The sequence below is a fragment of the Acidiferrobacter sp. genome (genome assembly GCF_054609335.1).
This window is the reverse complement of the sequence record NZ_JBTRWP010000020.1, coordinates 1-50610: the sequence shown is the minus strand read 5'-3', so window position 1 is coordinate 50610 and position 50610 is coordinate 1. Positions and strand designations below refer to the sequence as shown.

At 62.2% G+C, this 50610-nt stretch carries 59 protein-coding genes; 46 read left to right on the top strand and 13 right to left on the bottom strand.

Annotation, left to right across the window (positions count from 1 at the left end; genetic code table 11):
• From ACYCTF_RS07220 to ACYCTF_RS07205, 4 genes are all read right to left on the bottom strand, one after another.
• On the bottom strand, window positions 1–244 hold a 244-nt coding region (locus ACYCTF_RS07220; protein WP_461284757.1), incomplete at its 3' end, for a twin-arginine translocation signal domain-containing protein.
• A 36-nt stretch (window positions 245–280) separates the two neighbouring features.
• Window positions 281–679, bottom strand: coding sequence for a sulfur oxidation c-type cytochrome SoxX (gene soxX, locus ACYCTF_RS07215; RefSeq protein ID WP_461283050.1), 399 nt, complete (start codon window positions 677–679; stop codon window positions 281–283).
• 161 nt (window positions 680–840) lie between these two features.
• Window positions 841–2271 (bottom strand): M48 family metalloprotease, encoded by a 1431-nt coding sequence (locus tag ACYCTF_RS07210; protein ID WP_461283051.1) that lies wholly within the window; start codon window positions 2269–2271, stop codon window positions 841–843.
• Between the two features lie 14 nt (window positions 2272–2285).
• Window positions 2286–2591: a hypothetical protein gene (locus ACYCTF_RS07205; protein WP_461283052.1), complete on the bottom strand. Its 306-nt coding sequence runs from the start codon at window positions 2589–2591 to the stop codon at window positions 2286–2288.
• Between the two features lie 170 nt (window positions 2592–2761).
• On the opposite strand from ACYCTF_RS07205, the gene ACYCTF_RS07200 reads away from it, so the two are divergent.
• From ACYCTF_RS07200 to ACYCTF_RS07125, 16 genes are all read left to right on the top strand, one after another.
• Window positions 2762–3091, top strand: coding sequence for a rhodanese-like domain-containing protein (locus ACYCTF_RS07200; protein WP_461283053.1), 330 nt, complete (start codon window positions 2762–2764; stop codon window positions 3089–3091).
• Between the two features lie 180 nt (window positions 3092–3271).
• The gene (locus ACYCTF_RS07195; protein ID WP_461283054.1) at window positions 3272–3505 is read left to right on the top strand and encodes a sulfurtransferase TusA family protein; all 234 of its coding nucleotides are present in this window, start codon (window positions 3272–3274) and stop codon (window positions 3503–3505) included.
• Window positions 3506–3534: 29 nt separating this feature from the next.
• Window positions 3535–4005 carry a sulfur carrier protein DsrE2 gene (gene dsrE2 / locus ACYCTF_RS07190; RefSeq protein ID WP_461283055.1) on the top strand — a complete coding sequence of 157 codons (471 nt, stop codon included), beginning with the start codon at window positions 3535–3537 and terminating at the stop codon, window positions 4003–4005.
• 125 nt (window positions 4006–4130) lie between these two features.
• On the top strand, window positions 4131–4805 hold the full coding sequence (locus ACYCTF_RS07185; protein WP_461283111.1) for a 4Fe-4S dicluster domain-containing protein: 675 nt from the start codon (window positions 4131–4133) through the stop codon (window positions 4803–4805).
• Between the two features lie 62 nt (window positions 4806–4867).
• Window positions 4868–6280, top strand: coding sequence for a heterodisulfide reductase-related iron-sulfur binding cluster (locus tag ACYCTF_RS07180; protein ID WP_461283056.1), 1413 nt, complete (start codon window positions 4868–4870; stop codon window positions 6278–6280).
• A gap of 3 nt (window positions 6281–6283) precedes the next feature.
• Window positions 6284–7333: an FAD-dependent oxidoreductase gene (locus tag ACYCTF_RS07175; RefSeq protein WP_461283057.1), complete on the top strand. Its 1050-nt coding sequence runs from the start codon at window positions 6284–6286 to the stop codon at window positions 7331–7333.
• Complete coding sequence (locus ACYCTF_RS07170) at window positions 7308–8174, top strand: hypothetical protein (protein WP_461283058.1); 867 nt, start codon at window positions 7308–7310, stop codon at window positions 8172–8174. The genes ACYCTF_RS07175 and ACYCTF_RS07170 overlap by 26 nt, the downstream gene beginning before the upstream one ends.
• 24 nt (window positions 8175–8198) lie before the next feature.
• A complete protein-coding gene (locus ACYCTF_RS07165) occupies window positions 8199–8948 on the top strand; it encodes a 4Fe-4S dicluster domain-containing protein (protein ID WP_461283059.1) in 750 nt (249 codons plus the stop codon).
• Window positions 8941–9852, top strand: a complete 912-nt coding sequence (locus ACYCTF_RS07160) for a CoB--CoM heterodisulfide reductase iron-sulfur subunit B family protein (RefSeq protein WP_461283060.1) — start codon at window positions 8941–8943, stop codon at window positions 9850–9852. Before ACYCTF_RS07165 ends, ACYCTF_RS07160 begins: the two co-directional genes overlap by 8 nt.
• Before the next feature lie 64 nt (window positions 9853–9916).
• Window positions 9917–10363 carry a biotin/lipoyl attachment domain-containing protein gene (locus ACYCTF_RS07155; RefSeq protein WP_461283061.1) on the top strand — a complete coding sequence of 149 codons (447 nt, stop codon included), beginning with the start codon at window positions 9917–9919 and terminating at the stop codon, window positions 10361–10363.
• Window positions 10363–10761: a DsrE family protein gene (locus ACYCTF_RS07150; protein ID WP_461283062.1), complete on the top strand. Its 399-nt coding sequence runs from the start codon at window positions 10363–10365 to the stop codon at window positions 10759–10761. The genes ACYCTF_RS07155 and ACYCTF_RS07150 overlap by 1 nt, the downstream gene beginning before the upstream one ends.
• Before the next feature lie 96 nt (window positions 10762–10857).
• Window positions 10858–11295: a glycine cleavage system protein GcvH gene (gene gcvH / locus ACYCTF_RS07145; protein WP_461283063.1), complete on the top strand. Its 438-nt coding sequence runs from the start codon at window positions 10858–10860 to the stop codon at window positions 11293–11295.
• Between the two features lie 49 nt (window positions 11296–11344).
• Window positions 11345–12502: a radical SAM protein gene (locus ACYCTF_RS07140; RefSeq protein ID WP_461283064.1), complete on the top strand. Its 1158-nt coding sequence runs from the start codon at window positions 11345–11347 to the stop codon at window positions 12500–12502.
• Window positions 12499–13587: a lipoate--protein ligase family protein gene (locus tag ACYCTF_RS07135; RefSeq protein WP_461283065.1), complete on the top strand. Its 1089-nt coding sequence runs from the start codon at window positions 12499–12501 to the stop codon at window positions 13585–13587. Before ACYCTF_RS07140 ends, ACYCTF_RS07135 begins: the two co-directional genes overlap by 4 nt.
• Window positions 13568–14632, top strand: coding sequence for a geranylgeranyl reductase family protein (locus ACYCTF_RS07130; RefSeq protein ID WP_461283066.1), 1065 nt, complete (start codon window positions 13568–13570; stop codon window positions 14630–14632). Before ACYCTF_RS07135 ends, ACYCTF_RS07130 begins: the two co-directional genes overlap by 20 nt.
• 21 nt (window positions 14633–14653) lie before the next feature.
• On the top strand, window positions 14654–15784 hold the full coding sequence (locus ACYCTF_RS07125; protein ID WP_461283067.1) for a radical SAM protein: 1131 nt from the start codon (window positions 14654–14656) through the stop codon (window positions 15782–15784).
• Between the two features lie 74 nt (window positions 15785–15858).
• Here ACYCTF_RS07125 and ACYCTF_RS07120 read toward each other — a convergent pair whose 3' ends face one another.
• The gene (locus ACYCTF_RS07120) at window positions 15859–17082 is read right to left on the bottom strand and encodes an OmpP1/FadL family transporter (RefSeq protein ID WP_461283068.1); all 1224 of its coding nucleotides are present in this window, start codon (window positions 17080–17082) and stop codon (window positions 15859–15861) included.
• A 253-nt stretch (window positions 17083–17335) separates the two neighbouring features.
• Here ACYCTF_RS07120 and ACYCTF_RS07115 point away from each other — a divergent pair, with 253 nt between their 5' ends.
• The 4 genes from ACYCTF_RS07115 to ACYCTF_RS07100 all read left to right on the top strand — a co-directional run bounded on the left by ACYCTF_RS07115 (window position 17336) and on the right by ACYCTF_RS07100 (window position 20529).
• Window positions 17336–18658, top strand: coding sequence for an OmpP1/FadL family transporter (locus ACYCTF_RS07115; protein WP_461283069.1), 1323 nt, complete (start codon window positions 17336–17338; stop codon window positions 18656–18658).
• A gap of 118 nt (window positions 18659–18776) precedes the next feature.
• Window positions 18777–19655, top strand: a complete 879-nt coding sequence (locus ACYCTF_RS07110) for a hypothetical protein (RefSeq protein WP_461283070.1) — start codon at window positions 18777–18779, stop codon at window positions 19653–19655.
• 85 nt (window positions 19656–19740) lie between these two features.
• Window positions 19741–20142, top strand: coding sequence for a hypothetical protein (locus ACYCTF_RS07105; RefSeq protein WP_461283071.1), 402 nt, complete (start codon window positions 19741–19743; stop codon window positions 20140–20142).
• A 3-nt stretch (window positions 20143–20145) separates the two neighbouring features.
• The gene (locus tag ACYCTF_RS07100) at window positions 20146–20529 is read left to right on the top strand and encodes a hypothetical protein (protein ID WP_461283072.1); all 384 of its coding nucleotides are present in this window, start codon (window positions 20146–20148) and stop codon (window positions 20527–20529) included.
• On the opposite strand, the gene ACYCTF_RS07095 is transcribed toward ACYCTF_RS07100, so the two are convergent.
• Window positions 20530–20856, bottom strand: coding sequence for a hypothetical protein (locus tag ACYCTF_RS07095; protein WP_461283073.1), 327 nt, complete (start codon window positions 20854–20856; stop codon window positions 20530–20532). It lies immediately after the preceding gene.
• An 85-nt stretch (window positions 20857–20941) separates the two neighbouring features.
• On the opposite strand from ACYCTF_RS07095, the gene ACYCTF_RS07090 reads away from it, so the two are divergent.
• The 4 genes from ACYCTF_RS07090 (at window position 20942) to ACYCTF_RS07075 (ending at window position 24296) form a co-directional block, all read left to right on the top strand.
• Window positions 20942–21355 carry a hypothetical protein gene (locus ACYCTF_RS07090; protein WP_461283074.1) on the top strand — a complete coding sequence of 138 codons (414 nt, stop codon included), beginning with the start codon at window positions 20942–20944 and terminating at the stop codon, window positions 21353–21355.
• Complete coding sequence (locus ACYCTF_RS07085; protein WP_461283075.1) at window positions 21352–22533, top strand: acetoin utilization protein AcuC; 1182 nt, start codon at window positions 21352–21354, stop codon at window positions 22531–22533. The genes ACYCTF_RS07090 and ACYCTF_RS07085 overlap by 4 nt, the downstream gene beginning before the upstream one ends.
• A complete protein-coding gene (locus ACYCTF_RS07080) occupies window positions 22521–23684 on the top strand; it encodes an aldo/keto reductase (protein WP_461283076.1) in 1164 nt (387 codons plus the stop codon). Before ACYCTF_RS07085 ends, ACYCTF_RS07080 begins: the two co-directional genes overlap by 13 nt.
• Before the next feature lie 153 nt (window positions 23685–23837).
• Window positions 23838–24296, top strand: coding sequence for a GFA family protein (locus tag ACYCTF_RS07075; RefSeq protein ID WP_461283077.1), 459 nt, complete (start codon window positions 23838–23840; stop codon window positions 24294–24296).
• Window positions 24297–24561: 265 nt separating this feature from the next.
• Here ACYCTF_RS07075 and ACYCTF_RS07070 read toward each other — a convergent pair whose 3' ends face one another.
• From ACYCTF_RS07070 to ACYCTF_RS07060, 3 genes are read right to left on the bottom strand one after another with little or no spacing between them, the layout of a single operon-like run.
• Window positions 24562–24759 carry a DUF2283 domain-containing protein gene (locus tag ACYCTF_RS07070; protein ID WP_461283078.1) on the bottom strand — a complete coding sequence of 66 codons (198 nt, stop codon included), beginning with the start codon at window positions 24757–24759 and terminating at the stop codon, window positions 24562–24564.
• A 53-nt stretch (window positions 24760–24812) separates the two neighbouring features.
• Window positions 24813–25001 carry a hypothetical protein gene (locus ACYCTF_RS07065; protein WP_461283079.1) on the bottom strand — a complete coding sequence of 63 codons (189 nt, stop codon included), beginning with the start codon at window positions 24999–25001 and terminating at the stop codon, window positions 24813–24815.
• Entirely contained in the window at window positions 24991–25956 is a 966-nt protein-coding gene (locus tag ACYCTF_RS07060) for a hypothetical protein (RefSeq protein ID WP_461283080.1), read from the bottom strand. Before ACYCTF_RS07060 ends, ACYCTF_RS07065 begins: the two co-directional genes overlap by 11 nt.
• Before the next feature lie 539 nt (window positions 25957–26495).
• On the opposite strand from ACYCTF_RS07060, the gene ACYCTF_RS07055 reads away from it, so the two are divergent.
• The gene (locus tag ACYCTF_RS07055; protein ID WP_461283081.1) at window positions 26496–27662 is read left to right on the top strand and encodes a type IV pilus twitching motility protein PilT; all 1167 of its coding nucleotides are present in this window, start codon (window positions 26496–26498) and stop codon (window positions 27660–27662) included.
• Here the strand turns inward: ACYCTF_RS07055 and ACYCTF_RS07050 are convergent.
• Window positions 27643–28203, bottom strand: coding sequence for a TM2 domain-containing protein (locus ACYCTF_RS07050; protein ID WP_461283082.1), 561 nt, complete (start codon window positions 28201–28203; stop codon window positions 27643–27645). The two genes, ACYCTF_RS07055 and ACYCTF_RS07050, sit on opposite strands and share 20 nt — an antisense overlap.
• 56 nt (window positions 28204–28259) lie before the next feature.
• Between ACYCTF_RS07050 and ACYCTF_RS07045 the strand changes: the two genes are divergently transcribed.
• The 13 genes from ACYCTF_RS07045 to ACYCTF_RS06985 are packed head-to-tail and all read left to right on the top strand — an operon-like array spanning window position 28260 to window position 39656.
• Window positions 28260–29192 (top strand): LysR family transcriptional regulator, encoded by a 933-nt coding sequence (locus ACYCTF_RS07045; protein WP_461283083.1) that lies wholly within the window; start codon window positions 28260–28262, stop codon window positions 29190–29192.
• Window positions 29189–29929: a type 1 glutamine amidotransferase gene (locus ACYCTF_RS07040; RefSeq protein ID WP_461283084.1), complete on the top strand. Its 741-nt coding sequence runs from the start codon at window positions 29189–29191 to the stop codon at window positions 29927–29929. Before ACYCTF_RS07045 ends, ACYCTF_RS07040 begins: the two co-directional genes overlap by 4 nt.
• Before the next feature lie 2 nt (window positions 29930–29931).
• Window positions 29932–30282, top strand: a complete 351-nt coding sequence (locus tag ACYCTF_RS07035) for a Crp/Fnr family transcriptional regulator (RefSeq protein ID WP_461284756.1) — start codon at window positions 29932–29934, stop codon at window positions 30280–30282.
• A gap of 36 nt (window positions 30283–30318) precedes the next feature.
• Window positions 30319–30939: a phosphoribosylanthranilate isomerase gene (locus ACYCTF_RS07030; RefSeq protein ID WP_461283086.1), complete on the top strand. Its 621-nt coding sequence runs from the start codon at window positions 30319–30321 to the stop codon at window positions 30937–30939.
• Window positions 30936–32144 (top strand): tryptophan synthase subunit beta, encoded by a 1209-nt coding sequence (trpB, locus tag ACYCTF_RS07025; protein ID WP_461283087.1) that lies wholly within the window; start codon window positions 30936–30938, stop codon window positions 32142–32144. Before ACYCTF_RS07030 ends, trpB begins: the two co-directional genes overlap by 4 nt.
• Window positions 32132–32950, top strand: coding sequence for a tryptophan synthase subunit alpha (gene trpA, locus ACYCTF_RS07020; RefSeq protein WP_461283088.1), 819 nt, complete (start codon window positions 32132–32134; stop codon window positions 32948–32950). The genes trpB and trpA overlap by 13 nt, the downstream gene beginning before the upstream one ends.
• Complete coding sequence (accD, locus tag ACYCTF_RS07015) at window positions 32947–33840, top strand: acetyl-CoA carboxylase, carboxyltransferase subunit beta (protein WP_461283089.1); 894 nt, start codon at window positions 32947–32949, stop codon at window positions 33838–33840. The genes trpA and accD overlap by 4 nt, the downstream gene beginning before the upstream one ends.
• On the top strand, window positions 33786–35120 hold the full coding sequence (gene folC / locus ACYCTF_RS07010; protein WP_461284758.1) for a bifunctional tetrahydrofolate synthase/dihydrofolate synthase: 1335 nt from the start codon (window positions 33786–33788) through the stop codon (window positions 35118–35120). The genes accD and folC overlap by 55 nt, the downstream gene beginning before the upstream one ends.
• Window positions 35098–35676 carry an SPOR domain-containing protein gene (locus tag ACYCTF_RS07005; RefSeq protein ID WP_461283090.1) on the top strand — a complete coding sequence of 193 codons (579 nt, stop codon included), beginning with the start codon at window positions 35098–35100 and terminating at the stop codon, window positions 35674–35676. Before folC ends, ACYCTF_RS07005 begins: the two co-directional genes overlap by 23 nt.
• Complete coding sequence (locus ACYCTF_RS07000) at window positions 35673–36164, top strand: CvpA family protein (RefSeq protein ID WP_461283091.1); 492 nt, start codon at window positions 35673–35675, stop codon at window positions 36162–36164. The genes ACYCTF_RS07005 and ACYCTF_RS07000 overlap by 4 nt, the downstream gene beginning before the upstream one ends.
• 39 nt (window positions 36165–36203) lie before the next feature.
• The gene (purF, locus tag ACYCTF_RS06995; RefSeq protein WP_461283092.1) at window positions 36204–37718 is read left to right on the top strand and encodes an amidophosphoribosyltransferase; all 1515 of its coding nucleotides are present in this window, start codon (window positions 36204–36206) and stop codon (window positions 37716–37718) included.
• Between the two features lie 19 nt (window positions 37719–37737).
• Window positions 37738–38943 (top strand): O-succinylhomoserine sulfhydrylase, encoded by a 1206-nt coding sequence (locus ACYCTF_RS06990; RefSeq protein ID WP_461283093.1) that lies wholly within the window; start codon window positions 37738–37740, stop codon window positions 38941–38943.
• 2 nt (window positions 38944–38945) lie between these two features.
• Window positions 38946–39656 carry a hypothetical protein gene (locus tag ACYCTF_RS06985; protein ID WP_461284755.1) on the top strand — a complete coding sequence of 237 codons (711 nt, stop codon included), beginning with the start codon at window positions 38946–38948 and terminating at the stop codon, window positions 39654–39656.
• Here the strand turns inward: ACYCTF_RS06985 and ACYCTF_RS06980 are convergent.
• Together ACYCTF_RS06980 and ACYCTF_RS06975 are read right to left on the bottom strand one after the other, a co-directional pair.
• Complete coding sequence (locus tag ACYCTF_RS06980; protein ID WP_461283095.1) at window positions 39594–40364, bottom strand: UDP-2,3-diacylglucosamine diphosphatase; 771 nt, start codon at window positions 40362–40364, stop codon at window positions 39594–39596. The two genes, ACYCTF_RS06985 and ACYCTF_RS06980, sit on opposite strands and share 63 nt — an antisense overlap.
• A gap of 4 nt (window positions 40365–40368) precedes the next feature.
• A complete protein-coding gene (locus ACYCTF_RS06975; RefSeq protein WP_461283096.1) occupies window positions 40369–40860 on the bottom strand; it encodes a peptidylprolyl isomerase in 492 nt (163 codons plus the stop codon).
• A 75-nt stretch (window positions 40861–40935) separates the two neighbouring features.
• On the opposite strand from ACYCTF_RS06975, the gene gltX reads away from it, so the two are divergent.
• From gltX to pssA, 7 genes are all read left to right on the top strand, one after another.
• Window positions 40936–42312, top strand: coding sequence for a glutamate--tRNA ligase (gene gltX / locus ACYCTF_RS06970; RefSeq protein ID WP_461284754.1), 1377 nt, complete (start codon window positions 40936–40938; stop codon window positions 42310–42312).
• Complete coding sequence (gene cysS, locus ACYCTF_RS06965; RefSeq protein ID WP_461283098.1) at window positions 42306–43676, top strand: cysteine--tRNA ligase; 1371 nt, start codon at window positions 42306–42308, stop codon at window positions 43674–43676. Before gltX ends, cysS begins: the two co-directional genes overlap by 7 nt.
• Window positions 43677–43778: 102 nt before the next feature.
• Window positions 43779–45494 carry a biosynthetic-type acetolactate synthase large subunit gene (gene ilvB / locus ACYCTF_RS06960; RefSeq protein ID WP_461283099.1) on the top strand — a complete coding sequence of 572 codons (1716 nt, stop codon included), beginning with the start codon at window positions 43779–43781 and terminating at the stop codon, window positions 45492–45494.
• A complete protein-coding gene (gene ilvN, locus ACYCTF_RS06955; protein ID WP_461283100.1) occupies window positions 45494–45994 on the top strand; it encodes an acetolactate synthase small subunit in 501 nt (166 codons plus the stop codon). Before ilvB ends, ilvN begins: the two co-directional genes overlap by 1 nt.
• Window positions 45995–46039: 45 nt before the next feature.
• On the top strand, window positions 46040–47053 hold the full coding sequence (gene ilvC / locus ACYCTF_RS06950; RefSeq protein ID WP_461283101.1) for a ketol-acid reductoisomerase: 1014 nt from the start codon (window positions 46040–46042) through the stop codon (window positions 47051–47053).
• Complete coding sequence (locus ACYCTF_RS06945) at window positions 47050–47742, top strand: phosphatidylserine decarboxylase (protein ID WP_461283102.1); 693 nt, start codon at window positions 47050–47052, stop codon at window positions 47740–47742. Before ilvC ends, ACYCTF_RS06945 begins: the two co-directional genes overlap by 4 nt.
• 8 nt (window positions 47743–47750) lie before the next feature.
• Window positions 47751–48512, top strand: coding sequence for a CDP-diacylglycerol--serine O-phosphatidyltransferase (gene pssA / locus ACYCTF_RS06940; protein WP_461283103.1), 762 nt, complete (start codon window positions 47751–47753; stop codon window positions 48510–48512).
• Window positions 48513–48563: 51 nt separating this feature from the next.
• Here the strand turns inward: pssA and ACYCTF_RS06935 are convergent, their stop codons facing one another.
• A complete protein-coding gene (locus tag ACYCTF_RS06935) occupies window positions 48564–48962 on the bottom strand; it encodes a nuclear transport factor 2 family protein (protein ID WP_461283104.1) in 399 nt (132 codons plus the stop codon).
• Window positions 48963–49165: 203 nt separating this feature from the next.
• On the opposite strand from ACYCTF_RS06935, the gene ACYCTF_RS06930 reads away from it, so the two are divergent.
• Window positions 49166–50610: 2-isopropylmalate synthase (locus ACYCTF_RS06930; RefSeq protein ID WP_461284753.1), on the top strand; the 1445-nt coding region annotated here is incomplete at its 3' end.

The window sequence follows — 50610 nt, the reverse complement described above, 5'->3', positions numbered from 1 at the left end:
CCACTGCTCCGTTTTCGGCCTCGAGCGGCGCATGGAGGTGCAGGCCGCCCTGAACGATCGGCCGATGGCCGAAGAGTTCATGCAAGACCACCGGTATCTTCTTTTCATGGAAGATCGCCTGCGGCCAGGTCGGCCAAGTGTGGGCTAGGGCCTGGCCCGGACGCAAGAGGCCTGCGCCTGCTGCCACCGCCAGGGCCGAACCCGAGAACGCCTGTTTCAAAAAGGTTCTGCGTGGAAGGTTCATACCGTCATCCTGTTATTTAAAGGGTTTAGGAGCGTCTTATAGGGTCCAAAGAAAATCTACGACCTCGCGGATCTGCGTCTTGGTCAGGATGTGGTCTTTGCCGAAGGGCGGCATCGCGGTGTGAGGGTCGTTCATCGTGGGATCGTAGATCTGCTCGAACAAGGCCTGCTTATTCGGGAACTGTGTTCGCAGATCACGTAGCGCCGGCCCGACGTTGCCATCCATAGTGGTTCCCGCGATGACATGGCAAGCCATGCAGTTGCCAAGCGCTCTATTGATGACGATGCAGCCGCCTTTTTGAGCCGTGTCCGTGGGGTGCGCGGCGCATTCTTTCGCTGTCGGGGCGCGGCCCGCGGCCATGGCCAGGGGCGCGAGGAGCAGGCCTGCGCCGATCGCAATTGCCCGTACCGCGTGTAACGCGGTCTTAGTGCCCATGCTTCCTCCTAGTGCTCAAAGCATTTTATTGGGGTTTTTATAGTTGCGACAATCGTCGGACAATCGTCGCCGCTTCAACCATAGCGACCGATCTGTAGTGGCGTCAAGGGAATATTGGGGGAACGCAGTCCGTCGTGGCCCTGAGGCGGCGCTTCCGCGCCTCAGGGAAACGATGGCGGGACGTTCCAGCCTTCCTTGAACGCGACCTTCAGAGTTTGAAGGCGCCCGCGGGCGGCGGGTCTCTTCGCAAACGGGGCGGCAAGCTTCAGTTCCTGGGCGGCGCCTTTGGCGTTGCCCTCCAGGAACAGGGCTTCGGCCAAGGCCTCGTGCGCATGGAGATAGTCGTGGTGCCGTCCGTAGATGTGGGCGAGCGCGCGGTAGAGGTTGGCACGGTAGGGGTCGCGATCCAGGAGTTGCTTCACAAGCCTATGGGCGCGGGCAGATTGGCCTGCCGCGAGCAGAGCACGGGCCGTGAGTCTCCCGATCCATAGGCTTTGGGGGCGGAGGGCGCGTGTCTCTTCGAGGACGCCGACGGCGGCCCGCAAGTGGCCTGTTTCCCGCCAGAGGTCGGCGAGGGCCGTACGGTAGGCGATGGTATCCGGAGAGGCCTGGATCAGTGCCCCAAGGATCTGCCGGGCCTTTGTGAATCGTCCGAGGCGCATATCAGCCAAGGCCTTTCCGTAAACCGCGGCGGACTGGTCGTGTCGGCCCCTCAGGTCTTCGGCTACTCGTTCAGCGGCTGTGTAGGGGCTGCCCTGCTCGGCAATAAGCGCGGCCTGGAAGCGGTCGAACGCGGGACGATCGCGAATCGGGGGGTCGGGGTAGCGGGCCGCCAGGTTTTCGGCCTCCGCGATACGGATATCGGTCGCTGGGTGGTTACGCCAGGATTCCGGGATATCGACGCTCATGAATCGATCGTAGGTTTTAAGTCGTCGGAAGAACGCCGCCATGGCATGAGGGTTAAAGCCGGCCCGCACCATGGTGCGCAGCCCAAAATGATCCGCTTCCGATTCGTAGCCGCGCTCATGCTTCAGGGTCTCGTCGGCAAGTCCCGCGGAACTTAGGGACATCGCCGCCGCCCCGCCCTCGAATTGCGAGGTACCCATGAGCAGTGCGCCGGCCAGGATACCGGCGAGCGCCGCCCAGGATAGTTTGTGAGACATGGCGATAAGCCGCGGGATGTGGCGCTGAGTGTCGTGCGAGATCTCGTGCGATATGACGGCCGCGAGCTCGTCCTCGTTGCGGGCGGCCATGATGGCCCCGCTATTGATGAAGACGTAGCCTCCGGGAACCGAGAAGGCGTTTACGACCGGGTTCTTAATAATGTAGAAATGGAAATCGATCTGTGGATCGAAGCTTGCCGCAACCAGCCGCCGGCCCAGGGTTCGAACGAAGGCCAAGGCGTCCTGGTCCTTGACGAACCGAAAGGTCTTGCGGGCATGCAAAAGGAAGGCGCGTCCGAAGGCCGCCTGTTGGGCGCGCGACATCACGACTGCCGACGGGTGCCCAAGATTCGGCAGACGGCCGAGATCGGCCGCCGCCGGGTTTGAGGAGATCAGGGCAAGCAGCGCAAACCCGAGCCGTTTGCCCATCAGAGTTCGCCCGTTTACTTCCCCAGCGCCGGCGAGCTGGAGTAGCGCTCCATGACAGTGCGATCCGTCCAAGAAGACTCCTTCAAGACGGCGTCCGGTATGCGGAATTGCAACTCTTTGCTGACCGCGACTTCTTTGACGATCTTCAGGATCTGGTCGTAGCCGATTTTGTACAGGAATCCGCTGTGGTCGGTCTTGCGGGCGATCATGCAGTTCTCATAGAGCCGGTATACATAGAGATTGGCCGGCCGAATCTTTCCCTCATAGTCCCGCCATGCGACTGTATAGCGGGTGTCGGGCTTGAAATCATCTTTTTTCAAGGTCTTATGCCTCCGGTTCAGGGCGTGCGCGGGACTCTAGCACGGGCCCTTGGGTCGAGCAACGCCGAAACCGCCCTAGCGAGGCTTGCATACCGCGTCAAAACGGTGCAAGCTGCCGGGCTACATCAGTATTTCACGACTTTGTTACATAAGAGAGGTTTCGTCTGTATATGGTCGCATTTCAGGACCTGGATCCCATGGACCTTCAGAGGCTCTTACAAGACGGCGACGACAAGCTCGTCCTCGTCGATGTCCGGACCCCCGCCGAGGTGGCGCGCGGGACCATTCCGGGCGCGCGATCCATCCCGCTTCATCTTCTACCCGTGAGCGCAGGCACGCTTGACAAAGGGCAAGCGGTGGTCTTTTATTGCCAATCCGGTGGAAGGTCGTCGCAGGCGTGTCAGTATTTGCGGCAACAAGGCCACGATAAGCTTTACAACCTGCGCGGCGGTATCATGGCGTGGGTGCGAAACGGCTTGCCGGTCGTCTCCCCGAGCTAACGAATCTCTCTATAGGGGCGGCAGGCAAGACGCGCATGGCCGCGGGGACCGAAAGTCCGTAGCGCAGGCGGTGCGGGTACGATAGGGAGTAGGGGTCATGGATGGGTGCGGACCGCGGGATGGCATCGTCCGGGTCGTCGCGAAACCGAGATTATTCATGTATGAAATGTGGAGGAAATCATGGCGACTTTCGATAAAGAATTGGATGCCCGCGGCCTGAACTGCCCATTACCCATTTTGCGCACCAAGAAGGCGCTGAATGACTTGACGGGCGGCCAGACTCTGAGGGTGGTGGCAACCGACCCGGGCGCTATCAAAGATTTCCAGGCCTTTGCCAAACAGACTGGAAATGAGCTTGTCGAATCAGGTGAGGCAAACGGCGAATTTACGTTTGTACTCCGCAAAAAGGCATAGTTGACGACGGTCAACAGGAGGAGCCCCCAATGACCACGAAGAAACTCGCCATTATCGCTACGAAGGGCACGTTGGATTGGGGCTACCCGCCCTTCATCCTGGCGTCTACAGCCGCCGCCCTCGGTTACGAAGTTCAGATATTTTTTACCTTCTACGGCCTGCAGCTCCTCCGCAAGAGTCTTGATCACCTCAAGGTTACCTCGCTCGGCAATCCAGGCATGCCCATGCCTATGCCCATGCCGGTGCTTCTGCAGGCCCTGCCGGGCATGCAGAGTGTGATGACGATCATGATGAAGCAGAAGATGAAGTCCAAGGGCGTAGCGAGTCTCGAGGATCTGCGGAACCTCTGTGCCGAGGCCGATGTCAAGATGATAGGCTGCCAGATGACGGTGGATCTCTTCGGGTTCAACCCCAGCGATTTCATTCCGGGCATCGAGATGGGCGGGGCCGCCACGTTCTTCGAGTTTGCGGGCGAGTCGGATATCTGTCTTTTCATGTAGGTCTTTATCGGATATCCGATCACTGGTCTTCCGGAGTGGACTTCGGTGGGCTTGTCGAGTAAATTATTAGTAATTACTAATATTCCGAAGCGTCGAAGGAGCAAGTAATGGCGACTTACGCGGAGATGCGAGAGATTTACGAAGATATTCGTAATGATTTTCGTTACGATCACGAACTGAACGGCTGTCTCAACTGTGGTATCTGTACCGCGACTTGCCCCGCCGCGCACTTCTACGACTTCAGTCCTCGCGAGATCGTCCAGCTCCTCTGGACGGAAAACGTTGAACAAATCTACGATGCCATGCAGGAAAAGATCTGGGCCTGCGCGCAGTGCATGACCTGTGCGGCGCGTTGCCCGTTCAAGAATTCGCCCGGCGGCCTCATCGCCATCATGCGCGAAGTCTCTATCAAGCATGGTATGCAGTCGGCCAAGGATGTCCTCCGGCCTTTCGGACGGGTGATGCTGAAGCTGATTACGACCGGGAATCAGCTGTCCCCGGACATGATTCAGCCGGATCACTTCCCGGACTGGGGCCCGAACATCCAGAAGGTCGAGGGTGACCTCAAGATATTGCGCAAGGCGATACCGGTGCGCACCCTTCAGACCACGGATACCGCCTGGGAGGTCTCTCTCAAAACTTCGGTGGAGATGTATACCATATGGGAGATGACGGGCGTGATGGACGCGTTGCAGATCGTCGATGAAAACCTCTTTGACGTGATCGAGGACTTCATCGACGAAAAGCGCGAGGACTACAGCGATTGGCTGGAAGCCCAAGAGGACCAGAAGGACGACTGAGCTCGGTCGGCCCTCGATTATGGTCTAAAGCGTGACGAATGTAGAGCCTGAGGAGATAGCCTATGAAACCGACAGATCAGAGCCCCGGCAATCACAACGCGCAGGCGGCGGGCGCAGGCGCAGGCACGATGAAACCTGGTTTTCACAACACCGATGGTCAGGGAGTTGCCGGCCACGGATCCTTTTTCCAGCAGACGAACCTATCCGGGGCGGACGCCGCCAAGGCCACCGAGTGGGTGCGTAAGCAGGTCGATCGGCGCACGCTTGATCTCGCTGACCGCATGGACGATATCCGTGACCACATGTGGGAGCTGGAGAAGGACGGTCAGATTATCGTGCATCGTATCAATGACGAGCACGAGCCCAAGATGGTAAAGACCCTCTTTGGCTGGGACAAGAAGATCCCGACAAAGCAGCTCTGGCACCATAAATCTTGTGGCCAATGCGGCAATATCCCCGGATACCCCACCTCGCTTCTCTGGTTCATGAATAAGTTCGGCTTTGTCCCCGGCAAAGACTATCTGGACGAGACCGACCAGACTTCGTGCACGGCCTGGAATTATCACGGATCGGGCATCGGGAACGTGGAGTCGCTGGCCGCGGTGTTTCTGCGGAATTTCCACCAGGCCTATGTGTCCGGCAAGCAGCATGGTTTCGAACTCGGCCACTTCTTCCCGCTGGTCCATTGCGGAACATCCTTCGGAAATTACAAGGAGATTCGCAAGTATCTGATCGAGTCATCCGAACTGCGTGAGAAGGTCACCAAGATTCTTGGAAAACTCGGCCGCCTCGTCGACGGTAAGCTTGTGATCCCTGAGGAGATCGTCCATTACTCTGAGTGGGTGCACGTTATGCGCAAGCGCATCGCCTCGGAGCTGCAGACGATCGACATGTCCAACATCCGCGTGACCATGCACGTAGCTTGCCATTACTACAAGATGGTCCATGAGGACGCTGTGTATGACCCGGAAACCTTGAATGGCAACCGTACAGCGATCGGGACTGCCATCGCCGAGGCCTTGGGTGCTCAGGTGATCGACTACTCGACGTGGTACGACTGCTGCGGTTTTGGGTTCCGCCACATCATTTCGGAGCGCGAGTTTACCCGCTCGTTCACCATGGATCGCAAGATCAAGGTGGCGCGCCAGGAAGCGAACGCGGACGTCATGATCGGGAACGACACGGGTTGTATTACAACGATGGATAAGAACCAGTGGATCGGCAAGGCGCATGGTCAGAACTTCCAGGTGCCGATCATGGCGGACGTGCAACTTGCGGCCTTGGCGTGCGGAGCGGACCCCTTCAAGATCGTCCAGCTGCAATGGCATGCCAGCCCCTGTGAGGAGCTCGTCGAGAAGATGGGGATCGACTGGAACAAGGCAAAGGGCGATTTCGAGAAGTACCTGAAGCAGGTCGAGCAGGGCAATATCGAATATCTCTACAATCCTGAGTTGGCTCTGGGGGGCAAGGCGTAAGCGATGCAAAAGACGGTATTGGTGGTTGGAGCCGGCCCAGCGGGGCTGGCAGCAGCGGCAGGGGTGGCGGCGAGCGGTGCGCAGGCGGTTCTCGTTGATAAGGCTGCGAAGCTTGGTGGGACGCCGATATTGTCGGGCTACGCTAAGCTCGTGCCGTCTGGCGAATGGGCTCGCGACGCAATGGGGCGGATGGTCAAGCGCGTCGAAGAGTCGAAGAGCGTGACGATCTATAAGGAGACCAAGGTCACGAAGCTTGCGGGTGAGGCCGGGAAATTCACCGCGACCTTGTCGAACGGCACGTCCGTGGAGTGCGCATCCGTCATTCTGGCCACTGGCTTCACGCACTTCGATTCCATCAACAAGCCCGAGTGGGGCTTTGGGACCTACGAAGACGTGGTGACGACGACCCAGGTCGAGCAGATGGTGGCGGCCGGCAAGATTGCCTGTCCCTCGGATGGGCGAGTGCCGGAGCGTGTGGCGATCCTTCTCTGCGTCGGTTCGCGCGACCGGCAGATCGGGCGCGAGTGGTGCTCGAAGATCTGCTGCACCGTATCGACCAACTTGGCGATGGAGATCAAGGAGTTATCGCCTACGACGGACGTGTTCATTTACTACATGGACATCCGCACCTTCGGGCTCTATGAGGACCGCTTCTACTGGAAGTCCCAAGAGGAGTTCAAGACGAAGTTTGTGAAGGCGCGTATCGCGGAAGTGACGCGTGCACCGGATGGTCGTCTGCTGGTCAAGGGTGAGGATACGCTTGTCAAGCGTCCGATCGTGATCCCGATGGATCTGGTCGTGCATGCCATTGGCATGGATCCGAACGAGGATAACCCGGAGATAGCACGGGTGTTCGGTGTCGGGCTCGAGAAGCACGGCTTTATAGACCGGGCCGAGCATTACACCAACACCTGCGGCACGACTCGGCGCGGCATCTATGCGGTGGGAGCCGCATTGGCGCCAGAGACGATCGATGACTCGATCTCGCAAGGCACGGCGGCCGCTCTGCGCGCTGTCGCGGATCTCGATGCTCTGGTTCAAAAGAGCGCCTGAGGCGGCGCGCGGGAATAGCGCCGACGCCGAGGCCGTGGAGCCTGTGGCGCTCGGCGCGGAGCTCGATGGGCGCGTATTCGCTCACAAGTTCGCGCAATTCGTCGAGATGCTGGGGGACAGCGGCGGGATCGAGCCCTTTGTTGCGGCGCTCGAGACCAAGCGTCAGCTGTTTGCCCGCGCGCTCGCTCGCGACGCCCTGGACGATTTTGTACCCGAGACCTTGGAGACTCTACTCGAGACGGTCATGACGGCGCGCAAGCGGGTCTGGCCATCGTTCGAGAGTTACGGAGCCACCGCGACGCGGGAGGCGGTTCGCGATCTCATATACGGGACGCAGCCCGTGGGTGAGCGGCTCGTGACCTTCGCGCAGGTGATACCGGCCGTGTCGAGCGAAGGGGAGAAGGGTGAGCGCAAGGTCCGGCGTGCGTTGCTGGACGTGGGCGCCGAGATGCTGCATTTCCGGGACCCCACGCGTTATCCGCTCATGAGCCGTTGGGTGTGGGATCAGGCGACGCATACGGGGGCCTTGCGGGAGTTCGTCAAAGGTGGCGACACCCTGGATAAAGTACCGCTCGGGAGCGACCCGGGTGTGTACGAGGCGGGGCGCAGGTGGCTTGCCGAGCGTATGGCTGAGAATGGGATGTATCGGGACCCGGAGTTCATCGTCGACATGTTTCTCGCGCATGCCTATGCGGACTATATGCGGGCTTTGTCGAGTGGCATGGGGCTTTTGAATGCCGACTTTGGGGGCAAGAGCGACCCGCTTGAGGTGGTAAAAAAGATTTTGGGAATTGACGCGGCGCGGCGCACGGAATCGCGTGTAAAGAAGGTGCTGCATTGAGCGCAATCAGGAGAGACGGTTGACATGGCTATTCACGAGAAATCACTGATCGATGCGGAACGTATCCAGACCAGCGACAACTTGGTCTTGGATGGCGTCGATGTGTCCGGGCATTGGAATACGATGGTGTTGCCGCGGTATCTGACCGACTACGATACGGACTTCGCGCGCCAAATCCGGACCTTCTCGGGCGGCGAGAATGTGCACCGCTGCTGGCAGTGCGGCTCGTGCACGAATTCCTGCACGGTCTACGCCCAGAACACTGACTTCAATCCCCGCTATTGGATCTATCTCACGAATCTTGGCCTGAAGAAAGAAATTTTGAAGGACAAGGACATCATCTGGACATGCGTTTCGTGCAACCGCTGCACGAATATCTGCCCGAAGGATGTGAAGCCCGAGGGCGTCATGAAGGCGCTCGCCCACTGGCTCGAGGAGGAGGGGCATACGCCGGAGAGCAAGTCGACGATCTTCGATACCGAGTTCCTTGATCAGGTCTACGCGACCGGGCGCATCGAGGACACGCGCGTTCTCCTGAACTTTCTACGTAAGACCAACCAGTCTCTGATGCCGCCATGGTTGATCGAGATCGGCAAGCGTATGACGAAGTATTTCCCATTGACCTTCCTTATGCATATGGGGCTTCATCTCGTGTTCAAGCCGCGGACCAAATCCTGGGGTCGCACGGGCGACGTTTTGCGCGAATACGTTCACGAACAGAAAGAGATCGCGCGCAAGGCGCGCGCTATGCCAAAGGAGGCGGTCCATGTCTAAAGTTGCCTATTACCCCGGCTGCGCTCTGGAAGGCTCTGGCGGCCCTTACGACAAGTCGACGCGCGTGCTAGTCGACAAGCTCGGTCTCAAGATGGAGAATCTCGAGGACTATAGCTGCTGCGGAGCGATGGAGGTGAAGAATGTTCACCCCATGCTCCAGACTTATATGTCGGCGCGCAATCTCGCCATCGCGAGCGAGAAAATGGGCTACGACACGGTGATGGCGCCGTGCAACGGCTGCTACCACAATTTGAAGAAGACTGAATACGAACTCGCGACATCCGAAGAGCACCTGAAGACCGTGCAGGACCTGGCCAAGAAGGCCGATGATCCGGTCTACAAAGGCGATGTTCGCACGGTCCACCTGCTCGAATGGTTGATGGAGGAGTTGGGACCTGAGGGCGTCAAGGCGAAGATCTCGAAGAGCCTAAACGGCGTGAAGATCGCCAACTACTACGGCTGCATGTATACGCGCCCTCGCCAGATCTTTCCTGAAAAGGATCAGGGGCCGGGTTCGGAGTCGTCCTACAAGCCCCATTTCATGGACGACCTGTTGGCTGCCGCGGGGGCCGTGAACGTGGACTTCCCGCTGAAGACTGCGTGCTGTGGCGGGGCGCACACCCTGTCAGATTCCGATACCTCGACTCAGCTTGTGCTCAATATTCTGCAGGCGGCCGAGGAGTCGGGCGCGGAGGTGATCGCGACCGAATGCCCGACCTGCCATTCGGGGCTTGAGATGCATCAAGTGCGTGCGGAGAAGGAGTTTGGTATCACGACGAACGTAAAGATCGTTTATTTTACGCAGCTCCTGGGGCTTGCTATGGGCATGTCGGCGCGTAAGGTCGGGATCCACGAGAACATCAGCGACTCCATGGCATTCCTTAGGGAAAAGGGTGTAGCCTAAAGCGCTCTGGTGGATATGGGCTTCGCTTTGAGACTAAGGACGGCGCACGGAGGACCGGGGTCCGGTGGAGTATAACGGCTGCGAGTTTCGCCCTGAACTGTACTACGACCGCGAGTTTCAGATCTGGCTGCGCCGCGAGGAAAGCGGCACGATCACGATCGGCATGACGGATATCTCGCAGGCGATCGCGGGAAAAATCCTGCATGCGCGGGTGCGTAGACCCGGAACCTTGCGGCCGGCCGGTAAGCCGGTCGCCACCATTGAAAGTGGCAAGTGGGCGGGCCCCATACCCAACGTCTTCGATTGCGTGATCGAGGAGGGGAATAAAGAAGTTTTGGAGGATCCGAATCTCCTGAACGTCGAGCCGTACGAAGCCTGGGTAGCGCGCGTGAAACCCGTGGCGCCCATAGACGAGGTGCTAGAAGCGCTTGTCACAGGCGAGGAGGCAGCGCGGGGCTACGCCGAGCGCTGCGTTCGCGAGGACATCAAATGTACGCGGGGCGCACGTTGATGACCGACGACCACTATCTCGACCAAGCCGAAAAGTCGGTCTTGATCGTCATGACGAGCGGCCCGTCGACGCCCCATCGCTGCGCCACACCCTTCTATCTAGGCGCGATTCTGGCATCCATGGATGCTGATGTGCGCATTTTTTTTACCATGGAGGGCGTAAACCTCCTGAAGAAGGGCGTGGCGGAGAATTTAGTGGCCATGGAAGGGGGTAAGCGCGTCATCGAATTTATGCGCGACGCCAAGGCGGCGGGGGTGAAGCTCCACCTGTGTCTGCCGGCCTTGCCGGGCTATAAAATGGACGAAAAAGCGGATATTATCGCTGAGGTCGACGAGTGCTCCAGTGGCGGTACGCTGGCGGACTTGATATTGTCTTGCGACAAGGTGTTGTTTTTTTAGAGTTTTGTAGGATCAGACATACTAGGGATTGCAACCTGTCCTGCATCGGCAGTATCTATGCGGGTCATTTCTGACGACACGGGAGGGCTTTGCTGAATGGCTTCGGTACGCGGCTGTAATATTCCGGAAGACTTGAGTTACAACGTCGATAACAACGTCTGGGCCCGACGCGAAGCCGATGGCACCGTCACGGTTGGGCTCACGGCCTACGCGTGTTCGCTGGCTGGCGAAATCGTCGCCTACACCCCGAAGAAGGTCGGCAAGGACGTCGCCAAGGATAAGTCCTGCGCGACGGTCGAGTCGGGCAAGTGGGTGGGCCCCGTGAAGACGCCAGTGACGGGCTCGGTGGTGGCCGTGAATGACGCGGTGACGAGCAAGCCGGGTCTCATCAACAAAGACCCCTACGGCGAGGGCTGGATCGTGAAGATGAAGCCCACCGATTGGGACGGCGAGTCCAAGTCGTTGAAGGTGGGCGGCGATGCCGTCAAGGCCTTCGAAGGCAAGATGGATAGCGAAGGCTTTAAAGGCTGCTAGGACAAAAGGCGCGAGGCGATCGCGCCTTTTGCGTTTACGAAGGGGTCTCATGAGCGCGTGGTCGGAAATCCTCGAGGCGGTCGAACCGCTGGAAGATCTGGTGTTCGACAAGGGCCTCATCGAGCGCTTGTCGGCGCCAGACCGGGCGCTCCCCGGGATCAACTTCTACACGCCGACTTTCAAGAGTTACGCCAGTAGTGAGATCAAGGACTGCGGGCGCAGCGCATGGCCCGCGGTCTCGATCACAGGCGGTGATTGCAAACTGAATTGCGATCACTGCAAGGCGAAGATCCTGGAGCCGATGATGCCGGCGCGGACGCCGGAGGACTTGTGGCGGACGGTCAATGACATCGTCGCGCAGGGGGCGGGAGGGATGTTGTTGACGGGGGGGTCTAACCACCGCAACGAGGTGGAATACGATGCCTACTACCCGACCATTCGGCGCATCAAAGACGAGTTTCCCCAATTTCGGATCGCGATGCATACGGCCTTGGTCGATGCGGCCATAGCCGCGCGCATGGCCGATGCCGGGATCGATGCCGCCATGATGGATGTGATTGGCGCGCAGGATACCATCACCCAGGTCTATCACTTGCGGCGCTCGGTCGACGATTTCGAGCGGGCGCTGGAGGCCTTGACTGCGACCTCTATGAAGGTGGTGCCGCACATCGTGGTGGGGCTCCATTACGGGCAGTTGCTCGGTGAATGGAACGCGCTCGAGATGGTCGCGCGCCATAAGCCTGCGGCGCTGGTGCTTGTCGTGGTCATGCCGACCTACGCAAGCGAGTCGCGACCCTTTGTCGCACCTGATGCTCACGAGGTGGGACAGTTCTTTGGCGACGCCCGTGACATCTTGTCGGACACGCCTTTGCTGCTGGGTTGCGCGCGGCCTGCAGGTTCGGTGAAGCGGCTGATCGATGCCTATGCGGTCATGGCGGGGGTCGATGGTATGGCGCACCCAAGTGACGGCATGGTGGAGCTTGCCGCCCGTCTCGATCGTCGGGTGCGCGTTACCCCGGCCTGCTGCTCGATTGCAGTGGGCGATGAGGTGCTGGCGATGGATGATGCCAACGCAGGTCTCGAGATCGACCTTGCGGAGATCGTGCGGCAGGAGCGCGAGCGGCGCGAGGCCCAGAAGCGGCAAGCGGTCTTCGGTCGGGTCAAGGTGATCGGAGGCGAAGGCCGATCGGGTTGCTGCGGGGCATGAGCCGTCCCTGGCGCCTCCTCGACACGGGCCTGCGTCCTGCGTCTGAGAATATGGCGCTTGATCGCGCCTTGCTCGAGTCTTGTCAGGCGGGTGCCCCCAATACACTGCGTTTTTTGCGTTTCGAGCCGTCCGCGCTTATCGGTTTCCATCAAAGCGCGTCCCAGGAGCTGGACCTCGATTACTGCCGTAACGAGGGCATCGCGATCTCGCGGCGCATAACGGGCGGCGGCGCGCTTTATTGTGATCAAGGTCAAATCGGGTGGGAGCTCTTCGTGGATCGTCGCACGTTCGCGACGGCCGATATGATGGAGATTGCGCGCAAGGCGTGCGGGATGGCGGTACGGGGACTGCAGTCGCTGGGCGTGCAGGCAGCGTTCCGCCCGCGCAACGATATCGAGGTGCAGGGGCGTAAAATCGGCGGGACTGGCGGGGCCTTTGATGGCGAGGCCCTGCTCTACCAAGGCACGGTGCTGATCGATTTCGACGTCGAGCGCATGCTACGGGTCTTGCGGATCCCGCGCGAGAAGCTTTCGGGTAAGGCGATCGCCTCGGCGCGGGAGCGTATAACGACGTTGCGTGCCTTGCTGGCGGACGCCACGCCGTCGGTGGCGACCGTACAGGCGGCGCTCGTCCAAGCCTTTGCCGAAGGTCTGGGGGTGGACTTCGAGGCGGGGGACTTGACTGCCGCGGAGCGCGAACTCTATGAGACCTATAAGGTCGAGATGGCAGGCGACGACTGGGTCTTCGAGACCGATAGGCCTCGTCTCGAGGTGGCCACGGCGAGCGCCTTGCGTAAGACGCCCGGCGGACTCGTGCGCGTCATGGCGATGGTGGACACAGCGCGCGGGCGCTTGAAGCAGGTCTTCATCACGGGGGATTTCTTCATCGATCCGCGCCGCACTATCGTTGATCTCGAGGCGGCCTTGCGGGATCTGGCCCTGGAACGGATCGACGAGGTGGTCGGAAAGTTTTTTGCAGGCCGTGAGGTCGACATGTTATTGCTGACCCCCGATGACTTGCTGGGGGTACTGCACGAGGCAATACGGACGCTAGAGCCCAAGGATCATGAACGCGTCGGCGTTTGATGTTCTGGTGGTAGGTCTTGGGCCAGGTGGCACGTCGGCTGCGCTTTCGGCGGCGCAGGCCGGGCTTTCAGTGCTCGCGATCGACAAGCGGCGGACGGTCGGGGAGCCCGTGCAGTGTGCGGAGTTTGTGCCGCTGACCATGGGGCGCTATGCGAAGCCCGCGCTCGTGCAGCGGATCAGTGGCATGCGCAGCGTTCTGCCTTCGGGGGCCTGCGAGCATTCGGATTTCCCGGGGCTCATGGTCGACCGTGCGGCCTTCGACCAGGCCTTGGCCTCCGAGGCCTCGAAGGCCGGCGCCCTGCTGCGTATCCAGACGGCGCTTAAGGCGGTCGAACCTGATGAACATATGGTGACCTTGCGAAGCCCGGAGGGCGATGTCGAGCGGGCCCGCTACAATATCCTGATCGCAGCTGACGGGCCGCATTCGACCGTTGCGCGCGCGGTGGGATTGGCACCGCTGAAGACCGTGGAGACACGGCAATACCAAATGCCTTTGTGTCGCCCTTATGCAGACACGGATATCTGGCTGTCCGATGAGTTCCCGGGCGGCTATGGCTGGTTGTTCCCACGTGGATCGGTCGCTAATGTCGGTCTCGGGGCGGATCGGCATCTGGCGGAAGATCTCAAGGCGCCGCTTGAGCGCCTTTGTGCGATGCTCGCGCAAGAAGGAGTCGTGGGCACGGAGATTCTAGGGCGCACGGGCGGCAGCATCCCAGTCGGTGGCCTGCGCACGCCCTTGGTCCACGAAGACATTCTGTTCGTGGGCGACGCTGCGGGTCTCACGCACCCGATCACGGGAGCGGGGATCGCGAGCGCCGTGGTGTCGGGTGAACGTGCCGGACTTGCGGCGGTGGCGTTCCTGGGGGGCGATGCGGGGGCCCTGGATGAATACGCGGAAGATATGCAAGACGAATTTGCTGACAGCCTCGCGCGCGCCGTGGCGCGCCGGCAATGGTTGATGGAGCGCTGGCACACGCCGGCGGCCCATTTGGACGCGACCCACAAGCGGGGCTGGATCGCGTTTCGTGAATACTTCGCACCTTAAGTTCTGCTGAGGAGACCTACTATGAGCGCTACCGCCGACGCCGTTACGCCGATTACGTTCTACCGGCCCAATTACCACGTAAAGACCCCGGACATGCGGTCGCCGGAGTATGTGCAGATGTCGACGGCGGCGGCCATCACGCTCGGGCTCATTCCCGGCCAGATGCATAGGACCGGCTGTACGCATTGCTTGAACCTCCTCGTGACGTACTCGGAGGGGTGCCGAGCCAACTGCGCCTACTGCGGTCTTGCCCGCCATCGCGAAGAGGCGCGCGATTACGCTGATCGGAACTTCATTCGCGTGGATTGGCCGGCGGTGCGTTATGACGAGGTGATCGAGCGCATGCAGGCCGGCAGCGACAAGTCGCAGTTCCAGCGCATGTGCATCTCGATGATCACGCACCCTGAGTCGGATCGCGACACCATGACCTTGTTGAAGCGCTGGGTCGCGGCCGTGCCGCACGTCCCAGTCTCGATCCTGTCGAACCCGACGACCATGGAGAAGGCCGATCTCATCGCCTTGCGTGACGCGGGCGCCGATATCTTCACGATTGCCCTGGACGCTGTGACCCCCGAGATCTTCGACCGGACCCGCGGCAAGGCCGTCGACAGCCCGCACAAATGGGCCAAGTACTGGCAAGCCCTCGAATGGGCCGCCGAGGTCTTTGGGCCCGAAAAGTTTGGTGCGCACCTGATATGTGGCATGGGTGAGACCGAGCGGGAGATCCTGGAGGTGGCCCAGAAGATTACGGACATGGGCGGACACAACCATATGTTCGCGTTCTTCCCGGAGCGCGGCTCGCTCATGGAGGATTGGGCCCCGGTCTCCAAGGATCAATGGCGGCGCGTACAGCTTGCACGGTTCATCATCGACTACGCAGGCGGCCACATCCGCGACATGCATTTCGACGACGAGGGTCGGGTAGTGGACTTTGGCATGAGCGAGGCCGATGTGGCCGAACTCATCGCCTCGGGCAAGCCCTTTCAGACCTCGGGTTGCCCCGGCAAGGATGACGAAGAGATCTCGGCCTGCAACCGTCCATACGGCGATTCAAGCCCGTCCGACATCCGCTCCTTCCCCTTTGCCTTGAATCGTCGCGATGTCGAGATCGTGAAGCGGCAGATGGCCGGCGAAGACATCGGGACCTTGTAGCGCAATAGCGGTGCCAAGGAAGGCCGGGGGCATGATCGCCCCGGCCTCTCGTCAGTGGCGCAGGCCGCCTCCGCTCAGGAGAAGCGTCGGCCGATACTGATGCCGAACAGTTGCGCGTGGGTCTTGTATGTCCCGTCGTAGGCACTGGTGCCGTTGGGGTCGCCGCCATTGAAGGCGGTATTCGACACATAGGTGCGGGTGTTGAAGAGCACATACATATAACCCGCGCTCAAGCTCCACGCCCCCAAGCGCTGACTGGCCCCGAAACTGAATTCCTGGCGATTCGCATCGGGGATGCGCGCCGAGAAGTGCGCGTTCGTGGCCCCCGTGACGTCATAGGCATAGCCCGCTCTCAGTCTCACATGCCGACTCAGGGCGTAATGAAAGCCCAGCCGATAGGCGTTTGAGGGCTGCCAGTCATAGGTGCTCGTGAGCAAGGTGGGGCCGCCGACCGCCGGCGCCGGATTGACTGCGATATTGCTAAAGCGGCTCCAGCCTGTACGATCAAAGTCAAATTCGACCCCAAGCTTGGTGTTCAGTGCATCGCGCACACCGAGCGCGAATTGCCACGGCAGGTGCAAGGTGGCGTTCACGGGGATCGAGCCTGCATTCGAGGCGAGCGTCCCGTCGAGCGGCACGTTGGCGGCCGAGCGGTAGTTGGCGCCGACGCTGACCGGGCCCCATTGTCCCAAGGCCCCCACGTGCGCACCAACCTGGTCGCCTGATCCGCTGACGGTAGCCGCAGGCGTTCCGAGAGCCACCCGATGCGCGTCGTAGTAATCGGCCCCGACATCTACGGCAACATGGCCGAAGCGATACGAGAAGCTCGGTGCTACGTCAAAGAGGCGCAGTTGGGTGAAGGTGGGCGCAAGCGCCGATGCCGGTCCCTGGGCAAGCGTAGAAAATGTTTGTGCAGGCCACGCGATCTGCAGCCCATAAGGCTCATTTATACCAAACCCGAAGCGTGTGTGCGGCGCGATCTTGTCCGCCCAGAAGAGGTTGGGCATCGTCTCCCAGTGTGGGGTGGTCGCAACGACTGACCCTGTGCCGCCGGTCGGTGTCACCTGCGTGTGCACGTCTATCCCGAGAAGCCCGAGATCGTATCCGCCTTTGTGAAACGCCATGGCGGCAGGGTTATAGGCGAGTGCGCCCATACTTGCAGTGTTGGCGACGAGGGCATCCGCCTCGCTCAATCCCGCGATTGACAACTCCGCGAGCGCGAAGCCCGACGCGTGGGCGGCGCCCAATCCGGCGACTGCGATCAGCACCGCGGGCATGATGGATGTTCGGAGACGCATATTAGTCTCTCCTAATGTTGTGTGGAGTCTTCCATAAAGTTTAGCTTATGGCGACGCATTGTCCGGGGTCGCGTAGTTCATCATCACATCCTTCGTGCATATTGACAGGAAGATGACGCTTAGGGAATATTGCGGAGTCTGTTCGCGTCTGGAGTTCCGCCAATAACGATTCTAACGACAAAAAATACAAATAGACGCGAACGACGCGGCATGCGTGCCGCCTTTCGTGGTTCATGTCCAATAGGAGGACATCATGGTGAGTACTAAGAAGTGGACGCTGGCTACGGCCATCGCGGCCGCCATCGCCCTACCTGCTACCGCTCTTGCAACGACCGCTGGCTACTTCCAGCTCGGATACAGCTCCATCAGTGACGGTATGGCTGGCGCCACCGCCGCTCTCCCCCAAGACAGCATGATTCAGGCGATCAACCCCGCAGGCATTGCCTTCGTGGGGAGCCGTTTGGATCTGGGTGTGGCCGGGTTCTGGCCGCATCGGAGTTACGCGTCAGGTGCGCCTGTGGGGGGCATGCCTAGCCCGGGTAGCCACAGCAGTAGCACGAACTTCTATTTGATCCCGCATGTCGGCTACAGCCAGCGCCTGAGTCATAACAACTACGTTGGTATCGCGATCTATGGTAACGGCGGTATGAGCACGAATTATCATTCACCAGCGGCGAGCCCGACCACCGGTGCGGGCGGCCCTTATTATGGCGGGCAGACCGGCGTAAACTTGTCACAGCTCTTCGTGCAAGCGACGTACTCCCGCAAGTTCATGCGGCATGATGCGGTCGGCCTCAGCCTGATTTTTGCGCGCCAAACTTTTAGCGCCGACGGGCTTGGAGCCTTCGGTGGCAATTCTACGGATCCCCAGCATCTGAGTGGCAACGGTGTCTCGACGTCGACCGGTGTAGGTTTCAAGGTTGGTGGCCAGTTCCGTCTCATGCCGGGCATCAACCTGGGGGTGGCCTATTCGCCGCGCATGTCCATGTCGAAGTTCTCGAAGTACTCGGGTCTCTTCGCGGGCGGCGGACGCTTTGATATTCCGGCGAACGGCGTCATAGGGCTTGCCTTCAAGCCAACCTCAAGCCAGGTTCTGGCCTTTGACTTCCAGCGCATCTACTACAACGATGTCCCGGCGATCGCCAATCCTGGGCCCACGAATGATGAGGGGTGTAATCCCAATACGGGGACATGCCAATCAAGCCCACAGGACGCGGATGCTTTGGGGGCGCCGGGGGGTGCGGGCTTCGGCTGGCAGAATATCTCTGTCTACAAGCTCGGTTATCAGATTGCTGTAAATCGAACGGTGACGGCTCGCGTAGGCTTCGCCTATAACACCCAGCCGATCCCATCTTCGCAAGTCATGCTGAATGTCTTGGCGCCGGGTGTCATCCAGCGGCACGTCACGGCGGGCTTCACCGTCCGCACCGCGCGCCACCAGGACTTCACGATGGCGGCCATGTACGGGTTGCCCCAGTCGGTCTATGGCAATGCGCCCGCGGGCTTTGGCGGTGCGCCGATCAAGATCAGCATGCACGAGTACCAAGTCGAGGCGAACTGGGGATGGAAGTTTTAATAATAAAAGCGCTTGTGATTCACATCGTGTGAACATGGGGGGCCTCGGCCCCCCTTTTTTCTTGCGAAAGAAGAATAAGGGGTGAATTATGGATAAAAGGCAGTGGTTGGGATGTTGCATGGCCGTGACTCTCGCGATCGGTACCGCGGCAGCCGCCCAGACGCGCTACAAGCCCTTTGTCCTGGGTCAGAAGGTTTCGGGTTCGGAGGCGATGACGAAAGTCGTTTCTGATACCCGGGCGGCCTTGGCGAAGAACGGTTTCGATGTCGTGGGGCAATATGTTCCGTTTCACAATACGACCATCATGTGTGCCACCTATCCCGAGATGTTGGACGCCGCGGGTCAGGCCCGCCATGGCGGCTTCGGAGCGGTCGAGCGGATCTCGATCACAAAGGTGCACAGTACATGGCAGGTGTCCTATGTGAATCCGGACTACTTGGCGGTGGCCTATGGACTGCACCCCTTGCCGAAGACCGACGCCGCCTTAAAGACTGCACTTGGCGCCATGAAGGTTTTCGGGTCGCGGCGGGGGCTTACACGCGACGAGTTGAAGCCCGGGAACTACCACTACGCGCTCTTTATGCCCTATTTCAATAATGTGTACCGTGCGCGTCGGTTCCCCAATCATGCGGCGGCGCTGACTACGATCCGCGCAAACCTCGCCCGGCATGTGGCCGGTACTTCATTCGTCTATGAGGTGAACGTGCCGGGGACGCCGAAACCCACGACGGTCATTGGGTTTGGGATCAAGAGCGGCAAGGGCGGTGATCACCACATCCTGCATATCGTTGATGCTCACCGCTATCGCGGCTACGCCTATCTTCCCTATGAAATGATGGTGATGGGGCGGCGGGTCATTGCTCTTCGTCCCCGCTATCGCATCGCCGTGAACTTTCCGGATACCTCCATGATGGGTTCGCACGGCTTTATGAACATCATGAGTGCACCGGGCGCTATTCGTAAGGTGATACGGCAGGTCGTCGGCCGCCGGGGTTGATGGCCAAAAGCGGCGGGCGAATCCGCCTGCCGCTTTCCCTGTCTCGGGGCCAGGCTTAGAATGGACGCTTTGGCGGGGAGTCGGCATGAAGTCCATCAAGGTCACCGATGTAGGGCAGATTAAAAACGAACTGAACAAATACCGCAGGGGCCGCAAACTCGAGATCCGCCAGTTCAACCAGGCCGCGCGCCTCGCCTGGCTTGGCAAGGTCACGATGATGCCCCTGGATCCCGAGGACCCCGAGGTACAGTCCTTCCTGATGTATATCGATTTTCCGGATGGCTTGAGCGCGCGACTCCTGAACATTGATGACGACTTGGTTGGCCGCATCTTCATTCTGGATGGCGAGCAGGCGGGCTATATGGCCGAGATCGTGGAGCAAGGGGTGCGCGAGCGCGCGGCGCTCTACGAGGATTTGGACCGGCGCGACTTTTATTTCGGGAAGTTCTACCGGCCTGGCGCGGACGAGGAAGAGGTGGGCGGTTAGCGCATGACGGCCCCGACGATCGCCGCGCGCCTCAAGCGTCGTTTTTTGGTCATGACAGCCGACGTGGCCCTGCGCGAGACGCTACGCGCCCTGGTGCCGCCGGACTGGGAGATGGTGGCGATCACATCCCTGGATGAGGCCGGCGACTGGAACGAGATCCTGCTCTATCGCTTTCTGCTCCTGGATCTCGATGAGGTCGAGGCCTTCGACCCCATCGACGTGATCAGGACGTTGCGTATGGAGTATCTCCTGCAGATCGCGGTCTTGTGTTTCGGCGGAGACGCCGACATCCAAGACGAGATGCGCATGTCGCGCGCCGACCGCTTCTATGGGCGCGAGCAGATCGTGACCGTCCTGCCGCAGTTTCTGGCGCAATACGCTTGGTAATTAGCCGACCCAGGCGTGCTCCATGACATCGAGTCGCAGATCCTGACGGAAGGTTTCGCCGCCTTGTTCGATGACCAAGGTCGCGACGCGGCTGCCCGCGGTGTCGAAGGCAAACTCGCAGGTGAAGGTGTTGGGCAAGGTGATCTGCTGATCACAACGCGCCTGATTCTCTCCGTCGACTACGACTTGCGCGCGGGCGCGCCCTTCGCCTTCGAGTAGGGCCTGGATGCGGAAGGGCTTTTTGGGGACGCGACGGTAGACCTGAGGGTCGCGGTTGGTGTTGTAGATGAGATTATTCAGACGCACGAGCTTCACAAGCTTTTTCATGGGCCTCCCGGACGCCGCCCGCGATTGGGCAGTGTGATAATATTAGCGAATTCTACGTAATACGAGGCGGGAGGTCTAGCGCATCATGGGGGCGTCAGGGCTTGAGGCGGTGATGCGCGACGTGGATCGCGAGATTCATGTCCTGGAAGACGGGCTGCGCGAAGGGAAGCTCCCCTTGGCTCCGACTGTGGAAAGCTCTTTGCGCTTGGTCAATCGCTTGATGTTGGCGTTTGCGCAGGCCGCGGATCGGGCGATCCCGGGACTGGGGGAGGATTCGGATCCCCTTGAGGTCTTCAAGGCGTTCGTGAAGGGGGACCCCTCCCTGAACGCGGTGCGCGATAATGTGCGGGAGCTTGTGTATTACCGCAATTGCCTCGCCTCCGGCCGCGAAGATGCCTTGCCGACCAATCCCGTGGCGATGGCGGTGCGGACGGTGCGGCACACCTACCTCTATATGCGCACGCGCGCGATCAAAGAACACGGACTGCAAGAGAAATGATCGAGGCGGCAGCGGGGCCGGGAGTGGCGCGCCGGGCCGTTTTCATTGCGGGCCCGCACTATCGGCGGCCCAGCTACGGAAGTAATCATCCACTTGCCATCCCGCGCGTGTCGCTCGCCTTCGACGTGATCGAGGCCTACGGGGCGCTCACGCCTGAGGAGTACGTACGGTCGCGCCCGGCGAGCGTCGCCGAGTTGACCCGTTTTCATACCCGCGACTATGTCAATGCGCTGAAACGCACCGAGGCCTTTGGGCGCGTGCGTGCGGCGGATCGGGCGCGTCACGAGATCGGTACCATAGAAAACCCCTATTTCCCCGGGATTTACTACACGCCGGCGCTTGCCACCGGGGGCAGCCTGCAGGCGGCCGATGCTGTCCTCTCCGCGTCTCATGCCTTCAGCCCCGCAGGCGGGATGCATCACGCCGTCCCCGATGCGGCGCGCGGGTTCTGTTACTTCAACGATGTCGTTCTCGCCATCATGCGGTTGCGCGATGCGGGTCTGCGGGTCTTGTATCTCGACATCGACGCCCATCACGGCGATGGGGTCGAGCAGGCGTTTTGGGATGACGTGGGAGTCTTTACCTTGTCGCTCCACATGGACACCGCCTACGCTTACCCGTTCAAGGGTGGCCGCCTGCAGGATCAGGGAGGGCCTAAGGCGCTCGGGTGCGCCCTCAACGTGCCCTTGCCGCGCGAGACCTCTGATCGGGAATATCGAGAGGTGTTCGATCACGTATGGCAACCGGTGGTCGAGCGTTTCCGTCCAGATGCGGTCGTTTTGCAGACCGGGACCGATGCCTTGTTCGGGGATCCCCTGGGCCGGTTTCGGCTTTCCACCGCAGGCTTCCTCTCGATCGTCGAGCAGGTCATGGCCGTCGGGGTCCCGGTGCTCGCCACGGGCGGCGGCGGATACCATCCGCTGCTCTTGGCGCGGGCCTGGGCCGGCGTGTGGGGGCTGCTCTCGGGGCGCACGCTGCCTGTGGCACTGCCGGAGGCCGCAAGCCGTGCCCTGCGCGCGGTCGGTTGGGACGAGGATGAGGACGAGCCCTACTACGAGGATCTGTTCCGTGACCGCTTGGAATACGGCGAGGAGCGGCCGGTACGCCCCGTGATCCGCGAACTCGTGGCCATGCTTTCGGGTCATGTGGCCCTGAAGAGGTGTCTGTGGGCCTCTTAGGCGCAGGCCCGGCCGGGCCGATTCCGGGGGTGGCGACGCGCGAGGCGACGCTTGCCTACAGCCGTAGCCACGGGAGTGCCTTCGATCCTGGCCACTACAGCGATTTTCAGGGGCGGATCAAGTTAAGTGCCATAGGCCTCGGAACCTTCCCGGGATTGGCTGATGACGACACCGACCGGGCGATCGCCGATATTGTGCATAAGGGGCTTACCAATGGCCTGAATGTCATCGATACCGCGGCTCATTACCGTTATGGGCGTTCGTTGCGTGCCATAGGTGTCGGCCTGCGCCGGGCCCTGGACGACGGCGTGGATCGCAGGGCCTTATGGCTCATGTCCAAGGGCGGCTTCGTCACCTTGCCGGGCACGCCTCTTGCTGATCCTGCCAGCTATATCGAGACCGAGATCATCGCCAAAGGGCTCGGCCGCCCCGAGGACTGCGCGGGCACGCAGGTCTTGAGTCCCGCGCATATCCGCGCCCAGATCGATCAGAGTCGCGCGGCGCTGGGGGTCGAGACGCTGGATGCTTTCCTTATCGATCAGCCCGAGGTGCAAATCCCGGCGGTGGGCAAGGCCGCGCTGATCGACAAGCTTGGCGCGGTGTTCGTGGCGCTCGAGGAGGCCGTGCGCGCAGGGGCGATCGCCTACTACGGGGTTTCGAGTTTCCAGGCCTTTCGGGTGGCGACCGATGACGCTTTGTTCCTGTCGCTTGCCTCGCTCGTGGCGCTCGCCCAAAAGGCCGCCAAGGCGGTGGGTGGCACGGAGAGCGATCATCACTTCGCCTTGATCGAACTGCCGTTCAATGCGGTCATGCCGGAGGGCTTCTCGCGCTTCAATCAGATCACGGGGGACGGCGGTGAGGCCTCGACCTTACAGGCGGCGCTTGCGCTCAAACTCTATACCGTGGCAAGTCACGGCCTTTTCAAGGGGCATCTCGCCAAACAGCCCATCGACATCCTCGTGCAGGCGATGCCGAGGCTTGCCAACGATGCCCAGCGCGCCTTGCAGTTCAATCGCTCAACCCCGGGTCTTGGCACGACGCTCGTGGGTCTTAGCACACCCGCCCACCTAGACGATGTGCTTGCGGTCGCGCGCACTCAGGTCTTGAGTCACTCCGCCTATATGGCGCTCTATCGGCGTACCGAGAATTGATGCCCTTGGGTGTGTATCGATACCGGATGCCAGTCGCGATTGTCTGAGCAGGCGCATATGATGGTGTCGCCATGGTCTGCGGCAAGCGACAGGATGTTCATCTAAGGGCTATGGTTTCCACAATGGTGTCTGGGCCATAGGGAGAAAGGAGAAATGTCTCAGCTAACTCTGAAAGGCAGCTGCTTATGCGGTGCCGTGAAATACGAGGTGACGGGTGATCCGCAGCGTTTCTATCACTGTCATTGTTCGCGATGCAGGAAGTCTTCGGGAACGGGACATGCCACCAATATACTGATGACACAGGCAACGCTTGCGTTCTCTCATGGCGAACCACGGCTTAAACGCTTCAAGTTGCCGGGTGCTGAGCGGTTTTCCCGGCAATTTTGCACGGAATGTGGTAGCCCGGTCGCACGCGTTGTCCCCGCATTGAACGCTGTCGTGATCCCCGCGGGCTCGTTGGACGACCATGTCCCTATCAAACCTCAAGGGCGCATATACTGGGACTCGCGTACGGATTGGACGTGCGACGGTGATACGCTACCGCGATTCCCTGAAGGCCCTTCCGGCCTGCTTCCCGCGATCGTTCAAGGGCCGGCGGCGGGCGACGGCTGACCGTTCCCCGGATTTCTGTGGCCGAGGAGCAAGCCACTACGGGTCCCGGGAACGGCTGTGGCGAAGGCATTTGCAGACAGAAAGTGTACCAACCGCATAGTAACCCAGGTCTATCCCGAGGCTGGCGCGGCTACGGTTCCACTCACGCCGACCTCGGGCGTCACTGGCGTCGATTACGCTAAGAGCGGCGGGAATTGGGACCAGAGAACGGCCTGATCACATGCACGGGAGGTCGGCATGGTGAGCGAGGCGAAAGAAAGATGAGCTATGCTGCAATATGGATGTTGCGAAGAGTGTCCACGCCGCTCTTCTTGGAGGCGTCCAAGATCTCGATACCCACTAAATTCCCGTTTTTGTGATAGTCCAGGATTACTCCGGACGCGATCTCTTCGCTTTCCTCAACTGGCGTTGCCGCAAGCTCGATGTATAACGCATCCGATTCCCTGTCAACGCGTACTAGCACGGGTACCTCCGGTGACGTGCTCCCCGGCATGAATGCCGGGGCTTCTGTGGGTGTCACATGCCAGCCGCGAAGGACTGGGCAACCAGAAAGGGGTAGCAGGTGATAGTGTCCGCGGCATGCTCGTCGGCGTGATCGTGGACACCGCAGCACGGAAGAAACAGGGTCTCTCCCTTTCGATGCGCGCGATCGACGATGACGGCATGCGGCAGACACGCCCGCGACGTGTACCAGCTAGGGACCACTACCTCGGGAACACCGTTCCATTGGCACTTCTGCGTGGCCCTGCGCTGGTACTGCCCCTTCGAACCATGATTGATGAGTTTGTTGAAGGCACGCCCCTTGTACTGAGGGGCGTTCTTTTCGACGGCTTCGACCGTGAGGTCCTCGCGGACGATCGCCGCCTGATGTTTTTTCGCGAGCTCCATCTCGATATTGGAAAGGAACCCGAACCAGTTCTTCTTGATGGCCGTGATGCGGGCGTACAGGGCACGCCGCGCCACCTTGAGGTCGTGGATGAGGCCGAGTGTCCGGAAAAAACGCCCGCATCCGCTCGCCGCACGGCCCGTGTTTCATCTCCTTCTCGATGCGCGCATCGTCGTCCAACTTCAAAGCGCCGATAATCCCCTCGCGCAGGGCGCGGAGATGGTTGTAGGCGAGATCGATGCGTGCGCGGTAGCCGTCGATGCGCCCGGATAGGTCAGCCACCTTTGCCAGAAACTTCCGGCCGCTGTAGCGTACCCGCTCGATGATACGAATAGCGGGCGACAGCGCCTGACTTTCCAGAAAAGCCCGCACCCGGTCTTTGCCGTCCAGGCCATCGAGCGCGGCGACGATGGCCTGGAGATCGGCCGGCGCATCGGCGACCGCCACCGACAGCGCCACGGTGTTGGCGTAGCCGAAGTCGCGGCCCACGAAGGCCTGATGTCCTTCGGAATCCGCCTTCTGGGGCGATCCCTCCGGTATCGGTGGCTTCCCGGCCACCAGCCGGGCGCCGATACGTTGTGCGGAGATCTCCAGGATCAGGGCGGACCACGTCGGGACCGACGAGGCGATACGCCAGGCGATCTCCTGGGCAAGCACGACGGGGACGCGTAATCGCGGGCTTCGAGGTTCGAGGCCGGCCAAGTCGAGGAACCGGTAATAGCGCCGGTTGGCGTCATCGGCCAGAAGCGTGGCGACGCCATCGCGCAGCGCCAAGGCCTCCCTACGCTGTTTGCTTGGCAGCGTCCAGGTGGAGCTGGAGGGTGAAGTCCGCGTTCTCGCCGAAGGCCGGTGGCTGATAGCGTGCCTGGGCGCGGGCATGGATGTCGCGCAAGACTTTTGGTCAACCAAGCTTGCATTGCCTCCTTGCAAGCTCCGCCGTTTAGGGCGGGGTAGGGGTAGTTGACGGGGGCCGGTTTCGTGTCGCTCCATGGCAGGATGCCAAAGCCTTCCTCCATCGTCGGCCATACGGCCGGTCCGCAGGCCAAGGCGTGGAACTTCGCGCCCAAGGCCTGAGGCGTGTAGCCGCGATGATGTTCCTCGCCTTTTTAGATCTTCGGCTCGAGGCAAGCCCAGGCGCGACCCTATGGTGGCGTTGCTTGCAACGCAACCCCGGTGTTTTCCGGGGGAAACAGCAAGGTCAACGCTGCGAGAAAGGTCTCAGGCCTCTTTGCCGGATCCCGATGGCGGCCGATATTTTTTGGAGATGTACTCGGGGGTGGCTTCGGTTTCGATCATGGCGAGTGGTGTGGTGAGTGACGCAAGATCGAGACCGGGCCTCCTTGCGTTTCTTGGGCGGCTGCTACAATGAGGGCATGGAAAGCGCGACTGCGGCTGTAACGAACGAACCGCTCGAGTGGCTGAGCGCGGTGTTGGCTGAGGCGGCCCGTTATGGGGCTTCGGATGTGCATCTGCGCGCGCGTAACCACCCGGTCCTGCGGGTGGATGGTGTATTGCGGGCCCTGGACGATCGGCCGCGGCTGACCGTGGAGCGTGTCGCCGAGATCGGCGAGGCCATGATGGACGCCCGCCAGCGTGCCCTGTTCGCGCGTGACCAGCAGGTCGATATGTCGCGTGGATTCAAGGGGATAGGGCGAGTACGTGCCAACATATTCCTGCAGCGCGGGACCGTCGCCTTGGTGCTGCGCGTCATCCATAGCGTGGTACCGCCGCTTGGGAGTCTGGGGTTGCCCGAGATGGTCGCCAAGTTGACGCAGGTCGAGCGTGGGCTCGTGCTCGTGACCGGTGCTAGCGGTTCGGGTAAGACGACGACGGTCGCGGCTCTCGTGAACGAGATCAATCTGACTCAGACTAAACACGTCCTAACCATTGAAGACCCGATCGAGTTCCTGTTTGCTGAGCAGAAGTCCCTTATCACCCAGCGCGAGATCGGAGTGGATGCCCCCAACTTCCATGAGGCCATGCGTGCGGCGCTGCGCGAGGACCCGGACGTGATCCTGTTGGGCGAGATGCGCGACATCGAGACCATTGAGACGGCCCTGCAGGCGGCTGAGACCGGGCATCTCGTGGTGGCTACCGCCCATGCCCCGGCGGCACCCGAGGCTGTGAATCGCCTCATCACCGCGTTTTCCGCCGAGGCGCAAGCCGGGATACGTGTCAAGGTCGCGCAGAATCTGAAGGCCGTTGTTACCCAGCGTCTGTTACCGCGGGCGGATGGGCAGGGGCGGGCGCTGGCATGTGAGCTCTTGACGATCTCGGCGCTTGCCCGCGAGCTTATTGCCGATCCCGCCCGCATCAAGGATCTGCCGGAGCTCCTGAAACGTGGGAGCGTCCACGACGGTATGCTGTCCTTTGACGCCTGCCTGCTTGCGCTCGTCAAGGCCAAGCGGATCGCGCCGGCGGTCGCCTTGCAGTATGCCTCCAGCCCCAACGACCTGCGTCTCAAGATCGAGGGTTTTTGAGCGACTTGCGACGTTCCGTATAGGCCCGCAGGGCCGCCTCCTGTTCCTGAAAGGATTTGGACTGGGGGCGGCCATTAGAGTCTAGAGGGGGGGTCTCGGTCGCGTGTCCGGCACGTTCCCGCTCCTTGACGGCTACATAGTCGCGGATATCGACGTCCTGGTCCGTATAGCGGCCGCGGAAGCCGGCGGGGGGCGTGGTCCCTTTGCGCAGGGAGAGGTCGAGGCGTAGGGTCTTGTTGTAGGTGGTGAGCCGCCGTTCGAGGGTCGCGAGATCGGCCACCGCCAGGGCCAGATACAGGGCGCCGAACCCAGCCGGGGCTGGCCACGGCGCAAGGAGCGCCAGCACTCCGAGCGTCAGGCTCGCGGCCAGGTAGGCCAGACCTCGGCGCCGTTCGTGAAGATAGAAGGCGTGGAGGCCGAGCGCGAAGCCCATCCAGAGACCATAGGCGACCGCGGGTTTACGCAGGCGCTTGGTCAGCTCGAGGTTGAGGGACTGGAGCCCGGCGCCGGAGAAATCCCATTGTTTCCAGGCGTTAGTCATAAAATCATTGTATACTACTTGGCCTACGGGCGCGCGTCTGGGGGGTAGGAAGAGGCATGGCTGACCGGCGACTACAAGTATTTCATACAGTGGCGAAGCTGTTGAGTTTTACGAAGGCCGCCGAGACTTTACATATGACGCAGCCGGCCGTGACCTTCCAGGTGCGGCAACTCGAGGAATTCTTCAACACCCGCCTGTTCGACCGAACCCACAACCGCATCAATCTCACAGCCGCGGGCGAGCGTGTCTTCGAATACGCCGACCGCATCATAACTCTCTACAACGAAATGAATATCCGCGTGCGAGACATCACGGGAGACGTGTCAGGGGTGCTCATCATAGGGGCCAGCACGACCATCGCCGAGTATGTGTTGCCCGCGCTTCTGGGGGAGTTCCAGGGGCGCCATCCGGATGTTCGTATCCGGTTGAGTGTGTCGAATTCCCTCGGCATCGTGCATATGGTGGAGAGTAACGCGGTCGACATTGGTATCGTCGAGTCGCCGATCGCGAACAAGACCCTGGCAGTCGAAGTCTGTTGGCAGGATCAGCTCGTATTCATCTGCCGGCCCGACCATGCCATGGCGCGGGGGGCCCGGGTGCCGGTGCGCGAGCTCCTGGAGCTCCCGTTTCTGGCCCGCGAGGAGGGCTCGGGGACCCGCGAGGTGATCAGCGACTATCTCGCGCAAAACGGGCTGCAATGGCACGATCTGAATCTGAGTATGGAATTCGGCAGCCCCGAGTCGGTCAAGAGCTCCGTGGAGGCCGGATTGGGTGTGTCGATCGTCTCTCGGGCCACGGTCGCCAAGGAGCTACGGCTTGGTACGCTGGTGGCGTTGCCCCTGGATCCACCCATCGATCGCCCGTTCTCCTTCGTGTACCAGCGCCAGAAGTTCCGCCTGCGGGCAGTGGAGGAGTTCATGCGGTTCGCGCATACGCATTGCGAGCAGCAAACCCGCGCCGAATTGCTCGCCAAGGCCCATATATCATGAAGCAGTTCGCGGTCATTCAGCATACCTATTCCGAATTTCTCGGGCTGATAGAGAACCAGCTCGAGAAGCGCGACATCGGCTTCGTCTATTTCCGGCCCTTCGTGGGTCAGGATCTGCCTGGTAGCGCTGGGCAGTTCGACGCGTTGTTCGTGCTCGGTGGTCAAGACCCGCCGAGCGATCACGAGAAAAACCCCTGGCATGACGATGAATTGCGGCTGATTGGTCTGTTCCGCGAGGCCCGCCGGCCCATGGTGGGCTTGGGCTACGGTGCCTTGCTCTTGGCCGAGTACGAGGGCGGAAGCCTGAGTCCCGAGCCCTTTCATGACGCCTACTGGACGACCGCACACAAGACCCCTGCAGGGGAGGGCGATGCCTTGGCCGAAGCAGTCGATGGCCGGCCTGTACTGGTCATGGCTAACGGCCGCGCGGCCCTGCCCGGGGGCGTGGCGCCTATTGTCATAGATGATGACGGCCGCTGGATCGCCATACGCCCTGACCCCATGGCCTATGGGCTCTTGTTTCGCCCGGAACTGAAGCCCGGCATGATCGAAGACATGATCATGGAGGCCAAGCGCAAGACGCCCGCGGATATCGGCGACCTCCTCACCGGGGCGCGGCAGCATTGGGGGGATATGCAGCGCACGACCGATCAGGTGATCGTAGCCCTCGTGAAGGAGCTCGATCTGATGGTGGAGCGGCGCAAGATGCCGGTCTTCCGATTGAGTATCAGCGAATAAGCATGAATCGTCACGAGAAGCGATTGCTGGCGGTGTTGCGCGAGCTTTCAGAGGACGGTCAGGAGCAGGTGCTGGCCTTCGCCGAGTTTCTGCACCTGCGGCAGGGGCGTGTCGAGCCTCTGGTCCCGACCGAGCCCGTGGTCATTGCGCGTCCCGAGGGGGAGAGCGTGGTGCGTGCCATCAAGCGTCTGGCGGCGAGCTATCCCATGCTCGATCGCGGCAAGATGTTGAACGAAACCTCGACCTTGATGGCGCAGTGCGTCATCGGGGGCCGGCCGACCGAAGAAGTGATCGACGATCTGGAGACGCTCTTTCGGACCCACTTCGAGGCGCTCAGGTCCGCTAAGACTTAAGTCGGAGGCCGTGCCTCTGGTACACTCCATCGCCCTATGCCGACGCGCGTAAAGATTTGCGGGATCACGAGCCCTGCGGACGCCCAGGCGGCGGCCGCGGCCGGCGCCGACGCCATCGGGCTCGTGTTTTACGCCCCGAGTCCGCGCGCAGTCGACATCGATGCGGCGTGCGCCATTGTGGCTGCCCTGCCGCCGTTTGTGACGCGGGTCGGGCTCTTCGTGGACGCCGCGCCCGAGGAGATCGAGCGGGTGTTGTTGAATGTCGCCTTGGATGTTCTACAGTTTCACGGTCGCGAGACGCCCGAAGACTGCGGACGCTATGGGCGGCCCTACCTGAAGGCGATCGCCATGGGCGAGGGCGTGGATCTGCATGCAGCGGAAGTCCGCTACGCGGCGGCCCAGGGGCTCTTGGTGGATACCTACCAGAAGGGGCGCCCCGGCGGCACCGGGCGGGCCTTCGATTGGGGGCTCGTGCCTGCGGGGCTTGCTAAGCCTCTCATTCTGGCGGGGGGCTTGACCCCGGAAAACGTCGGGGAGGCCATCGCCCGAGTAGGACCCTATGCTGTGGATGTGAGCGGCGGCGTCGAGAGCGCCCCTGGAATTAAGGACGAGCGGCGTATGCGGGCGTTTTGTCGCCGCGCGCGAGGAGAGTCATGAGTTACGAGCAGCCGGATGCACGCGGCCATTTCGGGCCCTATGGGGGGCGATTCGTCGCCGAGACCCTGATGGGGCCACTTGCCGACCTGGAGCGCGCCTACGCGCAGGCGCGTATCGATCCGGTCTTTCAGGCGGAGCTCGCCGCGGATTTCCGGGATTACGTGGGTCGGCCCTCACCCCTCTATCTTGCCGAACGGCTCACGGCCGATGCGGGTGGGGCGCGTATCTATTTGAAACGTGAGGATTTGAACCACACGGGGGCCCACAAGGTCAACAATACGATAGGCCAGGCGCTGCTCGCCAAGCGCATGGGCAAGAAGCGTCTGATCGCTGAGACCGGGGCTGGCCAACACGGTGTGGCGACCGCCACCGTGGCCGCGCGCCTGGGGCTCTCCTGCGTGGTCTACATGGGCGCCGAGGACATCGCCCGCCAAGCCCCCAATGTCCGGCGTATGCGCCTTCTGGGGGCCGAAGTGGTGAGCGTAACCCTGGGCTCGCAGACCTTGAAGGACGCCATGAATGAGGCCATGCGTGACTGGGCGACGACGGTCGATGAGACATTCTATGTGATCGGGACTGTGAGTGGTCCCCATCCTTATCCGGCCATGGTGCGCGACTTCCAGGCGGTGATAGGCGAGGAGGCGCGACGGCAGTTTCTGGAGCGCGAGGGGCGCCTGCCCGAGGCTCTGGTAGCGTGCGTGGGCGGTGGCTCTAATGCCATGGGCCTCTTTTATGCGTTTCTCGAGGATGCCGGAGTCGACCTCTATGGGGTCGAGGCCGCCGGCAAGGGCTTGGCGTCGGGCCTGCACGCAGCCCCCTTGACGGCCGCGAGCGGGCGCGGGGTTTTGCACGGGGCGCGCAGCTATCTCATGTTCGACGAAGACGGGCAGATCCGCGACACCCACTCGATCTCGGCGGGGCTCGACTATCCAGGCGTGGGCCCGGAGCACGCTTGGCTCAAGGATATCGGGCGCGCGCAGTACGTGGCCGTTGACGACGAGGCGGCGCTTGCGGCCTTCCATAGGTTGACCCGTCTCGAGGGGATACTCCCGGCTCTCGAATCGAGTCATGCGCTTGCCTATGCCCACGACCTGGCCGCGCGACTCGGACGCGAGGCCGCCATCATCGTGAATCTCTCGGGGCGCGGGGACAAAGACGTCGAGAGCGTCGCGGCCTACGAGGGGGCGAAGACGTGTCGCGCATAAAGGGCGTGTTCGCCACCCTGAAGGGCCGACGCGCGGCGTTGATCCCGTTCATTGCCGGCGGGGATCCGGGGCTTTCGGCCACCGTGCCCGTCATGCACGGGCTGGTGCGCGCCGGCGCCGACCTGATCGAAGTCGGCATGCCGTTTTCTGATCCCATGGCCGATGGGCCGACCATCCAGATGGCCCACCAGCGAGCGCTCGGCGCCGGGGCTACGACCCGCGCGGTCATAGACCAAGTGGCGGCTTTTCGGCGTGATGATGGCCGCACGCCAGTCGTTCTCATGGGCTATGTGAATCCTGTCGAGACTATGGGCTACGAGGCCTTTGCCAAGGCCTGCCAAGCGGCTGGAGTCGATGGCGTGATCCTTGTAGACATGCCCCCGGAGGAGGCCGCCGAATGGCGCGATTGCGCCTCCCGCGCCGGCATCGACACGATCTTCCTTTTGTCTCCGACGACGCCGGCTGAGCGGCTGGCGACTATCGGCGCCGCCTCCACGGGCTTTCTTTACTATGTCGCCTTGAAGGGCGTCACCGGGGCGCGCCATTTGGACGTGGCGGACGTGGCCGCGCGCCTTGCCGTGGTTCGCGCCGCGTCCGCGCTGCCTGTGGGGGTGGGTTTCGGTATCCGCGATCCCCGCTCGGCGGCCGAGGTGGGTCGCTTCGCCGACGCCGTCATCGTGGGCAGCGCGATCGTCGAACGGATGGCGGCCAAAAAGCCAATCGATGAGGTGTTGGCCGACGTCGAAGGCTTTGTGCGCGATCTGCGCGCGGCCTTGCCGGAGCGCGCATCGAGGATGTCGTCATGAGCTGGTTCGACAAGCTCCTGCCGCCCAAGATCAAGAGTCGAGGGGTGGCAAAAAAGGCGGTCCCCGAAGGTCTGTGGAGCAAATGTCCAGCCTGCGCCAGTGTTTTGTACCATGCCGAGATTGAGAAGAACGCGGGTGTGTGCCCGCGTTGCGACCACCATATGCGTATCTCCGCCCGCAAGAGACTGGCAGCCTTCCTTGATGCCGGCGACCGCCCGGAGATCGGTGCAGGTCTGGCGCCGACGGATTTCCTGAAATTTAAAGATGGCAAGCGTTACAAGGATCGCATGGCCGATGCGACCAAGACCACTGGCGAATCCGACGCGCTCGTCGTCTTGCAGGGCCGTCTGCAGGGCTTGCCACTGGTCGCTGCGGCCTTTGAGTTCGCCTTCATGGGTGGCTCTATGGGGTCTGTGGTGGGCGAACGCTTCGTGCGTGGCGTGGATGTGTGTTTGGCCGAGCGGTTGCCGTTTGTGTGTTTCGCGGCCAGCGGCGGGGCGCGTATGCAGGAGGGGCTCACCTCACTTATGCAAATGGCCAAGACCAGCGCCGCTCTGACGCATTTGGCTGACGCCGGCCTGCCGTTCGTTTCGGTGCTCACCGATCCCACTATGGGTGGGGTGTCGGCAAGTTTTGCGATGCTTGGGGACGTCATCATAGGCGAACCCAAGGCCTTGATCGGCTTTGCGGGTCCGCGCGTGATCGAACAAACCGTGCGTGAAACCTTGCCCGAAGGCTTCCAACGTTCCGAATTCTTGCTCGAGCACGGAGCGATCGACATGATCGTGCACCGCCACAAGCTGCGTGAGACGATTGCGCGCCTCTTGTCAGTCTTATCGAACCGACCGCTCGTCGCCAACACCATAAGCGCGCTGCACAAAGACCTCTGAACCACCGAACCCTCCAAGAATGGCTCGTCTATATTGACGGCCTCCACACGCGCCGTATCGAACTCGGACTGGATCGAGTGCGTGGCGTTTACGAGCGCATGCCGCAGCTGTCGTGCCCGGTCATCACAATCGGCGGCACCAATGGCAAGGGCTCGACTGCCGCCATGCTGGAATCGATCTATCGTGTCGCCGGTTACCGCACGGGGGCCTATTTCTCCCCACACCTCGTGCGCTACAACGAGCGGGTGCAGTTGAATGGCGAGGAGGCGACGGACGATGCCTTATGCGCGGCCTTCGCCGAGGTTGAGGGGGCCCGCGGGGATGTGCCTCTGACCTATTTTGAGTTCGGGACGCTGGTGGCGTTTTTGCTGTTTTCGCGAGCGCACGTCGATGTGGCCATTCTTGAGGTGGGCCTCGGCGGACGGCTCGATGTGGTCAACATCGTCGACGCGGATGTGTCGGTGGTGGTGTCGGTAGGTACGGACCACAAGGATCTGCTCGGACCTGATCGGGAGACGATAGGGCGCGAGAAGGCCGGCATCTTCCGTACCGGCCGCCCCGCGATCATCGGTTTCGACGTCTCGGAATCGGTGGTGCAGGAGGCGCGCCGCTTAGGGGCGCAGGCGCGCCTCGGGGGCCGGGATTTCCGGTATGAGGATGCTGGGTCCGGCTTGCGTTTCACGGGCGTCCGCGGCACTTTGGATCTGCCCTATCCGCCGCTGCGAGGAGCTTATCAGCTCGCCAATGCGTCGTGCGCGCTGGCGGCGGCCGAGGCCCTGCCGGCCTTGGCACTCACGGCGCGGGATCTGCGCGAAGGTCTTCAGGCCGTGCGGCTCGCCGGTCGCTTCCAGACCTTGCCCGGCACCGGGGCGCGTGTTGTGCTGGATGTCGCCCATAACAGGGAGGCGGCCCAGGCGTTGGCGCGGACTTTGGGTGAGCAAGGCGTGTCCGGGCGTACGCTGGGGGTCGTGGGTATGCTGAGGGACAAGCCCGTGGCTGAGGTCTTCGAGGTCCTGCGCGGATCGATCGACGCCTGGTTTCTGGCGTCGCTGGACGATCCGCGTGGAGCCGATGCGGCGTTTCTGGATGACGCCTTGCACAGTGTCGGGGTGGTCGCCGAGGGACTCTATGACGATCCGGTGAGCGCCTACGAGGCGGCGCTGGAGCGCGCCGGACCCGACGACCGGGTGGTCGTCTTTGGGTCCTTCAAGACGGTCGGTGCTATACTCGCATCAAGAGACGATCGGAGAGGGGGCGGTGGAGGGGGACGGGTCGTTTGACGCCAAACGCAGGATCGTCGGCGCCGCCATACTCGTGATCGCGGCTATCGTGTTTCTGCCGATCGTATTGCGGCAGCCGTCGTCTCCGGCGGCGGGCGGTGGGCAGGTGTTGACGGTGCGACGCGCCGCGCATGGTGTGCAGGTTGTCGTGAGCGGCGCGCCTGTGACCGCAGCGACCCAGGGTGCGGCCCCGGCGGCGTCCGCCCCGCTTGTGGTCTCCTCGGCTTCGAGCGTCACGCAGCCGCCGACCGCGCATCGCGCGAGGGTCAAGGTGAAGCCGGCGGCGCCACGTCCGCAAGTGGCGACCAAGTCTTATGTCTGGTATGTGCAGGTCGGGGCCTATGTGCAGGCGGTCGACGGGATCACTCTCAAGCACCGCCTCAAGGCGCAGGGTTTTCCCGCGCATGTGGAGTTGACCCGGCTTCCGAGCGGTCGGGGGGTGGTCGTGATCGTGGGCCCTTACGGCCGCGCGCGGGCGCGGAGCGTTTTGCAGGCGGTGGCTCGGCGTGACCGCGTGCAGGGATTTCTCATTCGGGAGGCGGCAGCGGCGCGATGAATTGGTTGGATGTCGTGATCGTTCTGATCGTAGGTCTTTTTGTCCTGGTGGGCGTGTTGCGAGGCTTCATTAGCGAGGTCTTGTCGTTTTTTACGTGGGTCTTGAGTTTTCTCGTGGCCTGGTTCTTTTCAGGGGACTTCACGGGCTGGTTCGCAGGCCATCTGCACGACGCGAATTTGCGGGCGGTGGTGGTGTTCTTCGTGCTGTTTTTCGGCTCCTTCGTGGCCTTGGCGATCGCCTCTCACTTCATTCGCGAGGCATGGCTCAAGATCGGGTCGCGTGCCGCCGACCGGCTCATGGGGGGCGTCATAGGCTTCCTCAAAGGGGGCGCGGTCATCGTGCTCATGGTCTTGCTGGCGGGCCTTACGCCCTTCCCCAATTACCGCAGCTGGCACGGTTCTTTGTTTGTGGGATATTTTCAGGGCGTGGCGCTCTATGTGGCGCACTGGCTGCCCGCAGACGTTGCCCGCAGTCTCCGCTATGGCTAAACTAGGCGGCTTTTCGGCGCTCCCCAAGGAGTTCCTATCATGTGTGGGATAGTCGGCATTTTGGCGAAGGGGCCTGTCAATCAGTCCCTCTACGACGGCCTCATCGTTCTTCAGCACCGGGGCCAGGATGCGGCCGGGATCATCACGAGCGACAGCAAGCGCGTCTATATGCGCAAGGATAACGGCCTCGTGCGCGACGTCTTTCAGGCCTCCCATATGCTCGCCTTACGGGGGAACATGGGGATCGGCCACGTGCGCTATCCGACAGCGGGCTGCGCCTCGTCGGCCGAGGCCCAGCCGTTTTACGTGAACTCCCCGTTTGGGCTTGCGATCGCGCATAACGGCAACCTGACCAACGCCGCTGAGCTGCGCGAAGAGTTGTTCCGCGAAGATCAGCGGCACATCAACACGGATTCGGATTCCGAGGTACTGTTGAACGCCTTCGCGCATGAAATGCAGAAGGTCGGGGGGGTGGCACTGACGCCCGAGCATGTCTTTCGCGCGGTGGCGGCTGTTCACCGACGGGCGCGCGGGGCTTATGCGGCGGTCATCATGATCTCGGGCTTCGGTATCGTGGCATTCCGGGATCCCTGGGGGATCAGGCCGCTTGTCTATGGGCGCCGCGATACGGATGGGGGCCCCGAGCATATGTTCGCCTCGGAAAGCGTGGCGCTCGACGTCTTGGGTTACGGGCTCGTGCGCGACGTGCAGGCGGGCGAGGCGCTGTTCGTGGATATGGAGGGCCGTCTGTCTATGCGCCAGTGCGCGGACAACCCGCGCCCCACGCCTTGCATCTTCGAGCACGTGTATATGGCGCGGCCGGACTCCATCATCGATGGTATCAGCGTCTATAAGGCGCGGTTGCGGATGGGCGAGCGGCTCGCGCGTAAATTGCTGCGCGAGTGGCGGGATCATGACATCGATGTCATTATTCCGATCCCCGATACGAGCCGCGCCGCGGCCTTGGAGATGGCCAAGGAACTCGACGTGAAATATCGGGAGGGGTTCATCAAGAACCGCTATATCGGGCGCACCTTCATCATGCCCGGTCAGGCACAGCGGAACCGGTCGGTGCGCCAGAAGTTGAATGCCATCGATCTTGAATTCCGCGGCAAGAACGTGATGCTGGTCGATGATTCCATCGTGCGTGGCACGACGTCGATGCAGATCATCCAAATGGCCCGGGAGGCGGGCGCGCGCAAGGTCTATTTCGCGTCCGCGGCCCCTCCCGTGCGATACCCGAATGTGTACGGGATCGACATGCCATCACGGCATGAGTTGATCGCCAACGGTCGGACGCCGGACGAGGTGGCGGTGGCCATCGGCGCCGATCGGGTCATCTTCCAGGACCTGGAGGATCTCATTGAGGCCGCGCGCGAAGGCAATCCGCGCATCGCGCATTTCGATACCTCGTGTTTTGATGGGGTCTATGTGACCGGGGATGTCGACAAGGACTATCTCGAGCACATTGAACTGGTGCGCGGAGACGCCGCCAAGTGCGCAAGCCCCATGAATGATCTCGTATCGACCGAGCTGCATACGTATTACTCATAAGCGCGAAGGGGAGTCGGAAATGGATGACGACTTGAAGGGTCGTATGGAGACACTCGCGATCCATGCGGGTCACCACCGGACCCACGAGGGCGAGCATAGCGAGCCCCTCTTCCTCACATCGAGTTATGTGTTCGAGAGCGCCGAGCAGGCTGCGGATCGCTTCGCGGGGCGTGCCGAGGGCAACATTTATTCACGCACGAGCAACCCGACTGTGCGGATCTTCGAGGAGCGCTTGGCGATACTTGAAGGTGGCGAGCGGGCGCTTGCGACGGCCTCCGGAATGGCGGCGATCCTGTCTGTGTGCATGGCGCTCCTGAAGGCGGGCGATCATGTCGTGGTGTCGCAAAGCGTGTTTGGTCCGTCGGTGGCGCTTTTCCAGACCTTGGCGCGTTTCGGTGTGGTCACGAGCTTCGTGCCCCTGGAAGACGTAAAGGCTTGGGAGCGCGCGTGCACGGATCGTACGCGGCTCTTTTTCCTGGAGACGCCCTCTAACCCCTTGGGCGTCCTCGGTGACCTTGTGGCCCTGGCGGAGATCGCCCATCGCCACGGTGCCAAACTGGTTGTCGACAACACCTTTTGTACGCCGATCCTGCAGCGGCCCCTGGCGCTTGGCGCCGACCTCGTCGTGCATTCGGCCACCAAGTACATCGATGGCCAGGGGCGCGCGCTCGGCGGGGCCATCGTCGGACCCGAGTCCGTCATCGTGGGCGAGATCCTCCCCTTTGTGCGCACCGGCGGGCCGGTCATGAGTCCTTTCAATGCCTGGATCTTCCTGAAGGGCCTGGAGACCCTCTCTTTGCGCATGAAGGCCCATAGCGAGACCGCGCTTTCCGTGGCGAGCTGGCTGCAAACCCAGCCCCTCGTGGGTGAGGTGTTCTATCCGTTTCTTGCAAGCCACCCGCAGTATGCCCTGGCCCGCGCCCAGCAATCGGCCGGTGGTGGAGTGATCTCGTTTACCTTGAAGGACGGACATACGCGACAGTCCTTCGCCTTTGTGAACGCCTGTCGCTTGTTGTCGCGGACCGCCAACCTGGGCGACACCAAGACCACGATCACGCACCCGGCCACCACGACCCATGGTCGGCTGAGCCCGGAGGCGCGGCAAGCGGCCGGCGTGGGCGATGGGCTCATCCGTCTTTCGATCGGCCTCGAGGATCGTGAGGACCTGATCGCCGACCTGGAGACGGGCCTGCGGGCGGTTGCGGCGCTCGAGGGGGCGCGATGAGGGTGGGTCGCATCGTTGTTCGGCTTGGGGCGATAGGTCTCGCCCTAGCGCTCGCCTCCTGCGGGCGGGGCACGCCCCATGCCACCATCCTTTACATGAAGGAGCGGGAACTCGGTGGACCGCTGTTTCCAACGCGCATTATCGTAAACCGCCATTACCTGCGGATCGATCCGGATACCGGCACCGGCAATTACATCTTGTTCGATCGCAAGCAGCGGGTCATCTACAGCGTCGATCGCAATGATCGCACGATCCTTGTGATTCGAAGCCATCTCATTACCCTGGCGAAGCCCGCGCGGTTCCACGATTCGGTCAAGCCCGGGAAGCTCAAGGGTCGCTTCAAGGGTCACAAACTGAAAAGCTACCGGCTCTATACCAATGACCACCAGTGTTACTACGTGGTGGCGGCCAAGGGCCTCTTGCCGAGCGCGGTGTCAGCCCTCAAGGCCTACGCGGACACGCTGGCCGGGGAACAGGCCTTGACCGCCGCCCATACCCCGGCAGGGCTCGAGACCTCTTGCGATTTGGCGGACAACGTGTTCGATGCCGGCCGCGAGTACGCGATGGGTTTCCCGGTGCGTGTGCTCGATTACGAGCAGAACGAGAAGATACTTACGGGCTACAAGAAGGACGTCCCCGTCAAGCGCAGCTTATTCGTCCTGCCTGCGCATTACGTCCGCTATAGCCCCGGGGAAGTCCGCAACGGCGACTAGGGCGTGGCGTGTAGGTCCCATGACCAGCACGCTCGAACCTTCGTACCAATCGCCCACGACGATGCGCTCGCCCGGTCCTGCGGCGGTCGGCACTGGGTACTCGCCGGGCCTATGGGTGTGTCCATGGATCAAGCGCCGTACCCCGTGGCGCGCAAGGAGTGCGCTTGCCGCGTCGGTATTCACGTCGAGTATGGCGGCGTCCAAGGCCTGCGTCGCGCGGCCGCTCTCGGCGCGCAAGGCGCGGGCCATGGCGATGCGGTCTGCCAGCGGGCGGGTCAGGACCTGTTGTTGCCAGCGCGGATCGCGGAATTGGCGGCGCAGTTCCTGGTACTCGCGATCATCGGTGCAGAGTGCATCGCCATGACTGATCACAGTCGGCGTCCCAAAGAGGGTCAACTCGTATGGGTCGTCGAGCAGGCGGCAGCCGGTCAGTTCGACGAAGCGCGCGCCGAGCAGGAAGTCGCGATTGCCGTGCAGGATGCTGATCCCAAGACCCCGATCGGTGGCCGTGCGCAGCGCCGCGACCACCGGGGCGAATTCCGCTTCGTCCGCACCGTCGTCCCCGACCCAGTACTCGAACAAGTCGCCTAGGATATAGAGCTGATCGAGCAGGCCTTGTGCTTGCGCCAGAAAGTCCCGGAAAAGCTCGATTGCCTGCGGCCGCTGCGCCGTCAAGTGCAGATCGGCAATGAACGCCCGTGCCTTCACGCGCCTAGTCGATCCGTGTGTCGGTGATGATCACATCGTTCACCGGCACATCCTGATGCCCGTTGCGGCTGGTGGTGGCGGTGCCCTTGATGGCATCGACGATGTCCATGCCCTCGCTCACGCGTCCGAACACGCAATAGCCCCAACCCGTGGGGGTAGGCGCCGTGAAATTCAGGAAGTCATTGTCGGCGACATTGATGAAGAACTGGCTCGTGGCCGAATGCGGGTCACTGGTGCGCGCCATGGCGATGGTGCCGCGGGCGTTGCGCAGGCCGTTGTTGGCCTCGTTATCGATCGGCGCACGCGTGGGTTTTTGGTGCATGCCTGGCTCGAAGCCGCCCCCCTGGATCATGAAACCGTCGATGATGCGATGGAAGATGGTGTTGTTGAAAAAGCCCTCGCGGGCATAGGCCAGAAAGTTGGCCACGGTCTTTGGGGCCTTGTCGGCGTTCAGATCGAGGACGATGACGCCCTTATTCGTTTCAAGATGTATCATGGAGGACCCTCCGGCGAGTTTGGCGCATTGTCGCCGACTTGGCACGCAAGGGCAATGACGCGCTATCATGGGCGTATGAATCCCCGAACCACCCGTTTCGCGCCGAGCCCAAGTGGCCTTTTGCATCTGGGTAACGCGCGCACTGCGCTTTTCAGTCTGCTCGCAGCCTTGCCTGACGGGCGTTTCCTGCTGCGCATCGAAGACAGCGACCGCGCCCGCGCAAGCCTTGCGTTCGATGAGGCCCTGCGGGCCGACCTCCGGTGGCTCGGGTTCGGGCCCTACATGAATGAGACGGCGGCCCTTCGCCAGTCGCAGCGTGCCTCCGTCTATGATGAATACCTTATGCGCTTGCAGGCCCAGGGTGTCGTTTATCCGTGTTTTTGCACCGAGGCCGAATTGGGCGCGGAGCGCGCGGGCCTCCGCGCCCAGGGCCTACCGCCGCGCTACCTGGGCCGCTGCGCAGGCATTGATCCGCGAGTCGCAGAGGAACGGATTGCCCAGGGCGAGACCCCGGTGTGGCGGTTCCGGGTGCCGCCGGGGCAGGAGATCACATTTCACGATGTCGTGCGCGGGCCGCAGCATGTGGCGACGACCCTGCTCGGTGATTTCGTCGTGCGGCGCGCCCAGGGTGACGCCATGTTTTTCTTCGCCAACGCCCTGGACGATGCCTTGTCCGGGGTCACGCTTGTGCTGCGTGGCGAGGACCACCTGGCCAACACCCCGCGCCAGATCCTGATCCTGCGGGCGCTTGGCCTGCCCGTGCCTGACTATGGGCACCTGCCGCTTGTGCTGAGCGAGGCCGGCGCCCCGTTGTCCAAGCGCGACGGGGCCTTTAGTCTCGCATCCCTGCGCGACGAGGGCTTTCTGCCGCTTGCGGTGGTGAACTACCTGGCGCGTTTGGGCGCGGTGGTGGGTTCGGATCGGCTCCTGCCTCTCCCGGAACTCGCCCAGCTCTTCGACTGCCGCCGTATTGGGCATGCGCCGGCGCGCTATGATCGTGAACAACTGCTCCATTGGCAGCGCTTGGCCATGGCCGAGGCCCCGCTTGCTGAATGGATCCCGCTGGTATCCCACCGGGTGCCCGAGGAGGATCGGCTACGATTCGTGACGGCGACTCGTCCAAACGCCCTTTTCCCGGGGGACTACCGGCTTTGGGCGGACATCCTCTACGGCGAACCCGAGTCTCCGGATGCGGCCGCGCGCACAGCGCTTGCGGCGGTGGGGCCGGCATTCTTTCAAGCGGCGTCGGCGCACCTCGAGGCCGGCGGCGCGGCTACGGATCTGCCGGCGGTGTTGAAGGACGCGGGTTATGGCGGCAAGGCGCTCTTTCACGCCCTGCGCGCGGCCCTGACCGGCCGGGTTGCGGGCCCGGAACTCAAGGATGTCTTGGCGCTCATGCCGCGCGCGCTCACGGTACGGCGCTTGGCTCGGATACGGGATGAAGAATGCTGAAGATCTATAATACTTTGACGCGGGCCAAGGACGAGCTTGTTCCCCTGGAGCCGGGCCACGTGCGCTTGTATGTCTGCGGGGTTACGGTCTACGACCGTTGCCATCTAGGGCATGGCCGCGTGTTCGTCGTGTTCGATACGGTGGTCCGCTACCTGCGCCATCGGGGCTTGCGCGTGACCTATGTGCGCAACATCACCGACATCGACGACAAGATCATCAAACGCGCCCAGGAAAACGGCGAGGAGCTGAGCGCCTTGACCGAGCGCTCCATCGCCGCCATGGCCGAGGATGCCGCCGCCTTGTTCGTCGAGCCCCCCGACCACGAGCCACGCGCGACCCACTACATCGACCATATGACGGCGATGATCGACCGGCTTGTGGCCCAGGACTACGCCTACCAGGGCAAGAATGGGGATGTGTATTTTCATGTGCGCCGCTACCCTCGCTACGGCCGTCTGTCGGGGCGCACGCTAGACGATCTCAAGGTGGGCGCGCGCGTGGAGGCCGACGAGGCCAAGGACGATCCTCTGGATTTCGTGCTCTGGAAGTCGGCGCGGCCGAACGAGCCCGCGTGGCCTTCGGCCTTCGGACCAGGTCGTCCCGGGTGGCACATCGAATGCTCGGCCATGGCCGCCCATTGCCTGGGGAATCACTTCGACATCCACGGTGGCGGGCTCGATCTCACCTTTCCGCACCACGAAAATGAGATCGCACAGAGCGAGGCGGCCAATGGCGAGGCATTCGCCGACACCTGGATGCATGTCGGCTTTGTGCGCACGAACGGCGAAAAGATGGCCAAGTCGCTCGGGAATTTTCGGACCCTGCGGGATCTGCTCGCGGTGTACGATGGTGAGGTGTTGCGCTACTTTCTGCTCGCAAGCCACTACCGGGGCCCCTTGAATTACGACGACGAGGCGATCGCGCAATGCCGCGAGGGCCTCACGCGCCTCTACCAGGCCTTGAAGGACGCCCCCGAGGGGGTCGCGGAGGCTGACGGGGATTATGCGCGGCGATTCCACGCGGCCATGGACGACGACTTTAATACCCCAGGCGCACTCGCCGTGTTGTTCGAGATCGGGCATGCCATCCAACGCGCCCGCGATCAGCGCGACGAGACCGCAGTCGGGCGCCTCTCGGCCACCTTGCGGCTCTTAGGGGGGGTCCTCGGCCTGCTGTCGCGGCCGCCCGCGGTCTTCCTGCAGGGGAGTGGCGATCACGCGGATATCGAGGCCTTGGTGGCCTTGCGCGACCAGGCGCGGCGTGAGCGGCAGTGGGCCCGGTCCGACGCCCTACGCGACGAGTTGAAGGGGCGCGGGATCGTGCTCGAGGATACCCCGGCGGGGACCGTCTGGCGTCGGGCCTAGGACCGCCCCGAAGGGTCGCGATCACTAGCCCTTGACCGGCCGCGTTCCTTATCCGAAAATCAGGGGTTCGAAAAAGACCATAGATCACGGGGTGATATCGCTTTGGAGCTCACGGGAGCGGAGATTTTCGTTCGGTGCCTTCGCGACGAGGGTGTGGAGTACCTGTTCGGCTATCCGGGAGGCGCGGTCCTGCACATCTACGACGCCCTCTACAAGCAGGAAGAGGTGAAGCACATCCTAGTACGTCACGAGCAGGGCGCAACGCATGCGGCCGACGGCTATGCGCGCTCCACGGGCAAGCCTGGCGTGGTCCTTGTGACCTCGGGTCCCGGGGCCACCAATGCCGTGACGGGGATCGCCACCGCGTACATGGACTCGATCCCGTTGGTTGTGTTTACGGGCCAGGTGATGACGCACTTGATCGGCGACGACGCCTTCCAGGAGGTGGACGCGATCGGTATCACGCGGCCTTGCGTCAAGCACAACTTCATGGTGAAGGACGTCCGCGATCTGGCGCTGATTATGCGCAAGGCCTTTCATGTGGCTACGACCGGACGCCCGGGGCCTGTCGTAGTGGATATCCCCAAGGACATCACGGCGCACAAGACATCGTACGTCTTCCCTAAGGATCCGACGCTGCGCTCCTATAAGCCCGTGCGCGAGGGCGACCCGGCGGCCATACGTAAGGCCGCCGCCGTGCTTGCGCAGGCCAAGCGCCCCATGGTGTATGCCGGGGGCGGGGTGGTGCTGGGCAACGCTGCGACCGAGCTTACCGAGCTTGTCCGTTGGCTGGGTGCTCCTTGCACGAACACCCTGATGGGGCTCGGCGCCTTTCCGGCGACGGACCCCTTATTCGTGGGCATGCTCGGCATGCATGGGACGTATGAGGCCAATATGAGCATGCACGAGTGTGATGTGCTGCTCGCGATGGGGGCGCGTTTCGACGACCGGGTGACCGGCGATTTGGACAAGTTCTGCCCGAACGCACGCATCATCCACGTCGACATCGATCCGGCCTCCATCCAGAAGAACGTCCAGGTCGAGATCGCCATCATAGGCGAAGCCGGTCTCGTTATGCGCGAGCTGCTCGCGGCCCTGAAGGGGGCAGGCGCGCGTCTGGACGAGGCGGCCTTGAAGGCCTGGTGGCATAAGATCGATGCGTGGCGCGCGCGCCATTGCCTTGAATACGACCGCGCTAATACCGAGGTCATAAAGCCCCAGTTCGTGCTGGAGACGCTCTATCGGTTGACGGGGGGCGATGCCTTCATCACCTCCGATGTCGGTCAACACCAGATGTGGGCGGCGCAGTTCTATAAGTTCGACAAGCCGCGTCGGTGGATAAACTCTGGCGGATTGGGCACCATGGGTTTCGGATTGCCAGCCGCGATCGGGGTGCAGCTCGCGCATCCCGACGCCACGGTGGCCTGCGTGACGGGCGAGGCGAGCATACAGATGTGTATCCAGGAGCTGTCGACCTGTAAGCAGTATGATCTGCCCCTTACGATCGTGAACCTGAATAACCGCTATATGGGTATGGTGCGTCAGTGGCAGGAGTTTTTCTATCAGAGCCGTTATTCGCATTCCTATCTCGAGGCCTTGCCGGATTTTGTGAAGCTCGCCGAAAGCTATGGCCACGCGGGGCTGCGTATCGATAAGCCTCATGACGTGGAGGCGGCCTTGAAGGAGGCCTTGGGTCAGCGTGACCGACTCGTGTTTCTCGATTTCATCACCGACCAGACGGAGAATGTCTACCCCATGATCGCGGCCGGAGCCGGACACCACGAGATGCATCTGGCGACAGATCGCGAACTGGCGTGATGCGCCATATCATTTCCATACTTTTGGAGAACGAGGCTGGTGCCTTGTCGCGGGTGGCCGGGCTTTTTTCGGCGCGCGGCTACAACATCGCCTCGCTCACGGTCGCGCCCACCGAGGACCCGAGCCTGTCCCGCATGACTTTGGTCACGAGCGGATCGGAGGGCGTGGTCGATCAGATCCGCAAGCAGCTGAATAAGCTCGTCGACGTGGTGAAGCTCGTGGATTTGACGGATAATGAGCGGATCGAACGCGAGATGCTGCTCATAAAGGTCGCCGCCGAGGGCGAAGAGCGCGATGAGATCAAGCGGCTGTCGGACATTTTTCGTGGGCGTATAATCGACGTCACGGACCGCGCCTATACCATCGAGCTTACGGGCGATGGCGGCAAGATCGACGCCTTTATCTCTGTTTTGCAGCCGCGGCGTATCCTGGAGGTGGTGCGTTCCGGGGTCATCGGTATCGCCCGCGGTAGCATCACCGTCAAACCTGACGCGCCCTGAACCTTAATCAACCCTAACGGCCCGGCCTCCGGGCGAGGAAATCGCATGCAAGTGTATTACGAAAAGGACGCCGACCTCGGCCTCATTCGCAAGAAGAAGGTGGCGATCATAGGCTACGGTTCGCAGGGCCATGCGCACGCGAACAACCTCAAGGATTCCGGGGTCGACGTGGTCGTGGGCCTGCGCGCGGGCTCGCCCTCGGCGGTCAAGGCCTCGCGCGCGGGGCTGACCGTGAAGTCTGTGGAAGAGGCCGTCAAGGACGCGGATCTGGTCATGATTCTGGCCCCCGACGAGTTGCAGGCGGGGATCTACGAGAAGATGGAGCCCCACCTGAAGAAAGGTGTCGCGCTTGCCTTCGCGCACGGCTTTAGCATCCATTTCGGGCGTATCAAGCCCCGTCCGGACATGGACGTCATCATGATCGCGCCCAAGGGGCCGGGCCACCTGGTCCGTTCGACCTTTACCCAGAAGGGCGGGGTCCCGTGTCTGATCGCAGTGAGTCAGGACGCTTCGGGTCAGGGCCAGGCGCTCGCGTTGTCGTACGCGGCAGCGATCGGCGGCGGACGCGCCGGAGTTATCGCCACCACCTTCAAGGAAGAGACCGAGACCGATCTGTTCGGCGAGCAGGCGGTGCTTTGCGGCGGCGTGACCGCGCTCGTGCAGGCCGGTTTCGAGACATTGACGGAAGCAGGTTACGCGCCGGAGATGGCCTATTTCGAGTGTCTGCACGAGCTGAAGCTGATCGTGGACCTCATGTATGAGGGCGGCATCTCCAATATGCGTTATTCGATCTCCAATACCGCGGAATACGGTGACCTCACGCGTGGCCCGCGGGTCGTAAACGAGGGCACCAAGGCTGAGATGAAGCGCATCTTGGGTGAGATCCAGTCCGGGCAGTTCGCGCGCGAGTGGGTGGCCGAGAACGAGACCGGCGGCAAGCGTTTCCCCGAGCTGCGCGCTAAGGCCGCCCAGCATCCGATCGAGGCGGTCGGTGAGCGTCTCCGTGGGATGATGCCCTGGATCGGGGCCAACAAGATCGTCGACAAAGAGAAAAATTGAGCACTTCCTTGTCGGCAGCGGTGCCCGAGGGGGCGACGTTCCCCCTCGTGGCGCGCGAAGGCTGGGGCCACATCGCCTTGGCGGTGGGCGCCGCCGCGCTCGTCAGTTGGTGGAAGGGTCCGTGGATCGCTGCGCCGTTGTGGCTGATCGCGGTTTTTGTGCTGCAGTTTTTCCGGGATCCGCGCCGCGTCTTGGCCGAGGGTCGGGATGCGGTCCTTTGTCCCGCGGACGGACGCGTTATCGCCATAGGTCCCACCGAGGACCCTTACCTGAAGCGGCCGGCACTGAAGTGCAGCATTTTCATGAACGTTTTCAACGTACACTCCAATCGTCTCCCGGTCGCCGGTCGGATCCGCAGGCGCTGGTATAGCCCGGGACGTTTTGTGAACGCATCGCTCGACAAGGCATCAGAACATAATGAGCGCAATGCGCTCTGGCTTACGACGGCTGACGGCGATGATGTCGTGGTGGTGCAGGTGGCGGGGCTCATCGCCCGGCGCATCCTTTGTTATGTGGGCGAGGGGGATGAGGTGGATCGCGGGCGGCGGTACGGGTTCATCCGTTTTGGTTCGCGCGTCGACGTCTATCTGCCGCCAGGGGCGCGCCCCGAGGTCGCCTTGGGTGATAAGGTGAAGGCCGGCTCGCAGGTTCTGGCTCGGCTCGTGGGCCCGAACCCGTCCAATCCTTGAAAGGTGCGATGATGGAAGATAAGCGCAAAGGTATTTATATCCTGCCGAACTTGTTTACCACCGCGGCCCTTTTCGCCGGGTTCTATGCCATCGTCCAGGCTATGAAAGGCGAGTTCTGGCACGCCGCCGTGGCCGTCTTCGTTGCCATGGTCATGGATGGGCTGGACGGACGGGTCGCGCGCTGGACGCACACCGAGAGCGATTTCGGTGCCCAGTATGACAGCCTCTCGGACATGGTGTCGTTTGGGCTTGCACCTGCGCTGGTCGTCTACGAGTGGGGTCTTTCGGGTCTCGGCAAGCTCGGCTGGCTTGCGGCCTTCATCTATTCGGCGGCCGCGGCCTTACGCTTGGCGCGCTTCAACACCCAGGCGAGCGCCGATCGGCGCTTGTCGTTCCATGGACTACCGAGCCCGGCGGCGGCTGCGGTCGTGACTGGCCTTGTGTGGGTCCTGCAAGGCTATGGCCCACCCCACTTGTGGCTGCGCGCGACTGCCTTGACGATCACAGTCCTGATCGGTGCGGCCATGGTAAGCAATATCCGCTACCACAGCTTCAAGCACATCGATCTCAAGGGGCGCGTGCCCTTCATCGCGGTGCTCGCCATCGTCCTGATCTTCGTCCTGATCTCACTCGATCCCGCGCGGGTCTTGTTTGCGCTGTTCTTCTGTTACGCCCTGTCGGGGCCGATCGACTCGCTCGTGCGGCGCTACCGCCGCTCGGTCCATAGGCGCAGAGTCGGCGACGGCCACGAAGGCGCGCCCCGTCCCTGACTGGGATCGCGGTACCGATCCTAAGTCCGGCCGCGTCGCCGGTGGGATGTCTTAGGGCAGGAAGGCCGTGGGGTCTTCGATACGCATGGCAGCCGGCGTCCCTTGGTGAAAATGCACCTGCCAGCGGCCGTGTTGGGATCGCCAGAGCGAGCTGCGCCAGGAGGGCGCCGTGATTGTCTCGTCCTCCGTACTTTCCACCAGGTAGATGGTCAAGGCCACCTCCGGGGCCAGAAAGCGCACCTGAAAGTCGCGTATGGCGCGGTTGTGGCGCGCCTCATGGGTCAGGTGTCTCAGGGTCTCGGCGCGATCGTAGAGCCGTCCTGAGCAGCCGATTTCATAGAAATCGTCGGCGAGTAGCGCCGCGGGATTCGGTTCCTCTGAGTTCGGGGCGCCATTTAGGAGCCGCTCTTCGAGGATGCGCAGGAGGTGGGGGGAGTCGCGGTTCGTCATCGTGGCGGTTCTCGGGGGGCGCCGCGCCGGACGCGGGGTCTCTATCTCCCACGATAGGAGCCTCGAAGGGGGGCGTCAAGGGCGAGCGTACCGGCGTCGGGGGCTTGCCCTTCGATAGACTTTGTGGGGGATTTTGGCTAGAGTCCCGCGGATTAGGGGTGTGTAAGGGCGCGATTGGGCGCCGATGGCGATAGGCGAGAGCGATGGCCGATCAACTTTTGGTGTTCGATACCACATTGCGCGACGGGGAACAGAGTCCCGGCGCGTCCATGACCTGCGAAGAGAAGGTGCGTATTGCGCGCGCTCTCGAGCGTCTGCGGGTCGATGTGATCGAGGCCGGCTTCCCGATCGCAAGCCCTGACGACTTCAAGGCCGTGAAGGCGGTGGCCGAGGCGGTGACCGAGAGCCGGGTCTGCGGGCTTGCCCGGGCGCTCACCAAGGACATCGATCGCGCAGCCGAGGCGTTGAAGCCTGCGCGCGCTGCCCGTATTCATACCTTCATTGCCACCTCACCCATCCATATGCGCGAGAAGCTGCGTATGAGCCCCGAGGCGGTGCTCGAGGGCGCGGTGAAGGCGGTGCGCTATGCGCGCCAATTCACAGACGATGTGGAATTCTCGGCGGAGGACGCCGGCCGCTCGGACCCCGATTTCCTCTGCCGTGTGATGGAGGCGGTGATCAGCGCCGGCGCCCGCACCGTTAATATTCCGGACACTGTCGGCTACAGCGTCCCTGCGCAATTCGGGGAACTCATCGCGATGCTGAAAAACCGCGTCCCGAACGCCGATCAGGCCATTTTCTCGGTCCATTGCCACAACGATCTCGGTCTTGCGGTGGCCAACTCCCTGGCGGCTGTGTACCACGGCGCGCGCCAGGTCGAGTGCACGATCAACGGTCTTGGCGAGCGTGCCGGCAATGCCGCGCTCGAGGAGATCGTCATGGCGGTGCGGACCCGCCAGGACGTGTTCCAGTGCGATACGCGCATCGAGACCCCGCACATCGTGGCGGCGAGCCGTCTCGTGTCGACCATCACGGGTTTCGCCGTGCAGCCCAATAAGGCCATAGTGGGTGCCAACGCCTTCGCCCACGAGGCCGGCATCCATCAGGATGGGGTGATCAAGAACCGCGAGACCTACGAGATCATGCGCGCCGAGGACGTAGGTTGGAGCGCCAATCGCATGGTCTTGGGCAAACACTCCGGGCGCAATGCCTTCCGCGCGCGCTTGGCGGAGATCGGCATTACCCTGAAGGACGACGCGGCCTTGAATCAGGCCTTCGAGCGTTTTAAGGATCTGGCGGACAAGAAACACGAGATCTTCGACGAGGACCTCCAGGCGCTCGTGAGCGAGGGGGCCTTGGAGGAGGCGGTGGAGCCCGTGAAGCTCGTGACCTTGGAGACCGCCTCAGGGACCGGCACCAAGCCGCGTGCGGATGTCAGGCTTATATGGAATGGCAAGGAACATGAGGCCCACGCCGAAGGTGGTGGGCCTGTGGATGCGGCGTTTCGTGCCATAGAGGGTGTGGTGGCAAGCGGCGCGACCCTGCAGCTTTATGCCGTGAACGCGATCACGAGCGGCACGGATGCTCAAGGCGAGGTGACCGTGCGCCTTGAGCGCCAGGGACGCATCGTGAATGGCCATGGCGCCGA

Bases quoted from the DNA above. Each gene is read 5' to 3' on its own strand.
- soxX (WP_461283050.1), bottom strand. From the start codon at position 679: ATGGGCACTAAGACCGCGTTACACGCGGTACGGGCAATTGCGATCGGC.
- ACYCTF_RS07210 (WP_461283051.1), bottom strand. From the start codon at position 2,271: ATGGGCAAACGGCTCGGGTTTGCGCTGCTTGCCCTGATCTCCTCAAAC.
- ACYCTF_RS07200 (WP_461283053.1), top strand. From the start codon at position 2,762: ATGGTCGCATTTCAGGACCTGGATCCCATGGACCTTCAGAGGCTCTTA.
- ACYCTF_RS07195 (WP_461283054.1), top strand. From the start codon at position 3,272: ATGGCGACTTTCGATAAAGAATTGGATGCCCGCGGCCTGAACTGCCCA.
- dsrE2 (WP_461283055.1), top strand. From the start codon at position 3,535: ATGACCACGAAGAAACTCGCCATTATCGCTACGAAGGGCACGTTGGAT.
- ACYCTF_RS07185 (WP_461283111.1), top strand. From the start codon at position 4,131: ATGCGAGAGATTTACGAAGATATTCGTAATGATTTTCGTTACGATCAC.
- ACYCTF_RS07180 (WP_461283056.1), top strand. From the start codon at position 4,868: ATGAAACCGACAGATCAGAGCCCCGGCAATCACAACGCGCAGGCGGCG.
- ACYCTF_RS07175 (WP_461283057.1), top strand. From the start codon at position 6,284: ATGCAAAAGACGGTATTGGTGGTTGGAGCCGGCCCAGCGGGGCTGGCA.
- ACYCTF_RS07170 (WP_461283058.1), top strand. From the start codon at position 7,308: ATGCTCTGGTTCAAAAGAGCGCCTGAGGCGGCGCGCGGGAATAGCGCC.
- ACYCTF_RS07165 (WP_461283059.1), top strand. From the start codon at position 8,199: ATGGCTATTCACGAGAAATCACTGATCGATGCGGAACGTATCCAGACC.
- ACYCTF_RS07160 (WP_461283060.1), top strand. From the start codon at position 8,941: ATGTCTAAAGTTGCCTATTACCCCGGCTGCGCTCTGGAAGGCTCTGGC.
- ACYCTF_RS07150 (WP_461283062.1), top strand. From the start codon at position 10,363: ATGACCGACGACCACTATCTCGACCAAGCCGAAAAGTCGGTCTTGATC.
- gcvH (WP_461283063.1), top strand. From the start codon at position 10,858: ATGGCTTCGGTACGCGGCTGTAATATTCCGGAAGACTTGAGTTACAAC.
- ACYCTF_RS07140 (WP_461283064.1), top strand. From the start codon at position 11,345: ATGAGCGCGTGGTCGGAAATCCTCGAGGCGGTCGAACCGCTGGAAGAT.
- ACYCTF_RS07135 (WP_461283065.1), top strand. From the start codon at position 12,499: ATGAGCCGTCCCTGGCGCCTCCTCGACACGGGCCTGCGTCCTGCGTCT.
- ACYCTF_RS07130 (WP_461283066.1), top strand. From the start codon at position 13,568: ATGAACGCGTCGGCGTTTGATGTTCTGGTGGTAGGTCTTGGGCCAGGT.
- ACYCTF_RS07125 (WP_461283067.1), top strand. From the start codon at position 14,654: ATGAGCGCTACCGCCGACGCCGTTACGCCGATTACGTTCTACCGGCCC.
- ACYCTF_RS07120 (WP_461283068.1), bottom strand. From the start codon at position 17,082: ATGCGTCTCCGAACATCCATCATGCCCGCGGTGCTGATCGCAGTCGCC.
- ACYCTF_RS07115 (WP_461283069.1), top strand. From the start codon at position 17,336: ATGGTGAGTACTAAGAAGTGGACGCTGGCTACGGCCATCGCGGCCGCC.
- ACYCTF_RS07110 (WP_461283070.1), top strand. From the start codon at position 18,777: ATGGCCGTGACTCTCGCGATCGGTACCGCGGCAGCCGCCCAGACGCGC.
- ACYCTF_RS07105 (WP_461283071.1), top strand. From the start codon at position 19,741: ATGAAGTCCATCAAGGTCACCGATGTAGGGCAGATTAAAAACGAACTG.
- ACYCTF_RS07100 (WP_461283072.1), top strand. From the start codon at position 20,146: ATGACGGCCCCGACGATCGCCGCGCGCCTCAAGCGTCGTTTTTTGGTC.
- ACYCTF_RS07095 (WP_461283073.1), bottom strand. From the start codon at position 20,856: ATGAAAAAGCTTGTGAAGCTCGTGCGTCTGAATAATCTCATCTACAAC.
- ACYCTF_RS07090 (WP_461283074.1), top strand. From the start codon at position 20,942: ATGGGGGCGTCAGGGCTTGAGGCGGTGATGCGCGACGTGGATCGCGAG.
- ACYCTF_RS07085 (WP_461283075.1), top strand. From the start codon at position 21,352: ATGATCGAGGCGGCAGCGGGGCCGGGAGTGGCGCGCCGGGCCGTTTTC.
- ACYCTF_RS07075 (WP_461283077.1), top strand. From the start codon at position 23,838: ATGTCTCAGCTAACTCTGAAAGGCAGCTGCTTATGCGGTGCCGTGAAA.
- ACYCTF_RS07050 (WP_461283082.1), bottom strand. From the start codon at position 28,203: ATGACTAACGCCTGGAAACAATGGGATTTCTCCGGCGCCGGGCTCCAG.
- ACYCTF_RS07045 (WP_461283083.1), top strand. From the start codon at position 28,260: ATGGCTGACCGGCGACTACAAGTATTTCATACAGTGGCGAAGCTGTTG.
- ACYCTF_RS07040 (WP_461283084.1), top strand. From the start codon at position 29,189: ATGAAGCAGTTCGCGGTCATTCAGCATACCTATTCCGAATTTCTCGGG.
- ACYCTF_RS07035 (WP_461284756.1), top strand. From the start codon at position 29,932: ATGAATCGTCACGAGAAGCGATTGCTGGCGGTGTTGCGCGAGCTTTCA.
- ACYCTF_RS07030 (WP_461283086.1), top strand. From the start codon at position 30,319: ATGCCGACGCGCGTAAAGATTTGCGGGATCACGAGCCCTGCGGACGCC.
- trpB (WP_461283087.1), top strand. From the start codon at position 30,936: ATGAGTTACGAGCAGCCGGATGCACGCGGCCATTTCGGGCCCTATGGG.
- accD (WP_461283089.1), top strand. From the start codon at position 32,947: ATGAGCTGGTTCGACAAGCTCCTGCCGCCCAAGATCAAGAGTCGAGGG.
- ACYCTF_RS07000 (WP_461283091.1), top strand. From the start codon at position 35,673: ATGAATTGGTTGGATGTCGTGATCGTTCTGATCGTAGGTCTTTTTGTC.
- purF (WP_461283092.1), top strand. From the start codon at position 36,204: ATGTGTGGGATAGTCGGCATTTTGGCGAAGGGGCCTGTCAATCAGTCC.
- ACYCTF_RS06990 (WP_461283093.1), top strand. From the start codon at position 37,738: ATGGATGACGACTTGAAGGGTCGTATGGAGACACTCGCGATCCATGCG.
- ACYCTF_RS06975 (WP_461283096.1), bottom strand. From the start codon at position 40,860: ATGATACATCTTGAAACGAATAAGGGCGTCATCGTCCTCGATCTGAAC.
- gltX (WP_461284754.1), top strand. From the start codon at position 40,936: ATGAATCCCCGAACCACCCGTTTCGCGCCGAGCCCAAGTGGCCTTTTG.
- cysS (WP_461283098.1), top strand. From the start codon at position 42,306: ATGCTGAAGATCTATAATACTTTGACGCGGGCCAAGGACGAGCTTGTT.
- ilvN (WP_461283100.1), top strand. From the start codon at position 45,494: ATGCGCCATATCATTTCCATACTTTTGGAGAACGAGGCTGGTGCCTTG.
- ilvC (WP_461283101.1), top strand. From the start codon at position 46,040: ATGCAAGTGTATTACGAAAAGGACGCCGACCTCGGCCTCATTCGCAAG.
- pssA (WP_461283103.1), top strand. From the start codon at position 47,751: ATGATGGAAGATAAGCGCAAAGGTATTTATATCCTGCCGAACTTGTTT.
- ACYCTF_RS06935 (WP_461283104.1), bottom strand. From the start codon at position 48,962: ATGACGAACCGCGACTCCCCCCACCTCCTGCGCATCCTCGAAGAGCGG.